General features: G+C 71.5%; 34 protein-coding genes and 1 riboswitch (1 of these 35 running past the window's edge). Of the genes, 17 read left to right on the top strand and 17 right to left on the bottom strand.

All coding sequences use genetic code 11. The features are described from left to right. Window positions 1–677: 677 nt before the first annotated feature. From ribH to ribD, 4 genes are read right to left on the bottom strand one after another with little or no spacing between them, the layout of a single operon-like run. On the bottom strand, window positions 678–1,139 hold the full coding sequence (gene ribH / locus ABD747_RS10590) for a 6,7-dimethyl-8-ribityllumazine synthase (protein WP_344804192.1): 462 nt from the start codon (window positions 1,137–1,139) through the stop codon (window positions 678–680). After that, the gene (gene ribB / locus ABD747_RS10585) at window positions 1,136–2,419 is read right to left on the bottom strand and encodes a 3,4-dihydroxy-2-butanone-4-phosphate synthase (RefSeq protein ID WP_344804190.1); all 1,284 of its coding nucleotides are present in this window, start codon (window positions 2,417–2,419) and stop codon (window positions 1,136–1,138) included. Before ribB ends, ribH begins: the two co-directional genes overlap by 4 nt. Next, entirely contained in the window at window positions 2,416–3,045 is a 630-nt protein-coding gene (locus ABD747_RS10580; protein ID WP_344804188.1) for a riboflavin synthase, read from the bottom strand. The genes ribB and ABD747_RS10580 overlap by 4 nt, the downstream gene beginning before the upstream one ends. Continuing rightward, window positions 3,030–4,076, bottom strand: coding sequence for a bifunctional diaminohydroxyphosphoribosylaminopyrimidine deaminase/5-amino-6-(5-phosphoribosylamino)uracil reductase RibD (gene ribD / locus ABD747_RS10575; RefSeq protein WP_344804186.1), 1,047 nt, complete (start codon window positions 4,074–4,076; stop codon window positions 3,030–3,032). The genes ABD747_RS10580 and ribD overlap by 16 nt, the downstream gene beginning before the upstream one ends. Before the next feature lie 146 nt (window positions 4,077–4,222). Beyond that, window positions 4,223–4,349: riboswitch (FMN riboswitch) on the bottom strand. A gap of 257 nt (window positions 4,350–4,606) precedes the next feature. Between ribD and ABD747_RS10570 the strand changes: the two genes are divergently transcribed. Then, window positions 4,607–5,827 carry a hypothetical protein gene (locus ABD747_RS10570; protein WP_344804184.1) on the top strand — a complete coding sequence of 407 codons (1,221 nt, stop codon included), beginning with the start codon at window positions 4,607–4,609 and terminating at the stop codon, window positions 5,825–5,827. A 126-nt stretch (window positions 5,828–5,953) separates the two neighbouring features. On the opposite strand, the gene ABD747_RS10565 is transcribed toward ABD747_RS10570, so the two are convergent. Next, window positions 5,954–6,610 carry an MBL fold metallo-hydrolase gene (locus tag ABD747_RS10565; RefSeq protein WP_344804182.1) on the bottom strand — a complete coding sequence of 219 codons (657 nt, stop codon included), beginning with the start codon at window positions 6,608–6,610 and terminating at the stop codon, window positions 5,954–5,956. Between the two features lie 43 nt (window positions 6,611–6,653). On the opposite strand from ABD747_RS10565, the gene ABD747_RS10560 reads away from it, so the two are divergent. Beyond that, window positions 6,654–7,259, top strand: a complete 606-nt coding sequence (locus ABD747_RS10560) for a hypothetical protein (RefSeq protein ID WP_344804180.1) — start codon at window positions 6,654–6,656, stop codon at window positions 7,257–7,259. A 55-nt stretch (window positions 7,260–7,314) separates the two neighbouring features. Here ABD747_RS10560 and ABD747_RS10555 read toward each other — a convergent pair whose 3' ends face one another. After that, on the bottom strand, window positions 7,315–8,346 hold the full coding sequence (locus ABD747_RS10555) for a threonine aldolase family protein (RefSeq protein WP_344804178.1): 1,032 nt from the start codon (window positions 8,344–8,346) through the stop codon (window positions 7,315–7,317). Window positions 8,347–8,440: 94 nt separating this feature from the next. Beyond that, entirely contained in the window at window positions 8,441–9,322 is an 882-nt protein-coding gene (locus ABD747_RS10550; RefSeq protein ID WP_344804176.1) for an AraC family transcriptional regulator, read from the bottom strand. A gap of 90 nt (window positions 9,323–9,412) precedes the next feature. Here ABD747_RS10550 and ABD747_RS10545 point away from each other — a divergent pair, with 90 nt between their 5' ends. Genes ABD747_RS10545 through ABD747_RS10510 form a run of 8 tightly spaced genes read left to right on the top strand, consistent with a single transcriptional unit; the run spans window position 9,413 to window position 21,159 of the window. Then, window positions 9,413–12,778, top strand: a complete 3,366-nt coding sequence (locus ABD747_RS10545) for a DUF5107 domain-containing protein (protein ID WP_344804174.1) — start codon at window positions 9,413–9,415, stop codon at window positions 12,776–12,778. Further along, the gene (locus ABD747_RS10540) at window positions 12,775–14,097 is read left to right on the top strand and encodes a cellulase-like family protein (RefSeq protein ID WP_344804173.1); all 1,323 of its coding nucleotides are present in this window, start codon (window positions 12,775–12,777) and stop codon (window positions 14,095–14,097) included. Before ABD747_RS10545 ends, ABD747_RS10540 begins: the two co-directional genes overlap by 4 nt. Window positions 14,098–14,146: 49 nt before the next feature. Beyond that, window positions 14,147–15,472 carry an ABC transporter substrate-binding protein gene (locus ABD747_RS10535; protein ID WP_344804171.1) on the top strand — a complete coding sequence of 442 codons (1,326 nt, stop codon included), beginning with the start codon at window positions 14,147–14,149 and terminating at the stop codon, window positions 15,470–15,472. Window positions 15,473–15,497: 25 nt separating this feature from the next. Further along, entirely contained in the window at window positions 15,498–16,445 is a 948-nt protein-coding gene (locus tag ABD747_RS10530) for a carbohydrate ABC transporter permease (RefSeq protein WP_344804169.1), read from the top strand. Window position 16,446: 1 nt separating this feature from the next. Further along, window positions 16,447–17,322, top strand: coding sequence for a carbohydrate ABC transporter permease (locus ABD747_RS10525; RefSeq protein ID WP_344804167.1), 876 nt, complete (start codon window positions 16,447–16,449; stop codon window positions 17,320–17,322). Continuing rightward, window positions 17,319–19,376, top strand: coding sequence for an alpha-galactosidase (locus ABD747_RS10520; RefSeq protein ID WP_344804165.1), 2,058 nt, complete (start codon window positions 17,319–17,321; stop codon window positions 19,374–19,376). The genes ABD747_RS10525 and ABD747_RS10520 overlap by 4 nt, the downstream gene beginning before the upstream one ends. Further along, window positions 19,373–20,221: a hypothetical protein gene (locus tag ABD747_RS10515; protein WP_344804163.1), complete on the top strand. Its 849-nt coding sequence runs from the start codon at window positions 19,373–19,375 to the stop codon at window positions 20,219–20,221. Before ABD747_RS10520 ends, ABD747_RS10515 begins: the two co-directional genes overlap by 4 nt. Beyond that, the gene (locus ABD747_RS10510; protein WP_344804161.1) at window positions 20,218–21,159 is read left to right on the top strand and encodes a phytanoyl-CoA dioxygenase family protein; all 942 of its coding nucleotides are present in this window, start codon (window positions 20,218–20,220) and stop codon (window positions 21,157–21,159) included. The genes ABD747_RS10515 and ABD747_RS10510 overlap by 4 nt, the downstream gene beginning before the upstream one ends. A gap of 306 nt (window positions 21,160–21,465) precedes the next feature. Here the strand turns inward: ABD747_RS10510 and ABD747_RS10505 are convergent, their stop codons facing one another. Continuing rightward, entirely contained in the window at window positions 21,466–22,860 is a 1,395-nt protein-coding gene (locus ABD747_RS10505; protein WP_344804159.1) for a class II 3-deoxy-7-phosphoheptulonate synthase, read from the bottom strand. Between the two features lie 204 nt (window positions 22,861–23,064). Here ABD747_RS10505 and ABD747_RS10500 point away from each other — a divergent pair, with 204 nt between their 5' ends. Beyond that, window positions 23,065–26,700: a PKD domain-containing protein gene (locus tag ABD747_RS10500; RefSeq protein ID WP_344804157.1), complete on the top strand. Its 3,636-nt coding sequence runs from the start codon at window positions 23,065–23,067 to the stop codon at window positions 26,698–26,700. Window positions 26,701–26,831: 131 nt separating this feature from the next. On the opposite strand, the gene ABD747_RS10495 is transcribed toward ABD747_RS10500, so the two are convergent. Together ABD747_RS10495 and ABD747_RS10490 are read right to left on the bottom strand one after the other, a co-directional pair. After that, window positions 26,832–27,623, bottom strand: coding sequence for a lysophospholipid acyltransferase family protein (locus tag ABD747_RS10495; protein WP_344804155.1), 792 nt, complete (start codon window positions 27,621–27,623; stop codon window positions 26,832–26,834). Then, on the bottom strand, window positions 27,620–28,477 hold the full coding sequence (locus ABD747_RS10490) for a lysophospholipid acyltransferase family protein (protein ID WP_344804153.1): 858 nt from the start codon (window positions 28,475–28,477) through the stop codon (window positions 27,620–27,622). Before ABD747_RS10490 ends, ABD747_RS10495 begins: the two co-directional genes overlap by 4 nt. Before the next feature lie 146 nt (window positions 28,478–28,623). Here ABD747_RS10490 and ABD747_RS10485 point away from each other — a divergent pair, with 146 nt between their 5' ends. Beyond that, entirely contained in the window at window positions 28,624–29,526 is a 903-nt protein-coding gene (locus tag ABD747_RS10485; RefSeq protein ID WP_344804151.1) for an alpha/beta hydrolase, read from the top strand. 6 nt (window positions 29,527–29,532) lie between these two features. Beyond that, window positions 29,533–30,066: a hypothetical protein gene (locus tag ABD747_RS10480; RefSeq protein ID WP_344804149.1), complete on the top strand. Its 534-nt coding sequence runs from the start codon at window positions 29,533–29,535 to the stop codon at window positions 30,064–30,066. Between the two features lie 651 nt (window positions 30,067–30,717). Here ABD747_RS10480 and ABD747_RS10475 read toward each other — a convergent pair. The 6 genes from ABD747_RS10475 to ABD747_RS10450 form a co-directional block, all read right to left on the bottom strand. Beyond that, on the bottom strand, window positions 30,718–31,770 hold the full coding sequence (locus ABD747_RS10475; protein WP_344804147.1) for an ROK family glucokinase: 1,053 nt from the start codon (window positions 31,768–31,770) through the stop codon (window positions 30,718–30,720). A 77-nt stretch (window positions 31,771–31,847) separates the two neighbouring features. Next, window positions 31,848–32,279, bottom strand: a complete 432-nt coding sequence (locus ABD747_RS10470) for an SRPBCC family protein (RefSeq protein WP_344804145.1) — start codon at window positions 32,277–32,279, stop codon at window positions 31,848–31,850. A 114-nt stretch (window positions 32,280–32,393) separates the two neighbouring features. Further along, window positions 32,394–33,494 carry a glycosyltransferase family 4 protein gene (locus ABD747_RS10465; protein WP_344804143.1) on the bottom strand — a complete coding sequence of 367 codons (1,101 nt, stop codon included), beginning with the start codon at window positions 33,492–33,494 and terminating at the stop codon, window positions 32,394–32,396. A gap of 22 nt (window positions 33,495–33,516) precedes the next feature. Beyond that, window positions 33,517–34,464, bottom strand: coding sequence for a hypothetical protein (locus tag ABD747_RS10460; RefSeq protein WP_344804141.1), 948 nt, complete (start codon window positions 34,462–34,464; stop codon window positions 33,517–33,519). Window positions 34,465–34,850: 386 nt separating this feature from the next. Then, window positions 34,851–35,906, bottom strand: coding sequence for a C40 family peptidase (locus ABD747_RS10455; protein WP_344804139.1), 1,056 nt, complete (start codon window positions 35,904–35,906; stop codon window positions 34,851–34,853). A gap of 263 nt (window positions 35,907–36,169) precedes the next feature. Next, window positions 36,170–36,406: a hypothetical protein gene (locus ABD747_RS10450; protein ID WP_344804137.1), complete on the bottom strand. Its 237-nt coding sequence runs from the start codon at window positions 36,404–36,406 to the stop codon at window positions 36,170–36,172. A 94-nt stretch (window positions 36,407–36,500) separates the two neighbouring features. Between ABD747_RS10450 and ABD747_RS10445 the strand changes: the two genes are divergently transcribed. The 4 genes from ABD747_RS10445 (at window position 36,501) to ABD747_RS10430 (ending at window position 41,224) form a co-directional block, all read left to right on the top strand. Next, entirely contained in the window at window positions 36,501–37,301 is an 801-nt protein-coding gene (locus ABD747_RS10445; protein ID WP_344804135.1) for a methyltransferase domain-containing protein, read from the top strand. Window positions 37,302–37,485: 184 nt separating this feature from the next. Continuing rightward, window positions 37,486–38,295, top strand: coding sequence for a sigma-70 family RNA polymerase sigma factor (locus ABD747_RS10440; RefSeq protein WP_344804133.1), 810 nt, complete (start codon window positions 37,486–37,488; stop codon window positions 38,293–38,295). 222 nt (window positions 38,296–38,517) lie between these two features. Beyond that, window positions 38,518–40,278, top strand: a complete 1,761-nt coding sequence (locus ABD747_RS10435; RefSeq protein WP_344804131.1) for a DEDD exonuclease domain-containing protein — start codon at window positions 38,518–38,520, stop codon at window positions 40,276–40,278. 154 nt (window positions 40,279–40,432) lie between these two features. Then, window positions 40,433–41,224 carry a maleylpyruvate isomerase family mycothiol-dependent enzyme gene (locus ABD747_RS10430; RefSeq protein ID WP_344804129.1) on the top strand — a complete coding sequence of 264 codons (792 nt, stop codon included), beginning with the start codon at window positions 40,433–40,435 and terminating at the stop codon, window positions 41,222–41,224. A gap of 4 nt (window positions 41,225–41,228) precedes the next feature. On the opposite strand, the gene ABD747_RS10425 is transcribed toward ABD747_RS10430, so the two are convergent. Then, window positions 41,229–41,704, bottom strand: the final stretch of a protein-coding gene (locus ABD747_RS10425) for a PLL family lectin (RefSeq protein WP_344804127.1). 2,914 nt of this gene lie beyond the right edge of the window; the window shows 476 of its 3,390 coding nt (coding positions 2,915–3,390); its start codon lies beyond the right edge, outside the window; it ends in the stop codon at window positions 41,229–41,231.

Below are 41,704 nucleotides of genomic sequence, written 5' to 3'. Positions count from 1 at the left end.
CGATCACCCGGAATCGAAGCCCGGCGGCGTCGGCGGGTGCCGAAGCGCCGTCGCGAGTGGTCGTTGCGTTTCTCGATCCGCCTGCGGCTGCGACGCCCGGTCAGGAGCTGCCGTTCGACTCGCTCGGTGGCGGCGGTGTCCTCCTAGGCGTACGCCAGCTCAGCCGGCCGATCACTCAGGTCCGGCGGCCTCGTCTGTCGACTGCGGCGGCGGCTCGAGCGGCGCGGGCGCCGGGAAGAAGTCGCCACTGTCGATCCCGGTGACCGGCCCGACGCCGGGCGGACCGACATCGAATGCCGGCTCGACGAAACCCCTCGACCGCGATGGTTCCTGGGAGTCTTCCGGTTTGCTCCGTCGGTCTGTCATCTCTTCCCCCGATTCGTCACAGGTAGACCTGCTGAGCAGCCAAGTACCCTCCCGGCAGTCGCACAATCACCCTCAGGTGGGTAGTTCCCGCGGTGTCTGCAGATCGACACTCGAGCGTCAGATCGGGTTGGCCGGTCGCGCACAGTCCTCCTCACAGGCTGGGTCCGCCGTCTCAGCTCGGCGTCCTGTCCGACACCGACGGCTCGACAGTGAAGACGCCTTGGGCCGTCGGGCATGACGCGGGCCGAGACGCACGCCCGGTGGTGCCTGCCGGCCCCGACAGGCCGAGGTAAGGCCAGGAGGACGACGGATCAGCCGGCCCCGAGGGTGACCGCGGTGGCCGCGGCGGCGATGGCCGCCTCATAACCCTTGTCCTCGAACGAGCCGTCCAGGCCGGCGCGATCGAGTGCCTGCTGCTCGTCGTCACAGGTCAGGACGCCGAATCCGATGGGCACACCGGTCCGCACGCAGACGTCGGTCAGCCCGACCGTTGCGGCCTGGCAGACGTAGTCGAAGTGCGGCGTGAGGCCCCGCACGACGACGCCGAGCGCGACGAGCGCGTCGTAGCGTGGCGCCAGCCGGGCCGCGGCGACGGTCAGCTCGAAGGTGCCGGGCACCCGGACCAGGTCGTGGGCGGGGACCTTCGCAGCAGCGAGTCCTCGTCGGGCGCCGGCGATCAGGCCGTCCATCACGGTCCGGTGCCAGGACGCGGCGATGATCGCGACCCGCAGTCGGGCGCCGTCGACGGCGATGTCGGGGGATCCGGTCTTCATCGACGGCTCCATCCGTGGAGGTGGGCAGGGCGGTTCGTCGGCCGGAACGCGTCCTCGGCCGGGGTGTCGAGGTCGAGGAGCAGGGCGTGGCCGAGGCGGTCCCGCTTCGTCCGCAAGTACCCGACGTTGCTGTGCACGGGTGGGGTGTCGATCGGCTCGACCGCGGTCACGGTGATGGTGCGCTCCTCGAGGGCCCCGACCTTCTCCGGATTGTTGGTGAGCAGCCGGACCGAGGTCAGACCGAGATCGATCAGGATGGCGGCGCCGGCGGTGTAGTCCCGGGCATCGACCGGGAGCCCGAGCTCGATCTGAGCGTCGACGGTGTCCAGGCCCTGGTCTTGCAGGGCGTACGCGTGGAGCTTGTTCAGCAGCCCGACGCCGCGACCCTCATGGCCGCGGAGGTAGACCAGCACGCCACCCTCGGCGGCAATCCGGCGCAGCGAGTGGGTGAGCTGCTCGCCGCAGTCGCAGCGTCGAGAGCCGAACGTGTCGCCGGTGAGGCATTCGGAATGAAGCCGCACCAGGGGTGACGATCCGGAGCAGCCGAGCGGGCTGACCAGCGCGACGTGCTCGTCGCCGGTGAGCAGGTCGCGGTAGCCGATCGTGGTGAAGCTGCCGTCCGGAGTCGGCAGCCGCGTCTGCACGCTCCGCTGGACCCGATCGTGGATCTGTCGCCAGGCGATGAGGTCCTCGATGGTGAGCACCCGGAGTCGATGACGACCGGCGAGGGCGAGTGCATCCGGCAGCCGCATCATGGCACCGTCGTCGCGGACCAGTTCGCCGATGGCCGCCACCGGGGTGAGGCCGGCAAGCCGGCACAGGTCGACTGCTGCCTCGGTGTGTCCCGGCCGGGTGAGGACGCCGCCGTCCTTGGCTCGAAGGGGTAGCACGTGGCCCGGCCGGATCAGATCGGTCGCCGTCGTGCCGGGGCACGCGAGGGTACGGATCGTGTGGGTTCGGTCGGCGGCGCTGATCCCGGTGCTGACACCGGTGCCGGCGTCGACGCTGACCGTGTACGCCGTCCGGAACGGGTCGGCGTTGGCCCTCACCATCAACGGCAGATCGAGCCGGTCCGCCCACGACTCGGGCATCGGCGCGCAGACGAAGCCGGAGGTGTGCCTGACGGTCCAGGCCATCCAGTCCTCGGTCAGCGTGTCGGCGGCGAGAACGACGTCCGCCTCGTTCTCCCGGTCGGCGTCGTCGGTGACCAGCACCGGCCGACCTCGGCGAAGGTCGTCCAGTGCTTGCTCGACGCTCGCCAGCTCAGCGTGCGTCGTCATGACACCACCGCCTCGGGTGCGCCACGCTCAGCGGTGGGTGCCCCGAGCAGGAGTCGTTCGACGTGTTTGGCGATCACGTCGACCTCGATGTTGACCAGGTCCCCTGGCTGTTTGTCGCCGAGCGTGGTCAGGCTCAGGGTGGTGGGGATCAACGAGACCTCGAAGTAGTCGGCACCCAGGGCGGCGACGGTCAACGACACCCCGTCTACGCTGATCGACCCCTTCGGGACGACGTAACGGCCGAGATCGGGTGGCAGGGTGAAACGGACGACCTGCCAGCGGTCGCCGGGTTTCCGATCGAGCAGCTGGGCGGTTCCGTCGACATGCCCTTGGACGATGTGACCGCTGAGCCGGTCCGTGACGGCCAGGGCCCGTTCCAGGTTGACGGGGTCGCCGACCGTCAAGGCGCCCAGGTTGGTGCGGTTCAGGGTTTCGGCCATCACGTCGAAGCTGACGGTCCCCTCCTGACGATCGACGACGGTCAGGCAGGCACCGTTGACGGCGAGCGAGGCGCCGGGGGCGATGCCCTGACCGACGATCGGCGCGCTGACGCGCAGAACGGCCGAGTCGGTGTTGCGCTCGACAGCGCGGACGTGGCCCAGTTCCTCGACTATTCCGGTGAACATGTGACATCCCTTGGGTGTGGTCGGTGGTGGTGGATGGAAGCGCGGAGCCGGATGTCCGGTCCGAGGGTGGTGATCTCCAGCGGCTGCAGTCGCACGGCCTGTCGGAGGGTGGCGATACCGAGATCGCCGACGGCCGGCGGTCCGGAGCCGAGCAAGGTGGGGGCGAGGTAGGCGATCACCTCGTCGACCAGGCCGGCGTTGAGGAACGCCGCGGCTACCGTCGGGCCGCCCTCCAGCCAGACCCGGCGGATCTCGTGCTCGGCCAGAATGTCCAGCACCACAGCAGGGTCGCGTTCGCGGACGTGCAGCGTGGTGGCGGCGCCGTCCAAGACACGGGCGGTGGCAGGCGGCACCCGGCGGCCCATCACCACCCGCAGCGGTTGCCGCTGCTCCGGTGCGCCGTCCGGCCGGCGCACGGTCAAGGCCGGATCGTCGGCCAGCACGGTCCCGGTGCCGACCAGGATCGCTCCCGCCTGCGCCCGCAACCGGTGTACGTCGGCGCGAGCGGCGGGCCCGGTGATCCAACGGCTGGTGCCGTCCGCCGCGGCCGACCTTCCGTCCAGCGTGGCGGCGAACTTCCAGACCACCCGCGGACGACCGTGGGTCATCGCGAACGTCCAATCGGCGTTCAGATCGCGGGCGCGGTCGGTCAACACACCGCCGACGACGGCGACGCCGCCCGCACGCAACCGCACCGCTCCGCCCGTTGCCTTCGGGTTCGGATCGTTCTGCGCATAGACCACGCGCGCCACTCCCGCGTCCAGCAGGGCCAGCGAGCACGGGCTCGTCCGTCCCGTGTGGTCGCACGGCTCCAGCGTGACCACCGCCGTACCGCCCCGGGCTCGCCGGCCGGCGACCGCGAGTGCCTCCAGCTCGGCATGGGGGTGACCGGCGCCCCGGTGGAATCCCTCGCCGACCACGCGGCCCGCGGGATCGCTGATGACCGCGCCGACGCGAGGATTCGGGTCGACCGCCGGCCCGAGCGCAGCCAGCTCCAGAGCACGGCGCATCAGGCCCAGCTCGTCACACATCGAGAACCCCTCCTGCTCGACTCGACCGACAGCGAGCTCCGGGGTGCTGGATCGACGGCTCGACGGCGCTGTGCCGAGCGAGAGCCCTCGATCCGTCAAACGGCCGGACCGCCACACGACCCGAACTGGGGCGTGCAACGACCCTGCGCGTGCTCCTCCCATCCGGACTTTCACCGTCGGTCCTGGAGTTCCACCAGGTCAACCGACCGCTGGCTGCGGACGGGTCGCGGACTATCACCGCCGGTTCGGAATTACACCGACCCCGGGCACGTGTCCGGAAGCATCCCACGACGAACGGCTGCCCCGCGAAGCCGACCAGTTTTCAAGACGTCGTGGCGGGCGCCGGCCGCGGTGATCATGGCCCCGGAACCGGTCTGGACGGCCTTCCTCGCCGTTACCCTGGGCGGGGAGTCGATCACCGTCCGCATGATCATCGGCGGGCCGGCGATCGACTCCGCGATCTATCCGGTCGAGCCGGCCCCGCGCCTGCTCGAGCGCCCAGCGAAACGTCGAGAGGAAGCAACGGACCGATGAGCACCACCGGATGGATCGTCCTGGCGGTCGTGGCCGTGATCGTGATCGTGGTCGGACTGCTGATCTTCCGCCGCGTCCGGTACGTCCGCGGCCTGAAGCAGCGCGGCTGGACCTTCGACTCCTCGCCACCGTTGGAGGCGGTGCTCGACCACCACGCACCGCCGTTCGGGATCGGGCTGAGCCGCAAGCCCGACGAACTGGTCAGCGGCAGCACCGCCGAGGGGATCCCGTTCCGGGTGTTCGAGTACGCCTACACCGGCGGCGGCCCGAAATTCGATCAGCGGCTGGCCAGCCTGACCCTGCCGACCGCCTTGCCAGACCTCTTCCTCACCGCGGGAAGGCCGCGGATCGGGATCACCGCGCCGTCGTACGACATCGAGGCCGGGCTCACGGTCAGCGCCGACGACCCGACGTACGCCCGCGCGATGCTGGACGCCGCGGTGCCGGCCATCCGCGCGTTCGGCGCTGAGCGCGGCGTGGACCTGAGCATCGACGGCAACCACCTGGTCTCGGTCGGTGCGCCGAAGAACGCCGACGAGTTGACCGACTACCTGGAGGCCCTGGCGCCGGTGGCGCAGGCGATCGCGCGGGGCGGGGGGACGTACGCCGTCCCGACGCCGGCGCCCGGGTTCGGCTTCTACCGCCGCGACTGGTTCTACGTCGGCCGTGACGACGCGCTGATCTCCAGGTACGGGCTGACCACCGTCGGGCACGGTCACCGCACCGAGGACGTGATCCGCGGCGACAACGACGGGCTGCCCTTGGAGGCGTTCGTCCACCGCTGGGAGACCACCCGGACCGAGACCAGCACCGACTCCGAGGGCCGGACCACCACCCGCACCGTGACCGATCACCACGACGAGACGGTGCTCGCGATGGTGATGCCGTTCTCGCTGCCGATGCTGTCCGTCGGCGTCGGCGGCTGGGGCGGGGAGAAGGTGCGGTTCGAGAGCGAAGAGTTCAACGACGCGTTCAAGGTGCGCACGTCCTCGCCGAAGTTCGCCTCGGACGTGATCCATCCGCGTCAGATGGAATACCTGATGAGCATGCGGCCGCCCGCCTTCAGCATCGACGGCCAGCTGATCCGGTTCTTCCCGAGCCAGCACGACACGCTCCTGATCGGCCTCTGCGCCGACGTCGCCCACGGCCTGCTGGCCCGCGTCCCGCCGTTCGTCTGGAAGGACCTCCAGGTCGCTCCGCCTACCTTCCGCGCCTGACCCCTCCCAGCCTCCCGGCCCGGAAACTGTGCAGCTGTTGCAGCGACACGCCGGCGGCGGCTGCAACAGCTGCACAGTTTCCGCAGAGCCGGGTGCGCCGGGGGAGGCACCCGCGTGAGCTGTGAGTCAGAACTCCCGGGTCGCGCCGCCGCGGAGGTCGAAGGCCTTGGTCTCGGTCATCGCGTTGACCCGGCCGAAGATCAGCCCGAAGCCTCGTTCGTTGAGCAGCCCGTCGTGGATCGGGAAGCCCTCCATCGCGCCGACGGCCCGGACGAAGTCGATGGTCTCCTTCATCGCCGCCCACGGGCCGTACGTCGGGATCGCCAGCACGTCCACCCCGCCCGGCGCCACCTCCAGCGAGTCGCCCGGATGGAAGAAGGTGGGCTGGCCCTCGCTGCGAAGGACGTACCCCACGTTGCCGATCCGCGGGATGTCGCGGTGGATGATCGCGTGGTGCCCGCCGACCGCCTCGATCAGCAGGTCGCCGATCGCGGTCTGCTCGCCGGCGTGGATCGGGTCGGCCGGCCCGAGCTGCGGCAGCGTGCCGTCCTCGATCAGCCCGATGATCGAGGGCTCGACCATGATCCGGGCGTGCGGGTTGGCCCGGATCAGCGCCGGCAGCTGCTCGGGATCCAGGTGGTCCGGGTGCTGGTGGGTGACCAGGATCGCGTCCAGGTCGGTGAGCCCGTGCCAGCCGTCGGACAGGTTGCCGGGGTCGAGCAGGGCCCGGGCCTCGCCGGTCTCCACGAGGACGGCCGAGTGCCCGAGGTGGTTGATCTTCATACCGGCCAACCTACCGGTGCCCCTTCCCTGCCACACTGACGAGATGTCGGGTGGAGGGCGCCGCACGCGGTTGGCCGCGCTGTCCGCCGCCATCCTGCTCCCACTCGCCGGCGCCTGTTCCACCGGCGGCCGGACCATCGACGAGCCGCCGGCGCCGCCGGCCGAGATCCACGACGACTGGCCGGGCTGTCTCGCGCTGGGCGCGTTCAAGCGCTATATCGACCCGCCGCCGGCGCTCGGGGCGGGCAGCGTGCCACCGGGCTTCCGTCCCGAGGCGGCTGTGCTGTGTGCGATCCAGGACGGCGCGGGCGCGACGCCGACGCCGGCGGCCACGGCCGGCCTCGAGCGCCGGGCGACCGGTGCGAGCGACCTGGACGCCCTGCTGACCTATCTTGAGCTGCCGAGCCAGCGGGTCAGCTCGCCGGATGACCTCGCCTGCCCCGCCATGGGCTGGAACCCGCCCTGGCTGTTCCTGCTCGACGGCGACGGCCGCTGGATCCAGCCGCAGATCCCGCTCGACCCGTGCGGATTCGCCCGCAACCTGTTCGCCACCGATGACCACGCGCTGCCGTACGGCATCATGGACTTCGACGACACGGTGGTCTGCCGGAGCAAGGCCGATGCCGACTGGAACTGCCGTCCGGTCTGACCGTCCGGATCTGGCGATCCTCCGCACGCGGCTCTGTCGCCGGTGTGCCTCCGGTTCAGCGGGCGCCGGCCAGCAGTCCGCCGAGGATCTCCCCGGCGTCGTGGCACTGCTCCGCGGTCACGTCCAGATGCGTGACCGCGCGGATCATGTGCGCGCCGAGGGCGGAGACCAGCACCCCGTGGACGGCCGCCTCGGCGGCGATCGGTCCGGCGGGTACGTCGGCGGTGTCCAGCACGACGATGTTCGTCTCCACCCCGGCCGGGTCGACGGCCTCGGCAGCCCGCTCAGCGACCGCGGTCGCGAACGTGCGCGCCGCCGCATGATCGTCGCCGAGCCGGGCGACGTGGTGGTCCAGCGCGTACGCGGCACCCGCGGCCAGGATCCCGGCCTGCCGCCAACCCGCCCCGAGCCGCTTGCGCCAGACCCGGGCGCGGGCGATGTTGTCCGCGCTGCTGACCAGGACCGAGCCGACCGGGGCACCGAGACCCTTGGAGAAGCAGACGCTGGCCGTGTCGAACAGCTTCCCGTAGGCCGGCAGGTCCACCCCGGTTGCCACGTGCGCGTTCCACAGCCGCGCGCCGTCGAGGTGGTAGCCCATTCCGGTGCTGCGGCACAGCTCGGCCACCTCGGCCAGCTGCTCGTACGGCTGGATCGTCCCGCCGCCGAAGTTGTGCGTGTTCTCCACTGCGACGGCCGCCGTCGAGACCAGGTACGGCCCGGCGTCCGGTGCGACGATCGCGGCGACCTGACCCGCGTCCAGCCGGCCGCGGACGGACGGGAAGGTCCGCATGGTCAGCCCGTGCAGCGCCGCGTGGGCGCCCATCTCCGCGCGAGCGATGTGCGCGGTGACGTCGCAGACCACCTCCTGGCCGGGCTCGACCAGCAACCGGACGCCCAGCACGTTGGCGAGCGACCCACTGGCGCAGAACAGCCCGGCCTCGTGACCGAGCAGGGCCGCGACCTGAGCCTCCAGCGCCTGGACGGTCGGGTCCTCGCCGTAGACGTCGTCCCCGACCGGCGCCGCAGCCATCGCGGCCCGCATCGCCTCGGTCGGCTTGGTCACGGTGTCGGAGCGCAGATCGATCACGATGGGCCATCTTGCCAACTGGCGCCGACGCCGGCTCCACTGGTCGATTCGATGCGACGACCGACACCAACTGACCACCGGAGCGGCGACCCGGTCAGCTGAGCAGCACCTCTTGGGCGTTGCGGTCGCGGAAGGCCCGCGGACTCAGCCCGCTCACCGCATGGAACTGGCGGGAGAAGTAGAAGGCGTCGGCATAGCCGACGGCAGCTGCGATCTCGGCCACCGTGTGGTCGCTGGTGATCAGCAACTGGCGGGCCCGGGCCATCCGCAGCCGCTTGACGTACTCGGTGACCGAGAAGCCGGTGACCGCCTTGAACCGGGCCGAGAAGTGGGACGGGCTGAAGCCGGCCAGCTCGGCCAGCGCCGACACGTCGACCGGCGCCGCCAGGTGTTCGCGGAGGTGGTCCTGAACCCGGGAGATGGGCGCCCGGCCGTTCGATCGGCCGTCCCGCTCGGCCGCCAGCTTGGCCAGCAGGTGCCAGGCCGCACCAGCGGCCGCGGTCAGGCTGGCCGAGGTCTCGTCCCTGGCCAGGACGTCGCAGACCGCCTCGGCCAGGGCGAACATCCCGATCGGGTCGGCCATCGTGGCGGTGGGCGACCCGGCGCTCAGCCCGATCGCGGTCAGCAGGTCCGGTACGTCCTCGCCGGTGACGTGCAGCCACCAGATCGACCAGGGGCGCTCCGCGTCGGCGTAGTAGCGGTGCGGCAGCCTCGGCGGGATCACCAGGACCTCGCCGGGACCGACGTCGTGCCGCAGCCCGTCCAGCTCGCACCAGCCGGACCCGTCCGCGCACATGATCACGATGGCCTGGGCGGCGCCGCTACGACGAACCCGGCCGTGCATGGCGGCATGCGGGAAATATCCAGCATCGGTCACCAGCAGCCGCGAGGTCGGCACCCGGCCCGCGGCCTGCTGCACCAGCGGGGCGGGGAGAACGTGCAGTCGCTGACCCGGAAAGCCGTCGCGAATGAACACGCCGTGAGCCTACGCCGATCAGAGAATCGTCCAGGTTGACCGTCGATTCGTGCATTCCATCGGGCCGCTCGACCGGCCTACGTTGGCGATGTGCCCGACGAAGCGTTCGACCTCCCGGCCCGCCCCCAGCGGCTCGCCGACGCGCCGGTCGCCGTCTGGTCGGCACCCGTCGTGATGCCGACCTACCTGCCGGAGCAGCCGGATCGCTACCCGGCCTACCTAGACCGCCGGGTCTACCAGGGATCGAGCGGCCGGGTGTTCCCGCTGCCGTTCCACGACCGGATCAGCGAGACGCGCGCCGACCACGAGTGGCTCGGCCTGCACCTGGAGAACGCCTACCTGCGGGTGCTCGTGCTGCCCGAGCTCGGCGGCCGGATCCAGCTGGCGCTGGACAAGCGGACCGGCTACCCGATCTTCTACGCCAACCCGGTGATCAAGCCGGCGCTGGTCGGCCTCGCCGGGCCTTGGCTCGCCGGCGGGGTGGAGTTCAACTGGCCGCAGCACCACCGCCCGGCCACCTTCCTGCCGACCGCCTGGGAGATCGACGAGTCGGACGGCATCGTCTGGTGCTCCGACCACGACCCGTTCGCCCGGATGAAGGGCATGCACGGCGTCCGGCTCCGGCCGGACTCGACGCTGATCGAGCTCCGCGTGCGGCTGTTCAACCGGAGCGACGAACCGCAGACCTTCCTCTGGTGGGCCAACGTCGCCGCCCGCGTGCACGACGACTACCAGTCGTTCTTCCCCGCCGACGTGACGATGGTCGCCGACCACGCGAAGCGGGCGGTCACCGGCTTCCCGGCCGCGGACCGGACCTACTACGGAGTCGACTACCCGAGCCGGCGCGGGCTCGACACGCGGCCGGGCAGCGCCCACCGGGTGCCCGGCGACCGGCTGGACTGGCCCCGCAACATCCCGGTGCCGACGTCGTACATGTGCGTGGACTCCGCGGGCGACTTCTTCGGCGGGTACGACCACCGGGCCGGAGGCGGTTTCGTGCACTGGGCCGACCACCGGTACGCCGTCGGCAAGAAGCAGTGGACCTGGGGCGACGCCTCGTTCGGCCGGGCCTGGAACCGCAACCTGGCCGACGACGACGCGACGTACATCGAGTTGATGGCCGGCGTCTTCACCGACAACCAGCCCGACTTCTCCCGGCTCGCGCCCGGCGAGACCAAGGCCTTCTCCCAGTACTGGTACCCGCTGGCCGGCACCGGGCCGGCCGTCGCGGCCGGCCTGGACGTCGCGCTCGGGATCCGCACCGACGGAGAAGCCGCGACGCTGCTGCTGGACGCCACGAGCGATCTCGGCCAGGCCGAGGTGAGCTTCGAGGACCCGGCCGGGGCGATCCGGGTCGAGACGCTTCCGCTCGGTCCCGGCCGGCCCGCCCGGCTGGCCGCCGCCGAGGCGCCGGTCCGGGTCACGGTGCGAGCCGGAGGGCGGACCGTGCTCGACTGGCGAGCCCCCGCGACAACGACGGCGGCGGCCGACCTCCGCGCCGCCCGCGAGCCACGGCCGCCGGCCGAGATCGGCACCGTGGAGGAGCTGTACCTGACCGGCCGCCACCTCGAGCAGTACCGGCACGCCACCCGTTCGCCGGAGCCCTACTGGGAGGAGGCGCTGGCCCGGGACCCGGGTCACGCGCCGACCCGGACCGCGCTCGGGGCACGTCGCTACCGGGAGGCCCGCTACCTCGACGCGGCTGCTCATCTCGAGGTCGCCATCGAGCGGCTGACCGCGCTGAACCCGAACCCGGAGACCGGGGAGCCCTCCTACCTGCTCGGGCTGACCCTCGCCCGGCTCGGCCGCGACGAGGAGGCCTACGACGCGTTCGCCAAGGCCTCCTGGGACGACGCCTGGTTCGCCGCCGGCAGCCACCAGCTGGCGATCATCGACGCCCGGCACGGCCGGTACATCACCGCCCTGCAGCGGGTCGAGGCCGCGCTGCGCGCCCGCCCGGACCAGCTCCAGGCCCGCGACCTCGCCGTCGTGCTGCTCCGCCGGCTGGGCCGGCCGGCGGAGGCCGATGCGCTGCTGGCCAAGACGCTGGCGCTGGATCCCCTGGACGCCTGGGGGCGGCTGCTCGCCAACCGATCCGGCACCGGCGGCGGGCTGTCCGAGGCGCAGACCCTGCTCGACGTGGCGCTGGAGAACGCCCGGATCGGTGAGCTGGCGACCGGTGTCGCGCTCTGCGAGCAGGCGAGGGTCGCCGACCGGCGGCGGCCGCTCGGCCAGACCGCCTGCGCGGCGCTGGCCGACTACCACGCCGCCGCGATGCTGGATCGGCTGGGCCGGGCGGCGGAGGCGGCAGCCGTCCGGGAGCGGGCGCGCGGCGCCGATCGCACCTGGAACTTCGCCTCTCGGTTGGACGACGTGGCCGCCCTGGAAGCGGCGCTGGCCGCCGATCCCGACGACGCGTGCGCCGCGGCGCTGCTCGGCCACTGGTGCTTCGCGCACGGCCGGCCGGCGGACGCGCTGGCCCAGTGGCGGCGCTCGGCCGACCTCGATCCGAACGATCCGGTGGTCTGGCGCAACATCGGGCTCGCGGCGTACAACCACGAGCACGATCCGATGGCCGCGATCGAGGCGTACGACCGGGCCCTGCTGGTCGCCCCGGACGACGCCCGGCTGCTCTTCGAGAGCGACCAGTTGCTGGAGCGGATCGGTGCCGCCCCGGACGGACGGCTGCGCCGGCTGGACGAGCGCAGCCTGCTGGTGGACGATCGCGACGACTTGTCGATCGCCTTCGTCCATCTGCTGCTCACCGCCGGTCGCGCGGACGAGGCGTTGGCGATCCTGGAGGCTCGTGCCTTCCAGCCCTGGGAAGGCGGCGAGGGCCAGGTGCTGCGGGCGTGGGACCGGACCCGGCTCGCGCTCGCCGGGCAGGCCCGGCAGGGCGGCGATCCGGCCCTGGCCGTCGCCCAGCTCGAGGCGGCACTGGACCCACCGGCGAGCCTGGGCGAGGCACGCCACCCGCTCGCGAACCCGGCTCGGCTATGGCTGGCGCTCGGCGATGCCGCGGCTGCCACCGACCCGGCGCGCGCGGCGATGGCCTGGCGGGAGGCCGCCAGCGCCGTCGGCGACTTCGCCGAGATGAGCCCGCAGGCGTACTCGGAGAACACCTTCTACTCGGTGCTCGCCGCCCGGCGGCTGGGCGACGACGACTTCGCCGATCGCCTGGTCGACGGCCTGACCGACCACGTCGACCTGCTGGCCGAGACTCCGGCCACCGTCGACTACTTCGCCACCTCGCTGCCGGCGCTGATGCTGTTCGACGACGACGTGCAGCATCGCCGCGATCTCGCCGTCGGGCTGCTCCGGGCCCAACTCGCGTTCCTCGCCGGCGACGCGACCGGCTCCCGTACCCAGCTGGACGCCGTCCTCGCCGTCGACCCGAGCAACGAGCTCGCCCTCGACCTCAGCCATCAGATCCAACCGACCGGGAGCATGTCGTGAGCTACCAGCCGATCCCCCTGCCGGCCCATCTCCCGGACAAGCTGACGATCACGCTGTGGGACTTCTCCTGGTACGTCCGCACCGGCCCCGGCGAGCCGTTCGCCGACCTCGACGCGGCGTTCGCGGAGGCGGTCGAGCGCGGCTACAACACCGTCCGGATCTGCGCCATGCCCTATCTGCTGTTCGGCAGCGGCTTGGACACCTCCGCGGTTCGGCTCGGCCCGCTGGGGAACGGCTACGGCCGCCGGGTCCGCTGGTACGACGTCGAGCAGCCGACCACGATCGACGCCCGGGCGCAGCTGCTGGACCTGTTCCGCGCGGCCGCACGGCACGACTGCTTCGTGATCCTCTCGTCCTGGGAGTACCAGCAGAGCTCGTCGTTCGCCGCCGATCCGGCCTGGTGCGATGCCCTGATGGCGATCGACCCGGAGCGGCGCGCCGAGGCTCAGGCGCTGGCGCTGGCGGACCTGGTCGACTTCCTCGACGAGCAGGGCCTGGCCGACCGGATCGCGTTCACCGAGATCCACAACGAGGTCCAGATCGGCCACCTGGCCGACGGGCTGCCGGCCGACCCCGACGAGCGAGTGGTCGCCCTCCGCCCGCGGCTGGAGCGCGGGCTGGGCGCCTTCCACGATCGGCACCCGGACCGCCCGGTCACCGTGAACTACGCGCGCGTGCCCGTCGGCGCCATGCGCGGGATCCCGGAGACGATCGACGTCCTGGTCACCCATCCGTACGTTTACGGCGTGCTGGGCGCGTTCATCGCGGAGTACGGCCTGCGCGGACCGGCGTCCGAGTTCGACCAGGATCGTGCGGATCGCGAGATCCTGCTGCCCGGTGCGCCGCGGATCGGCGACTGGGCGCCGGACGCCGGCTGGCGGCTGACCGCGACGATCGTCGCGGAGCCGGAGATCTACGTCCACGACTGGGGCGACGCCGAGGCGATCGACCGCTGGCTGTACCGGCACTACCCCGCCTGGGAACAGGAGATGATCACCACCCTGCGGCTCTGGCTGGCCGTGGCCCGCGACTGGGCGGCAGCGCACCGGGTGCCGGTCGTGTTCGGCGAGGGCTGGATCGGGTACACGCCGCGCGACGGACGCTTCGAGGAGGGACCGGTCGGTGCGGAGTTCTGCCGACTCGCGGTCGACGAGTCCACCCGGATCGGCGCCCGCGGAACCATCGTCTGTTCCAATGCGGCTCCGCAGCACGCGATGTGGGCCGACATCGCGCTGCAACGCGCGTGCAACCAGGCGTTCGCCACCGGCTCGCTGCTGGCGGAAGCCGCCCTTCGACAGGCTCAGGGCGCATCGGCGTGAGCCAAGGACGTACACCCACATTCCCACCGTTCAGAGGAGAGCAATGATCATGAGGCCGGCACAGCTTCCCACCAGCGCCATCACCCGGCGGAGCCTGCTGCTCGGCGGTGCCGGGCTCGGCGGCTCGTTCCTGCTCAGCGGCTGCATCGGCGGCGGCTCGACTCCGAGCACCTCGAGCAGCGGCAGCGCAAGCGGCGGCGCGTCGACGGGCGTCGCACTCACCCTGCAGTCCGACCTCTCCGACCCGAAGCCCAAGGCGGCCCTGGAGTCGGTTGTCAAGGGCTATACGAACAACCCGGTGACGCTGAACACCGTCGCGACCGAACAGTTCCGCGCCCAGCTGTCCACCTACCTGACGTCGGCCAACCCGCCCGACGTGATCACCTGGTTGGCGGGCTCGGTCGCCCGCGACTACGCCAGCAAGGGCCTGCTGCTGGACGTGTCGGACATGTGGACCGGAGACGGCGCGTGCGCCAAGTTCTCACCCGCCCTGAAGGCGCTGTCCACCGGCGACGACGGGAAGCAGATCTTCGTCCCGACCAGCTACTACTGGTGGAGCATCTTCTATCGCAAGTCCGCGTTCGAGGAGTGGGGCGTCAAGCCGGTCACCAGCTGGGACGACTTCATGGGGATGCTGGACACCCTGAAGGGCAAGGGCGTCTACCCGCTCACCTGCGGCACCGGATCGACCGCCTGGATGGCATCCGGGTGGTTCGACTACCTGGACCTGCGGATCAACGGCGCGCAGTTCCACCGGGAGCTGCTGGCCGGCAAGCACTCCTTCGACAGCGCCGAGGTCCGCAAGGTGATGGACACCTACGCGACCCTGATCCCCTATTTCGACCCGAAGGGTCGTTCCTACAGCGTGCAGGAGGCCGCCCTTCCACTGGCGAACAAGAAGGCGGCGATGTATCTGATCGGCGCCTTCGTCACCACGTACTTCCCGAGCAACATGCAGGACGACATCGACTTCTTCTCCGTACCGACCATCGACCCCTCGATCCCGTCCGCCGAGGAGGCTCCGACCGACGGCTTCTTCGCCAGCTCCAAGACCAAGAACCCAGCCGCGACCAAGGACTTCCTCAGCTATCTGGCCTCACCGGTCCAGCAGCAGGCCTACATCCAGGGTTCCGGCTCGTCCAACCTGCCCACATCCTCGGAGGTGGACACCAGCAAGTTCTCGCCGCTGGTCCAGCACGGCATCAAGCTGCTCAGCGAGACCAAGGAGATCACCCAGTTCTTCAACCGGGACTCCAGCGACGCGCTGCAGACCACGGCCGACACCGCGCTGACCAAGTTCCTGGACCATCCGGACCAGGTCGCGAGCATCCTCAAGGACTGGCAGACCGCGGCCCAACAGGTCTGGAACCAGTAACCGTGCCGAGCCCTCGATGAGTTCGATGACCGACACCGAAGCGACGACCACCGGCCCCCCGGGCGCACCGCCGGTCGGCCGCCGGCGGTCGGGTCATCGCCGCCGCCCGGTCACCGCCCGGGTGCCGCCCGTGGTCTGGCTGCTGCTGCTCGTCCCGCTGGCGATCGAGCTGTTCTGGGTGTTCTGGCCGGCGTTCAACAGCTTCCAGCTGTCCTTCACCCGGTGGTACGGCGTCGGGCCCGCCGAGCCGATCGGGCTGAAGAACTACCAGAACCTGCTCCACGACCCGATCTTCAAGACCGCTTTCGAGAACAACATCATCTGGGCGATCGCGTTCGGCGGCCTGTCGGTGATCATCGGGCTGGCCCTCGCCCTGGCCCTCAACCGGCCGCGCCGCGGCGTCGGCGTCTATCGCAGCGCGATCTATCTGCCGATGGTGTTCGCCCTCGCGGTGACCGGCCTGTTCTGGCGGGTGCTCTACCAGCCGGACGGTCCGATCAACACCGTGCTGGCCGCGATCGGGATCGACACCGGACAGCACCAGTGGCTCGCGGACCCGAACACTGCACTGGCGGCGATCTTGATCGCCGCGCTGTGGCGGCAGGCGGGCTACATCATGGTGCTGTACCTGGCCGGCCTGAAGGGGTGCGACCCGACGCTGGAGGAGGCCGCCGCGGTCGACGGTGCCTCCTGGTGGCAGCGGTTCCGCTTCATCGTGTTTCCCCAGCTGCGCAACGTGAACACGGTGATCTTCGCGGTCACCGTGATCGACTCGCTGCGGACGTTCGACATCGTCTGGGCGATGACCCGCGGCGGCCCGTACAACAGCACGCAGCTGCTCAGCACGTACATGTACCAGGTCGGCTTCACGCTGGTGAACCTCGGCTACGGATCGGCGCTCGCCGTGGTGATCTTCCTGCTGGCGATCGCCTTCATCATCACCTATCTGGTCCGCGCGACCCGGGAGGAGTGAGATGACCACCGCAACGCTTCCCACCACACCTGTCACCGCGCCGCCCCCGTCCCGGCGGCGCCGGAAGAACGGCTGGGTCTTCCACGCCGTGATGGCACCCGTCTCGATCCTGTGGCTGCTGCCGATCGTCTTCGTGATCTTGGTGGCGGTCCGCAGCTTCGACGATCTCGCGACCAACGGTCTGGGTACCTGGCCGCAGTCGTTCACCTTCTCCGCCTTCCAGACCGCGTGGGTCGACGGCAACATCGGCGGGGCGATGCGGAACAGCATCATCGTCACCGTCTGCACGGTTGTCGCCGTGCTCTTCCTCGCATCCCTGTCCGCGTTCGCGTTGAGCCGGTACCGGATCCCGTTCGCCCGCGGGTTCCTGCTGCTGATGCTCGCCGGCAACCTGCTTCCGCCGCAGATCCTGCTGATCCCGGTCGCCAAGATCTGCGAGGCGCTCGGCATCTACGACTCGCTGCTGGCGCTGATCGTCGTCCAGGTGGGCTTCGGGATGGGCTTCTTCACCTTCGTGCTGTACGGGTTCATGCGTTCGCTGCCGAACGAGATCTTCGAGTCGGCGCGGATCGACGGGGCCGGCGACCTGCGGATCTACGGCACGATCGTGCTGCCGCTCTGCCGTCCGGCGATGGCGGCACTGGCCGCGCTGGAGAGCACCTGGGTGTTCAACGACCTGCTCTGGGCACTGACCGTGCTCCGGACCGACGTGAAGTTCCCGATCACGGCGGCCCTGCTCAATCTGCAGGGCGGCTACACCAGCCAGTGGAACGTGATCGCCGCCGGGTCGCTGATCGCCGCGATCCCGACCACGATCGTGTTCTTCGCGTTCCAGCGCCACTTCGTCTCCGGGCTGCTGGTCGGGGCCAACAAGTGAGCTGGACCCTGCCGACCGCCACCAGCCGCTACGTCGTCGATCTCGCGGCGGACGGCGGCGGGCCGGTGCTGCAGGACTGGACCGCCGGCGACGTACGTCCGTGGGCGCCGAGCGCGCGCGCGGGGTTCGAGACCGAACCGGACCGGCTGCCCTCGGAGTACTCCGCCCTCGGCACCCGGCAGGTCCGCGGCGCCGACCTGATCGTGGACCACGGCGACGGACTCCTCGGCGCCCGGCTGAGCTGGCCGGCCGAGTGCGTCGAGGTGCGGCGGGACGGTCCGCGCACACGGTTCTCGGCGCAGGCCCGGGACGACACCGGGACGCTCGCCATCGAGCTGGTGATCGAGACCTCGACCGAGCACGACGTCGTCGCCAAGCACGTCGTGATCACCAACACCGGGGAGCACCCGGTCGAGCTGCCGCGGGCGTTCGGGCCGGCCTGGGAACTGCCGATCGGACCGGGCGCCTGCGTCGACCTGCTGGCCGGCGCGTGGGCGCGCGAGTTCACCCCGAGCCGGGTCACCCTGCCGGCCGGCGAGCTCTCGATCGGCAGCCGGCAGGGCATCACGTCGCATACCTACTCCCCGGCCGTCCGGGTGTCCGGGCTCGCCGATCCGAACGGGCCGGCCTTCGGCGTAGCGCTGGCCTGGAGCGGCTCGTGGCGGCTGCTGGTGGACGCGGTGCCGTTCCGCGACCGGGTCCGGATCGCCGGCGGGGTCGACGACGAGTCCTGCGTGGTCCGGCTCGACCCGGGCGAGCAGTTCCGCACGCCGACCGTGCTCGGCGTGCACGCGCCCGACGGGGCCGCCGGGATCCGGCGGCGCTGGCACGACCACCAGCGCGGCTGGCTGGCCCGCGACCTCGCCGAGGAACACCGGCCGATCGTCTACAACTCCTGGTACGCCACCACCTTCGACGTCCGACCCGATCACCAGCTCGCCCTGGCCGAGCGGGCGGCCGCCATCGGTGCCGAGGTGTTCGTGGTCGACGACGGCTGGTTCGCCGGCCGCCACGACGACCGGCACGGACTCGGTGACTGGCGGCCCGACCCGGTGACCTTCCCCGACGGCCTCGATCCCCTGATCGGCGGCGTGCTGGACCGCGGGTTGCGGTTCGGCATCTGGGTCGAGCCGGAGGCGGTGAACCCAGGCGCCGCGGTGCTCCGCGACCACCCGCACTGGATCTACCGGGCCGGCGACCGGCCGCTGATCACCGTTCGCAACCAGTACGTGCTCGACTTCGGCCGGCCCGACGTCGTGGAGTGGACCGAGACCTGGCTGCGCGAGCTGCTGGCCGACGAGCGGATCACGTACCTGAAGTGGGACATGAACCGGCCGGTCAGCGACGGCGGCCGGCCCGGCGACCCGTACGGTCGGCAGTGGTCGGTGCAGCACGCGCAGGGCTACTACCGGGTGATGCGGATGCTGCGGGACGAGTTCCCGCACGTCACGGTCGAGGCCTGCAGCGGCGGCGGCGGCCGGATCGACCCTGCCGTGCTCGGCCTGTGCGACGTCGTCTGGACCAGCGACGAGACCGGCCCGCGGGACCGGCTGGCGATCCAGCACGGCTTCCTCTCGGCGTACGGGCCGCACCTGATGAGCTCGTGGGTCACCGACGAGCCGGACCGGCTGGACCGCGACCCGGCCAGCCTGGAGTTCCGCTTCGCGGTGGCGATGGCCGGGGTACTCGGGATCGGGGCCGACCTGCTCGCCTGGGACGAGGTGGAGCTGGCCCGGGCCACCCGGCTGGTCGAGCTGTACCGCTCGATCCGGACGACCGTGCACACCGGCCGGGTCGAGCAGCACGGCCGACCGGGCGACGACGTCTACGCGATCGAGTACGGGTCCGCCGCGCAGACCGCGATCCTGGTCTATGCGCGTCCTGGCTACTCGGATCCTGTCCGGCTCCGGCCCGGCACGCTCGACCCGGAGCGGAGCTACCGGCTCTCCCCCGGCGACCGGGTGCTGACCGGGCGGGAGGCGGCGGCCGGAATCGACGTCCCGTTCGCCCTGGCACCCGACGCCGACGTGCTGGTCTTCGAGGCGCTCCCGTGACCGACGGCTGGACCGGCGTCCCGCTCACGCTGCGGACCGACCCCGACCACGGCGGCCGGTGGACCTCGCTCCGGACGGCCGACCGGGAGTGGCTCTGGACCAATCCCGACCCGGCCGTCGCTGGGGCGCGGCTGGGGGTGGCACCCGGGGCGCCGTTCGTCGACGCCGGCGGCGCCGAGGAGTGCTTCCCGACGGTCCGTGGGAAACCGGATCACGGGGACGCCTGGACCCGGAGGTGGCAGTCCGCGGGAGCGACGGACTGCGTCCGGGTCGAGGGATCCGGCACCCTGACCCGGCGGGCGACGCCGGCCGACGACGCGCTGCGGCTGGACTACACGATCGAGGGCACGCCGGGGACCCGGTTCCTGCACGCCGTGCACGTGCTGCTGGAGGTCGGCCCCCGCGCGCGACTGGAGGTCCCGGGGACTCAGGTCGCCGTCGTCCTCGACCCGGCGCCGGTCCGGCAACCCTGGCCGGCCGGCGGGCTGGACCGGCTCGGACCCGACGACGGCACCGCCGTCTGCGTGCTGCTGCCGGGCTGCCGCACGGCCACCGTCATCGACGGCGATCACGCGCTCCGGCTGGAGTGGGACGCGCCCGCGCAGCCGGACTCCTGCTCGCTGCTGCTGTGGCGCAACCTCCGCGGCTGGCCGAGCGGACGGCCGTACCGCTCGATCGGCGTCGAGCCGATGGTCGGCCGGGCGGCAGACCTGGCCGCGGCCGGGCCGGACGACGCGGCCCGGCTGGACGTCCCCGGCCGGTTCGGCTGGACGCTGCGCCTGACCGCGCTGCGACGTACCGCTGCCCACAGTTCGATCCACGCACGAGAGGAAGCACTCCGATGACCGCCACCCTGCCGCAGAACCCGACCGTCGAGCTGGTCGACTCCACCCCGCTGCTGGGCCGGCCGGACGAGTTGCTGGCCCGGGCGGGGACGGACGGCTACCTGTTCTTCCGCGGCCTGCTCGACCGCGATCGGGTGCTCGACCTGCGCCGGCAGATGATGGACGTCGTCGCGGCCCACGGCTGGCTGGTCGACGGCACCGATCCGATGGACGGCCTCGCCGACGTCGAGGCGTTCGACCGGGTCGACCCGGTCGCGGCCGCGTTCTGCGGCACCGGCGTACCGATCGAGGCCTATCGCGACATCTACCGGCTGCAAGACTTCCACGCCATCGGCCACGACCCGGCCCTGCTCGGGCTCTACCGCCAGTTGCTCGGCGGCGACGTGATCCGCCAGCCGCTGTCGATCGCGCGGATCATGGTGCCCGGATCGAACTTCGTGCCGACGCCGGCGCATCAGGACTTCATCCACATCCAGGGCACCACCAACGTCTGGACGGCCTGGTTCCCGCTCGGTGACTGCCCGCGGGAGCTCGGTGGGCTGACCGTGCTGGTCGGGTCCCAGGCCGACGGGCTGCTCACCTACCACGCGTCGACGGGGGCCGGCGAGTTGGAGGCGTACATCTGCGAGTCCGGGTATCCGTGGGGCATCGCCGACTACCGGGCCGGCGACGTGCTGACCTTCAACAGCCTGACCGTGCACCGCGGCACGCCGAACCGGATGGGCAACCGGGTCCGGCTGTCGATCGACATGCGCTATCAGCGGGCCGACGAGCCGATCACCGAGTCCTCCACCCAGCCGCACTGCCAGATCCTCGACTGGGACGAGGTGTACGAGGGCTGGACGGACGAGTCGCTGAAGTACTACTGGCGCTCCCACCACCTGACCGAGGTCCCGCACGACGACCAGCTGCGCTGGCAGAAGCACAAGATCTGCTGAGCGAAGCACCTCCCCGGAGCACCTCCCCGCGAGTTGTCAGGTTCTCAGCGCGCTATAGCGCGCTGAGAACCTGACAACTCGGACGGGGCAACGGATCAGACCGGCCGGGGGGCGGACGGAGTTGAACGGTCAATGACTTCCGCTATTCGGAAGTCACCTTCCGAAATCGACTGTATAGAGCGGCTATGGGCCTGTCAAGGCGGCCCGTTTCGTGCCGGCACCCACCACTTACGTGCCCTGAGCCTGTCGAAGGGCACCCACACCTACATGCCCTTCGACAAGCTCAGGGCTCGTCGAACGACGAGGTCAGAGCGAGACGGGGACGTAGTTCTGCACAGGATTGGCGCGCCTGATCCGGCCGGTGGTCAGCCGCTCGGCGACCAGGAAGGCGAGCTCCAGGGACTGGTTCCGGTTCAGCCGCGGGTCGCAGAGCGTCTCGTAGCGGTTCACCAGGTCGGCCTCGACCAGGTCGTCGGAGCCACCGACGCACTCGGTCACGTCGTCGCCGGTCAGCTCGACGTGTACGCCGCCGGGCCAGGTGCCGAGCTCCTCGTGCACGTCGAAGAAGCCGTTCAGCTCCTCCATCACGTCCGAGAACGCGCGGGTCTTGTAGCCGTTGCGCGCCTCGAACGTGTTGCCGTGCATCGGGTCGCAGACCCAGGCCACCTGCCGGCCGCTGGCGGTCACCTTCGCGACCACCTCCGGCAGCACGTCGCGGATCTTGCCGGCCCCCATCCGGGTGATGAACGTGATCCGGCCCGGCTCGTGGTCCGGGTCGAGCCGGTCGGCCAGCTCCAGCGCGGTGTCGGCTGTGGTCGTCGGCCCGAGCTTCACCCCGAGCGGGTTGCGGACGTGGCGGAGCAGCTCGACGTGGGCGCCGTCCAGCTGGCGGGTCCGCTCCCCGATCCAGAGGAAGTGGCCCGAGGTGCCGTACGGCAGCGACGTCCGCGAGTCGATCCGGGTCAGCGCGTGCTCGTATTCCAGGATCAGCGCCTCATGGCTGGAGAAGAAGTCGACGGTGCCGAAGACGTTGTCGTCGATCCCGCAGGCGACCATGAACGCGAGCGCGCGGTCGATCTCCGAGGCGAGGTTCTGGTACTGCACGCCGGCCGCGGAGTTCTTCACGAAGTCGGCGTTCCAGGTGTGCACGCTGCGCAGGTGCGCGAACCCGCCGGTGACGAAGGCCCTGGTCAGGTTCCAGGTCGCCGACGACGCGTTGTAGACCCCGAGCAGCCGCTGCGGGTCCGGCCGCCGCGACTCGGGACTGAACGCGAACCCGTTCACCGCGTCACCGCGGTAGGCCGGCAGGGTCACCCCGCCGCGGGTCTCGACCGCGGAGCTGCGCGGCTTGGCGTACTGCCCGGCCATCCGGCCGACCTTCACGATCGGCACCTGGGCGGCGTAGGTCAGCACCACCGCCATCGACAGCAGGGTCCGCAGCTTGTTCTGGATGTTCGAGGCGGTGACCCCGTCGAACGTCTCGGCACAGTCGCCGCCTTGCAGCAGGAATGCCTCCCCCGCCGCGACGCTCGCCATCTTGGTGCGCAGCTTGTCGCACTCCGCCGCAAACACCAGCGGCGGCAGCTTCCGCAGCCGGGCGATCACGTCGGCGACCTCGCCCGTGTCCTCGTACGTCGGCTGCTGGACCGGGTTGAGCGCATGCAGCTGATCCAGGGACGGGACGGTGGACACCTCGGGCACGCAGAAACTCTAGACGCCTATACGTGTGGCGGCGGGCCGATATTCGGCCGGCGGACGCCACGACGAACCCTACGGATATTTGCTGCGGCGGGTAACAGTCCTGCGAAGGTTTGTCACAGGCCCTGCACAGCCTGCGTCCGTGCGGCAGGTTTTGGTGGACTCGGCGCGCTGGGCGCTGTATCAGTTCCGGGGGAACACGTCAGAATGACCGTGACAACTGCGTCTGCTCGCCCGGTCGACCCGCGAGCGTCGGCCACCCGTCGGCTCGCCTCGCGGCTGCCGGCCGCGGCACTGGCCGCCGCCCTCAGCCTCACCGGCCTGATTGCCGCAGCGACGCCCGCCCAGGCGGACACCGCGCCGCCCACCGGCACGCCGGCCACTGTGTCGGCCGACGCACTGCCCACCGTCCAGATCGACGGCGTGGCTTGGGACCAGGTCGTGGTCGGCAACACCGTCTACGTAACCGGCTCGTTCGCCTACGCCCGGCCGGCCGGCACGGCAGCCAACTCCACCCAACGGGTCGCCCGGGCCAACCTGATGGCCTACGACATCCGCACCGGCGCCCTGATCACCGGCTTCAACCACAGCCTGAACGGGCAGGGTCGGGTGATCACGGCCTCCCCCGACGGCAGCCGGGTCTACGTCGGTGGCGAGTTCACCACCGTGGACGGCACCACCCACAACCGGATCGCCGCATTCGACACGGCGACCGGCGCCTTGGTCACCGGTTTCAACGCCAATCTGAGCGGCACGGTCTACGCGCTGACCGCCTCCAACACGACCGTGTACGCCGGCGGCACGTTCGGCTCGGCGTCCGGCGTCACCCGCAACCGGTTGGCGGCCTACTCCAGCGCCGGCGCGCTGCTCAGCTGGAACCCGGCCGCCGACTCCACCGTGACCGCGATGCAGCTGTCCCCCGACGGCTCCCGGGTGATCGTCGCCGGGCGTTTCCAGAACCTCGCCGGGGCGGCCCGGCTCGGGATCGGCTCGGTACTGACCGCCGGCCCGCAGCCCGGCACCTGGCCGAGCGACTTCGTGATCAAGGACTACGGCAGCAGTGCCGCGATCAACAGCCTCAGCACCGACGGCACCAACATCTACGGCAGCGCCTACCAGTTCACCCAGGGCGGCAACTTCGAGGGCCGGTTCGCGGTCGCCCCGAACACCGGTCAGCTGATCTGGATGAACTCCTGCCACGGCGACAGCTACGACACGACCGTGGTCGGGACCATCGTCTACAGCGCCAGCCACGAGCACGACTGCTCCGACCTCGGCTCGTTCAACCAGGACGACCCGGGCGCCACCACCTCGACCCACCACTTCGTCGCCGCCGAGACCACGAACGCGACCGGCACCCTGCTGCACCCGATCTTCACCGGCGGCGCCGGCCAGCCCGGGCCGCGCTACGCCGACTTCTACGGCCAGCCGCGCTCGACCCAGCTGTACTGGTACCCGACTCTGACCGCCGGCACCTACACCGGGCAGTCCCAGGCGGCCTGGTCCGTGGCCGGCAACAGCACCTACCTGTCGGTGGGGGGTGAGTTCCCGACCGCCAACGGCACCGCCCAGCAGGGACTGGTCCGCTACGCGATCCGCGCCAGCGCGCCCAACCTGCGCGGACCCACCGGGCTCGGCACACCGACCGGGTTCTCGCAGGCGCCCGGCACCATCCGGGTCTCCTGGCGCGCGGCCTCGGATCAGGACAACCAGGACCTGACCTATCAGCTCTACCGCGACGGCGGGGCCACGCCGATCTATGCCACGAGCTATCACGGGGCGTTCTGGGACCGGCCCTCGCTCGGTTACGTCGACAGCGGGCTGACCGCCGGAACGTCGCACACCTATCGGGTGCGGGTCACCGATCCCACCGGCAACACCGTGCTCAGCAGCGCCTCGGCCTCGATCACGGCCGGCTCGGCCGACTACCCGAGCTATCCGGCCATGGTCCGCGCCGACGGCGCGTCCTCGCTGTGGCGGTTCTCGGAGTCCTCCGGCAGCACCGCGGCGGACTCCGCCGGACCGGTCGACCTGACCCTGCGCTCCGCGGTCAGTCTCGGCGCGGCCGGACCGATCCCCGGCAATGGCACCGCGGCGACGTTCGCCGGGACCTTCACGGTCACCTCGACGCCGGCACCGTTCCCCGGTGCGCCGCCGATCCTGACCACCACCTCGAACAGCGTGGCTGCCTCGACCGGCGACGTCTCGGCCATGCCGACGTATACCGTCGAGGCCTGGGTCAAGACCACCTCGACCTCGGGCGGCGTGGTGGTCAGCGACAGCATGTACGACCCCGCCAACGGCCGGGAGAGCGTCACCTTGGACCGGGTTCTCTACTTCGGCAACGACGGCAAGGTCTACTACGGGGTCTTCGACGACGGCGGGGTGAAGAAGACCCTGCCGAGCCCGAACGCGTACAACGACGGCGGCTGGCACCATCTGGCCGCGTCGATGGGCGCCGGCGGCGCCAAGCTGTACGTCGACGGCGCGCTGGTCGCGTCGGACTCGACGCTCAGCGACGACGGCGCGTTCTGGGGCCACTGGCGGGTCGGCGGCGACTCGCTCAACCGGTGGAGCCCGCTGCCGACCAGCGGCTACCTGGCCGCCGACATCGCCGACGTGGCGGTGTATCCCAAGGCGCTCGGCGACGATCGGATCCAGGCCCACTTCGCCGCCGCCGGCGGCGTCGTCAACCCGCCGCCGACCGCGACCTTCAGCTCCAGCTGCAGCCAGCTCGACTGCAGCTTCGACGCGTCCGGCTCCAGCGACGACGGCAGCATCGCCTCGTACGCCTGGAGGTTCGCGCCGGACAACTCGACCGCGACCGGGGTGACCCCGAGCCACTCGTTCCCGGCCTCGGGCAGCTACCAGGTCAGCCTGACGGTGACCGACGACCTGGGCGCGACCGCGACCACGACCCGGACGGTCACCGTGACCGGGCCGCCACCGGCCAACGTCGCGCCGACCGCGGCGTTCACCGCGACCTGCACCCAGCTGACGTGCTCCTTCGACGGCTCCGGATCCTCCGACTCCGACGGCACCGTCGCGTCGTACGCCTGGGACTTCGGCGACGGCACGAGCGGCACCGGCGCCGGCCCGACTCACCCCTACGGCTCCGCCGGCACGCGGACGGTCACCCTGACCGTCACCGACGACGACGGCGCGACCGGCTCGGTGTCGCACACGGTCAGCCCGAGCGCGGACACGGTCCTCGCCGCCGACGCGTTCGGTCGGACCACCGCGAGCGGGCTCGGGAGCGCGGACAGCGGCGGCGCGTGGACGGTGAACTCGGCCAGCCGGTTCTCCGTCGGCAGCGGGGTCGGTCGGGCCACCATGGCCACCGCCGGCACCGGGGTGAACGCCTATCTCGGCGGCGTCTCGGCCACCTCGACCGACCTGACCGCGACCACGACGCTGGACAAGGTGCCGACCGCGGCGACGTACCTGGAGTTCACCGGCCGCCGGGCCGGCACCAACCAGGAATACAACGGCCTGCTCCGGATCAACTCCGGTGGCGCGGTGCTGGTCGGCATCCGCAAGCTGAACGGCTCGTCGTCGGCGACCGACATCGTGGCCGCGACCTCGACCGGGCTGACCTATACCGCGGGCACGCAGCTGAAGGTGCGGTTCCAGGTCAGCGGGACGAGCCCGACCACGCTCCGGATGAAGGTCTGGCGCGCGGACGCGGCCGAGCCGGCCAACTGGCAGGCGACCGCGACCGACTCCTCCGCCGGACTGCAGGCGGGCGGCTCGGTCGGGTTCCGGAACTATCTGGGCAGCAGCGCCACCAACGCGCCGATCGTGCAGACCGTCGACGACCTCACCGTCCGCCCGGTCGGCTGAGCTGCCGCGGTCTTGACGCGAATCCGCCGCTCGAACTGCCCTAGGGCCCTTGCGGGATCCCTGACGGCGATCGAGCGGCGGAAACGCGTCACATGAACGGTCTGGGCGTGGGCGCGGCGGGGACGGGATGGTCAGGCTTGCGGGGAGACCTCGTCCTCCTCGGCCCGCTTCGCCTCGGCGGCGGCCTGGGCCTTGGCCGTCGGGGCGTAGACGTCGACGTACTCCTGGCCGGACAGCTCCATGATCGCGTACATGATCTCGTCGGTGATCGAGCGCAGGATGAACCGGTCCTCGCTCATCCCGGCGTAGCGGGAGAAGTCGAGCGGCTCGCCGAACTTGACGGTCGGGCTGACGATCCGGCTGACGATCTTGCCGGGCGGGGCGATCACGTCGGTGCCGATCACGGCGGTCGGGATCACCGGCACCTCGGCCTCCAGGGCGAGCCGGGCGACGCCGGTGCGGCCCTTGTAGAGCTTGCCGTCGTGGCTCCGGGTGCCCTCGGGATAGATGCCGAACAGGTCGCCGCGCTTCAACACCTTCAGCCCGGCGCTCAGGGCGCCGCGGGAGGCGCTGCCGCCGCTGCGGTCGATCGGCACCTGACCGGTGCCGGCGAAGAACCGCTTCTGGGTCCAGCCCTTGATCCCGGCCCCGGTGAAGTAGTCGGACTTGGCCACGAAGGTCACCCGCCGGTCGAGCACCATCGGCATGAACACCCAGTCCGAGTACGACAGGTGGTTGCTCGCCAGGATCGCCGGTCCGGTCTTCGGGACGTGTTCCGCGCCTTCCACGATCGGCCGGAAGAGCTTCCGCACCGGCGGCCCGACCAGCACGTTCTTCAACACCCAATAGATGCCCTTGCCGTTCCCGTCGCCCTCGGTGGACTCAGGTTCGGGCGGGACGTGGCTCAGGTCCTTCCGGCTCATCGGGCGCCGTCCCCGACCGCCGGCGGCAGGTCGGCCACGTCCGCGGGCGTGACCAGCGGCTTCGGGGCCGGCTCGGGCGTCTTGGCACCGGTCTCGGGCGTCCCCGGCAGAGGCATCGGCGGTGGGGCTACCCCGTCGCCGGGTCGGGACAGCACCTTGGCCGGGAACTCCTTGCCCTGCTCCAGCGCCTCCTTGACCGAGCTGCCGTACGCGTCGACGTAGGTCTGCCCGGTCAGCTCCATCACCGCGTTCATGATCTCGTCGGTGACGTAGCGCAGCACGTTGCGGTTGTTACCGGCCCCGGCGTACCTGGTGAAGTCCAGTGGTGCGCCGATCCGGATGCCGGGCCGCCGGATCGTCTTGACCCCGGGGATCCGGGACGGCACGAACTGGGTGTTGATCATCCCGACCGGAATCACCGGTACGCCGGCCTTCAGCACCAGCCGGGCCACGCCGGTCTTGCCCTTGTAGAGCCGGCCGTCGGGCGAGCGGGTGCCTTCGGGATAGATGCCGAGCAGGTCGCCGGCTTCCAGCACCGACAGCACACCGTCCATGCTGGTCGCGCTCGCCCGGCCACCCGACCGGTCCATCGGCAGCTGCCCGATCCCGCGCATGAAGGCGCCGATGAAGCGGCCCTTGATGCCGGTGCCCTCGAACAGCTCGGCCTTGGCGGGGAAGGTCAGCCGGCGGTGGATCAGGGCCGGCAGGACGAACGTGTCACCGGCCGAGATGTGGTTGCTGACCAGGACGGCCGGACCGGACTTCGGGATGTTCTCCTCACCCTCCATCCAGGGGCGGAACAGCAGCCGGACCAGCGGTCCGACGACGGCCAGCCTGAGGAACCAGTAGAGCAACGCGAACCTCCTGTTGCCCCACACCTTAGTGTCGCGGACGCTCGGGGCGCGAACGTCGGCCCGCGGTGGGCCGGTGGCCGCCCGCCGACGTACGTCGTTCGCCCGAAGCCTGGGCGAGGGGTGCTGTCGCCGTCTACCATTCCGGGGTGACGACATCCTCGGCAGCGTCGCCGAACCCCTCTGCTTCGCCGGCGATCACGGCGGGTCTGCGCGAGCGGCTCGACCTGATCCTGGCCCGCTTCGGCCGCGATCGGGCCGCGCAGACCGGCTGCCCGACCGTGCTGCCCGGGTGCGAGCCGTACGAGGGTGGCGACGGTCCGCTCGGCGTGCTGGTGCTGCACGGCTTCACCGGCGCCCCACCGTCGGTCCGGCCGTGGGCCGACCGGCTCGAGCGGGACGGGTTCCGGGTCTCGGTGCCCCGGCTGCCCGGGCACGGGACGACGTGGCAGGAGATGAACCAGACCCGGTGGGAGGACTGGTACGGCGAGGTCGAGTCGTCGTTCGACGAACTGGCCAGCCGGTGCGAGCACACCTTCGTCTGCGGGTTGTCGATGGGGGGCGGGCTGGCCCTGCTGCTCGCCGCCCGGCAGGGTCGGCGGGTCGCGGGCCTCAGCCTCGTCAATCCGTCGGTGCACTCCACGATCGCCGAGCAGGCCGAGCGCGGACCGGTGATGTTGACCATGCCGGTCATCCGGCACGTGGTGCCCTCCATCGCTGCCATCGGCGGCGACATCGCCATACCGGACACGAGTGAGGGAGCCTACGACCGGACCCCGCTGAATGCGGCGTGGTCGTTGACTCAGCTGTGGAAGGTGATCCAGAAGGAGTTGCCTCGGGTCGAGCAGCCGATCAGGATCTATCGCTCCCGGACCGACCACGTGGTCGGCCCGTCCTCGCTCGCCATCATCACCGAGCGCACGCGGAGCCGGGATCTCGAGGTCGTTCACCTGGAGCGTAGCTATCACGTTGCCACCCTGGACTACGATGCAGACCTGATCTTCAGTGGCACCAGCGAGTTCTTCGCCCGGCTGGCCACGGCAGCGAAGTAGGTCCAGATGGGTGCACCGCGCGAGGACGACCGGGCCGGCGACGACCGTGCCGGGGACGACCCTGCCGGGGACGACCGTGGGCGGGACGATCGCGAGGCCATCGATCGCGCCTTCGCGGAACTCGTCGCGCATTATCATCTGACCGCGGACCGCCCCGATCCGCTGCCCCCGCGGACGGCGGATCCCGAGTCGCCGCTGCGGGTCGAGCCCGAGCCGCCGCGGGTCGAGCCGATCCAGAGCTGGGCCGACCGCCATCCCCTGTTCGCCGGTGCCGAGGTGCCGGCGAAGCCGGAGCCCGAGCCGGACGAGCGGTACGTCCCCGAGCCGCAGCCGCCGATGGCCCGACCCCGGCTGCCGATCCTGTTGGCCTGGGCGGGGATCGCCTTCGCCGCGGTGGTCGTGCTGCTCGCCGCGTTCGGCATCCGCCTGCCGTCGTGGACCGGGTGGCTCGCCGTCGGCGGCTTCATGGGCGGCTTCGGCGTCCTGGTGTTCCACCTCCCGCGCTCCCGGCCCCCCGGCGACGACGGCGCGGTCGTCTAGCAGCCGGCCCGGTCGCACAGCCGGCCCGGTCGCGTACGGCCCGGTCGCGTATCGCCGACGCCTCGGACTTCCGCCCGACGCTTCGGGCATCCGCCCGCATTTTCCGGCCGCGGCCGCATTCTCGGGCTGATCCGCAGGCCCACGTCCCACACTTTCCCGCCACGGCCGGACTTGCTTTCCCGCCCGGCCACCCCGGCGCGCCCTGTCGCCCCCCGCAATTTCCCGCCGCGGCCGGAAATTCGGGCTGATCCCGGGCCTACGAGCCCCACTTTCCCGCCGCGGCCGGGTTCTCGGCTCATCCACCAGCCCGCGACCCGCACTTTCCCGCCACGGCCGGGATTCGCAGCCTCGGCGCCCCTCGGGCTCACAACTTCCCACCGTGGCCGGATTTTCGGGCTCATCCGCAGCCCGACCACCCACACCTTCCCGCCACGGCCGGAATTTGGGCGTTCGCCCCTGCCACCGCGCCCTGCCACCGCGCCCTGCCACCGCGCGCGCCCTGCCACCGCGCGCGCCCTGCCGGCTACCACCGCACTTTCCCGCCATGGCCGGATATTCGGGCTCAGCCGCAGCCCGACCAACCACACTTTCCCGCCACGGCCGGAATTTGCGACCACAGCGCCGGGACCCCAGGGGCCCCGGCGGCCGGGCTCAGGAGGCGTCGGGGGTGCGGCGGGCGCGGCGGCGGGACCGCTTGCTCGCGCCGCGGGCCTTGCGCCGCCGGGGCCAGAAACCGAAGCGGGCGGACTCGGGCGGCTCGATCATCGCCCGGCGGGCCAGGTCGGCGGCGCCGATCAGACCCGCGTCGTTGCGGAAGTGCGCCAGCTCCAGCCGCGCCTCGGCCCGGAAGCCGCGGCCCGTGAGCGTACGCGAGAACATCCGGCGGGCCGGCTGCAGCAGCAGGTCCCCGGCCGCACTGACTCCGCCGCCGATCACGAACAGGTCCGGGTCCAGCGCCGCGGCCAGGTTGGCGATCCCCTGGCCGAGCCAGCCGCCGACGTCGGCGAGCAGCTCGATCGCGGTCTGTTCGCCCTCCAGCGCCGCCGCGGTCACGCTGGGGCCGGTGATGTTCTCGAGGTCGCCGCCCATCAGCTCCAGCAGCCGGTATGCCATCGGCGAGTTCGTGCTGGCCAGCTCTTTCGCCTCGCGGACCAGCGCGTTGCCCGAGGCGTACTGCTCCCAGCAGCCGCGGTTGCCGCACTCGCAGCGATGCCCGCCAGGCACGCTGATCATGTGGCCCCACTCCCCAGCCATACCGTATGTCCCGCGGAACAAGCGGCCGTCGATCACCAGGCCGCCACCGATTCCGGTGCCCAGGGTCAGGCAGACCATCACCGAGGCACCGCGGCCGCTGCCGAACCGGTACTCAGCCCACGCCGCGGCGTTGGCGTCGTTGTCGACGATCAGCGGCAGCTCGATCCGATCGACCAGCCGGTCCTTCAGCGGCTCCTCGCGCCAGGCCAGGTGCGGGGAGAACCGGACGATCGACTGGGTGTTGTCGACCCAGCCAGCGGCCCCGATGCCCGCGGCCTGCACCCGGTGCCGGGTCCGCAGCTCGCCGACGATGTCCACGATGGCGTCCTCGACCGCCCGCGGGCTGTGCGAGGGGGTCGGCCGCTGGAGCCTCTCCAGTATCGCGCCGTCCTCGTCGACCACACCGGCGGCGACCTTCGTCCCACCGATGTCGATGCCGATGCTCAGCATCGGCAGAGCAGCACCGGCACGCGGCCCGACGGGGCGGGATCCGATCGCCCGGGCCGCGGGCGAGCCGCTCGGCAGAGTCAGCCCTCCACCCGCTGCTTCAGGCCCTTCAGGGCGCCGTCGATGATCGTCTTCTCGGCCTTGCGCCGGAACATGCCGATCATCGGCATGTTCACGTCGACGGTCAGGTTGTAGGTCACCGTCGTCAGCTGATCGCCCTTCGGGGTCAGCACGTACGACCCGTCCATCACCTTCAGCAACGACCCCTCGACGAGCTTCCAGGACGCGACGTTCTCCACCCAGTCGCACTCGAGCACGTAGACGTCCTTGACCAGGGTGTGGTCGAGGGTGATTCGCACCGTCTTCGGCCAGCCGTCGTCGTAGTAGGTGAGGATCTCGACCTTCTTCATGTCGTCGATCCATTCCGGGTAGGACTCGAAGTCGGCGATGACGCCCATGATCTCGTCGGCGGGAGCCGCGATGTCGATCGAGGCGTTGGTCTGGTCGGGCACGCTGACAACCTCTCTGTCCCGGGCTGAGCGACACCTTAGTGGCATCCGGTCGCGGCACCTCGGCCACCCTTGCACTCCGCGTGGTCGGCCGGCCCGGCCCGGTTATATCCCGGCTCAGTCCAGTTCGAGCAGCCGCCGCAGCCGGTCTCGCCCGGCCGCCGCCCCGAAGCCGGCGACCACGTACGCTCGCCCGCACACTCCCATCGTGCGCGCCAGCGCGCCGTCGCCGAGCAGCGTGACCAGCCGCTCCGTGAGCCGCGGCGGATCCTCGGGCGGCACCACGAACCCGCTCTCGCCGTCGCGCACGGTCTCCGGCGCGCCACCGGAGTCCCCCACCACCGCCGGCAACCCGCAGGCGGCGGCCTCCAGCGCCGCGAGCCCCAGCCCCTCGGCGTCCAGCCCACCGAGCCGCACCCGCATCGGCAGCGCGAAGACGTCGGCGCCCCACAGCTGCTCGCGGACGCCGGCCCGGTCCAGACCGCCGGTGAAGGTCACTGCCCCCGGTGCGAGCCGGCTCGCCAGGTCGGTCAGCCGCCGACGTTCCGGCCCGTCCCCGACCACAACGAGCTCGGCACCGGGGACCCGGCGACGGACGTCCGGCCAGGCCCGGATCAGGGTGTCGACGCCCTTCCGGCGGACGAGCCGGCCGACGGCGACACAACGGCGCGGTGCTGCCGGCCCGGCCGCGGGTCGCGGCACGAAGTAGTCGGTATCGACCGGCGGCGGCAGCGGGCTCAGCTTGGCCCGATCGCCGGCCGACAGCACCGGCGCGATCCGGCCGGCGGTGTAGTCCGAGATCGTGGTCAACGCGTCCACCTCCGCCGCAATCCGGCGCAGCAACGTGCGACCGCCCGGCACCTGCGCCCACCATGTCTCGTGGCCGTGACTCAGCGCCACGATCCGTCGCGCACCGGCCCGGCGGAGGCCGCCGGCGAGCAGCCCGAGCGGAGCGGCAGCACCGAACACCACCCGGGTCGCGCCGGACCGGCGCAGCAGACCGGCCGCCTGCCGGGCGACCGAGGGCGTCGGCAGCAGCACCGTCCCGGCCCGCACGACCTCGTACGCCCGCCGCGCGTCCGCGACCGCCGAGCCCGGTTCGCGCGAAGTCAGCACGGCCACGTCGCCGTCGCAGAAGTCGCAGACCTGCTCGACGAAGCGTTCGATCCCGCCGATCCGCGGAGGGAAGTCATTGGTGACGATCAGCGTGGTGGGCACCGGGTTCAGCAGAGTCCGCTCGTCATCGCGTCGCCGACCGCGCCAGCCATCGCTGCCAGCCGCTCAGCAAGGTCGACTCGTCGACCCCCAGCACGTCCTGGAGGGCGCCGGGCAGCGCCGTCCCGCCGTCGACCTCGGCATAGAGCCGGACGAGATCGGCGTCGGACCACCGCTCGGCGATATAGCTACACAGCAACCAGGCCCGTCCGTAGGTCAGGTTCAGGTCGTCGGCATCGGGCCGGAAGCTCGCGTCGCCGGGGAACTCGGCCGGCGGGCCGTGACGGCGGACGTCCTCGATCACCAGGTCACGGGTCGGCGGCGCCGCCGCGGGCACGCGGTCGAACGCCACCCAGTCGGCGAACCCCTCGACCAGCCACATCGGCGCCGGAGAGGTCGCGGACCGGGTGAGCACATGGGTCGCCTCGTGAGTGATCAGCACGGCCAGCCGATCGTCGTCCAGCGCGCCGGCCGGCTTCGGGTTCACCACCACCCGGACGGCGGCGGTCGCCGGGTCCGGTCCCTGCGGCCAGGCCACGGCGGCGATCTGGTCATAGCTCCCGGGCTCCGCGCCCAGCACCTGGTCGAACGCCTGCTCCGTGCTCGGCAGCTCGATCACCAGCCCGGTGGACCAGCGCGCGTCGGGGGACGACGCGATCCGGGAGCGGACGGCGGACTCGGCCGACTCGGCCCGCCGCAGCCAGTCTCCGAGGTCGGTCTGCCGGCCGCCCGCGACGACGGTCGCCTGCCGCCCGGTGACGACCCGGATCCGCTCGGTCAGCCACAGCGGCGCACTGCTCGGACCGGCGTCCGGACCGTCGGCCGGCCCGATCAGCCGTACCCGGCTCGGCGGCGCCGTGGCGTTCGGGCTCGCGGCGGAGGGCGAGCTCGAAGGTGGGGCCGGGGCCAGCGCGAACCAGATCTCGTACGTCGACGGCCCGCTGTCGTGGTCCAGCCGGGTGCTGACCCGCACCTGCTGGACCCAGCCGTCCGGCGACGTGGCCCGCTCGTCGGCGGGCAGCTCGGCCGTCCGCGGCTCGGCCGTCAGCTCGACCGCGCCGCCCGGCAGGGTGGACAGGTTCGCGAACAGCCGGTCGGCGAAGCCGGCGTCCGGATCGACGAGCTCGTCATCGAATGCCGCTCGGTCTCCGAGCCGGGCGGCGGTGAGCAGTGCGTCCAGGGTGCTCTGGGTCGCGGCGGCCTGATCGGCGCTCGGGCCGGCCGACGCTCCGGCCGTTGCCGCGGAGGTCGCTGGGCCGTCGCCGTTCGCGGGGCCGCAACCGGCCAGGCCGGCAACCAGGGCACAGATCAGGAAGAACCCGGCGGCCAGCCGGGCCGGGTGGTGACAGCGAACGGTCGTCAGCCGACGCGGCGTGCGCCCGCGTACGGCATCGAGTCGAGCTTGGCGTAACGCACGCTCGCACCCGGGTGGGGCGCGTGGATGATCGTGCCGTTGCCGACGTAGATCGCCACGTGGCTGATGCCGGAGTAGAAGAAGACCAGGTCACCCGGCTGCAGGTCGGACTTGGCGACCGACGTGCCGTCGTTGAACTGTGCCTGCGAGGTGCGGTCGATGTGCACGCCGGCGGCGCTCCAGGCCGCGGAGGTCAGGCCGGAGCAGTCGTACGCATTCGGGCCGGCCGCCGCATAGCGGTACGGCTTGCCCAGCTGGGCCTTCGCGAACGCGATCGCCTTGGCGGCCCGGCCGGAGCCAGCCACGGCGCCGCCGCCGTCGGTCGGGCCGGACGGGTCGGAGTTGCCCGTCGTCGCGGAGTTGGCGTCGGCGGCGGCGGCCTGAGCCAGCCGCGCCTCCTCGGCGGCGATCCGCTGGCGCTCCTCCTCGGTGAGCTTGGCGAGCACCGCCTTCGCTTGGCTGATCTTGCCGTCGGACTGGCTGCGCAGATCGGTCAGGCTCTTCTGCTGCGCCTCGAGCTGCGCGAGATCGGTCGCCGTGGTCCGTTCCAGGCTGGCCAGCTCCGCCTGCTCGGACTGGTAGTCCTGCAGCGCCGAGTTCTGGTTCTGGCTGACCTTCTCCACCGTCGAGACCTGGTTGAGGAATCCGTCGGTGTCCTCGGTCAGGAACAGTCGGGCCGTGGTGTTGATCGATCGGTTCTGGAACTGGGCCAGCGCGACCTGCCCGACCTGCTGGCGCATCTGGGCGACCTTCGCCGTCTGGGCGGCGACGTCGGCCTGCTTCTGCTTCAGCTTGGCCTTGCTCGCCTTGATCTGCTCCTTGACCCCGACGTACTCCTGGTCGATGGCCGCGGCCTCGGTCTCCAGCTCGGCCACCTGTGCCTTCGCGTCGTCGACCGTCAGCGGCGGGTCGGTGGGATCGGCGGCGGCCGTGCCGGCCAGGGAGGCAACGAGAGCGAGGCTGCCGACGGCGACGCCGAGCGCGTGGACGACCGACTTCATCCGTCCAGCGGCGCGACCCCGCGACAGCACCTGAACCGTTCCCCTTCACCTCGACGCCGACCGGCTCGGTCTGCCCGGTCCCCCACCGGTCAGAGCCTCAGCGCTCGTTCAACGGTACCGCCGCACGGAAAGTGCCGCAGCCCGTCGCCGAACGCAAGATGCGTGAACCCCGAAAATCGGGGGCCCGGACCCGCAGACGTAAGCAGAAGGGTAGGTCACAACTTGGTCACGGAGCAAACCCGCGGACGTGAGATCGGTCATGCTCAGCCCGACTCCGACCAGTCCAGGCGCTGCTGAACCGCGTGACCGCGGCGGGCGCCCGGGATCAGCCGGAGCGGGGGCACCAATCCTTGGTCGGCCAGCGCCTGCAGCGCCGACTGCTCGTCGCCGTCGAGGTCCAGCGGTCGCCGGGAGATGTCCAGCACCACACTCACCACGCAGTCGGCACAGGCCGGGCCTCGCGCCACGCATCCGTCGCAATCCACCCTCAGCATGTCCATCGTCGCCCTCCTCGCCTCCCGGAAAATCCGCCGTTCGATTTCCACGGGTCGGTCCATGCGGAGAACACTGCCGCCCGGGTCGGACACTTTCGTCGTGAGCAGAGAGACCTACACCCACGGCCATGCCGCCCCCGTGCTGCGGTCGCACTCGTGGCGGACCGCAGCGAACTCCGCCGGCTACCTGTTGCCGCGGCTCGACCCGGCGGACCGGTTGCTCGACGTGGGCGCCGGCCCGGGCACGATCAGCATCGACCTCGCCGGGCGGCTGGAGTCGGGCTTCGTCGAGGCGGTCGACAGCGCACCCGCCGCGATCGCCGCCGGCACCCGCGCCGCGGCGGAGTCCGGTCTGGACCGGATCCGGTTCTCCGTCGGCGACGTCTACGCCCTCGACTTCGCCGACGACAGCTTCGACGTCAGCCACGCCCATCAGGTGCTGCAGCACCTCGCCGACCCGGTGGCCGCGCTGCGCGAGATGCGCCGGGTGACCAGGCCGGGCGGCCTGGTCGCGGTCCGCGACGCGGACTACGCGTCGATGACCTGGTTCCCGGACGCGCCCGGGCTGGACCGCTGGCAGTCCATCTATCGGCAGGTGGCCAAGGCGATGGGCGGCGAGCCCGACGCCGGCCGACGCCTCAAGGAGTGGGTGCTGCAGGCAGGCTTCACCGAGCTGACCTGCTCCGCCTCGGTCTGGTGCTTCGCCGACGCGGACGATCTGGCCTGGTGGAGCGAGACCTGGGCCGAACGGATCACCGGATCCGATCTCGCCGAGCACGCTCGCGACCTGGGCGTCCCGGCGGCCGAGCTGGACGAGCTCGGGCGGGTCTGGCGCTCGTGGGCCGGGCGGCCCGGAGCCTGGTTCGCCGTGTTGCACGGCGAGGTGCTCGCCGTCGCCTGAGTCGCTCGGCGCGCCTGGTTCCGACCGCTCCCGATCCGCGCGGTTCGACGCGCCGCCCGGAAGTTCCCCTTGAACCGGGGTCCGCGGCGTGGTTGGCTGAAGGTGATCTAGTCGTACGCCCCTGCAGGCGTACGTCGGTGGTGAAGCCGTCGCCACTTGGCTCTCGACGAGACCGAGGTGGCTGATGACTGTAGTGACCCATTCCCCGACGACCACGGCGACGAATCCGGCTCAAGGCCGGACGCGCAGCACCGTGGTGCCCGACATCGACACCGCCGAGTTGTTTCGCCGGGCCGGTGAGGCCGACGAGCCCGAGCGTCGCGCGCTGCACCGCGAGATCGTCGAACGGCATCTCGGGCTTGCCGACGCGCTGGCCCGTCGCTACGGGCGCTCCCGGACCGACGCCGAAGACCTGCGACAGGTGGCGCGGGTCGGGCTGATCGAGGCGGTACAACGCTTCGACCCTGCCCGCGGCGACTTCGTCGCGTTCGCGGTGCCGACCATCACCGGTGTGCTCAAGCGCCACTTCCGCGACCACGCCTGGCTGGTCCGCCCGCCGCGCTCGACCCAGGAGCTGTCGATCCGGGTCCGTGACCGCTGGCCCGACCTGGCCCAGCGGCTCGGTTCCGAGCCGAGCACGGCGGACCTGGCGCGGGATCTCAGCGACAGCCGGGAGTCGGTCTGCGCGGCGCAGGCGGCCGGGGTCGGCTTCTCCGCCTCCACCTTGCTGCCCAACGATCCCGGACTGTGCTCGACCGACGCTCAGTCCGACTTCGACCGGGCTGAGGCAAAGCTCGTGATCGACGCGCTGCTGCCCCAGCTCTCCGCGGAGGAGCGGCAGATCCTGCGCTTCCGGTTCTACTTCCGGATGTCGCAGGAGGAGATCGCGCTGCGCACCGGCACGAACCAGATGCACGTGTCCCGCCAGCTGGCCCGGCTGCTCGGCAAGCTCCGCGACCTGCTCGGCTCCCTGGGAGAACCGCTCGACGGCTGAGCCTGGCTGGCTCCCCGCCGACCTGCAACCCACTGTCCCGTCCGCGGCGGCGAAGCGCCCGTCCCGCGACCGGAAACTGTGCACGTATGGCAATGTTGAAACGATCCACATTGCCATATGCGTCCACTTTCGCGTCCCGGGATGGGGGCGAGGGAACGCCGCGACCCGCCGGGTGGCGTGTCGCGGGCGGAATTGTCCGAGCCGGTTCGTACGGTGCGGCGCATGGGAGCACGCTCGTCGCCACCGCCCGGACGGTCCGAGGCGCAGCAGAGTTTCGACGAGATCGGCACCCATCTGTCCCAGGTCACCTTCTGCGTCGTCGACCTGGAGACCACCGGCGGCGCGGAGGACGACACCATCACCGAGTTCGGTGCGGTGAAGGTGCGCGGCGGCGAGGTGCTCGGCGAGTTCCAGACCCTGGTCAACCCGCAGACCGCCATCCCGCCGCTGATCGCGGTGCTGACCGGGATCACCAACCAGCTGGTGGCCGGCGCGCCGACCCTGGCCCAGGTGCTGCCGAGCTTTCTCGCCTTCGCCTCCGACAGCGTGATCGTGGCTCACAACGCGGCGTTCGACACCGGCTTCCTGCGGCGGGCGTGCGAGAAGCTGGGCTATCCCCCGCCGCGCTGGACGGTCGTGGACACGGTCGGACTGGCCCGCCAGATCCTGCTCCGCGACGAGGTGCCGAACTGCCGGCTGGCCACGCTGGCGCGGCACTTCAAGAGCCGCACCGAGCCCAACCACCGGGCGCTGACGGACGCGCGGGCGACCGTGGACGTGCTGCACGGGCTGCTGGAACGGGTCGGCAACCTCGGCGTGCACACCATCGAGGACCTCGCCGAGTTCACCCGTCGGGTCTCGCCGCAGCGCCGGGCCAAGCGGACCTGGGCCGCCGACCTGCCCACGCGGGCCGGGGTCTACCTGTTCGTCGCCGAGCACGACGACGGTCCCGAGCGTGGCCGGCGCCGCCAGGTGCTGTACGTCGGCAAGTCCACCAACCTGCGGGCCCGGGTGCGGACGTACTTCACCGCGGCCGAGACCCGGCCTCGGATGGACGAGATGGTCCGGCTGTCCACCGGGGTCGAGACGATCGTCTGCGACACGCCGCTGCAGGCGGAGGTCACCGAACTCCGGCTGATTGCCGCGCACGCGCCGCCGTACAACCGGCGCTCGAAGTATCCGGAGCGGAGCCAGTGGATCAAGATCACCGACGAGGCGTTCCCGCGGCTGTCGATCGTCCGCGCGGTGAAGGACGATGCGGCCACCTACTTCGGGCCGTTCCACCGGCGGCAGGCCGCCGAGGACGTGGTGCTGGCGATCTACGACGGGTTCCCGATCCGGCAGTGCAGCCCGCGACTCAGCGTCCGCCATCCGGTCAATGCCTGCGCCCTCGCGGGGATGGGTCGCTGCTGCGCGCCGTGTGACGGGTCGGTGACGCCGGAGACGTACGGCACGATCGTCGAGCAGGTACGCACCGCGCTGTCTACCGATGTCCGGCCGGCCGTGGCCGGGGTGAGCGAGCGGCTGGGCCGGCTGATCGAGCAGCAGCGGTTCGAGGAGGCCGACGTGATCCGCCGCCGGCTGGACACGCTGACCCGGACGGGGCGCCGCTTCCACCGGGTCCGAAGTCTGGCTGCCTGCCCGGAGATCGTGGCGGCCTACAAGCGTGACGACGACTGGGAGATCCACGTGATCCGCTTCGGCCGGCTCGCCGGGACCGGGGTCGCCACGCCACGGGACGTGCCGCAGGCGGTGGCCCGCGACGTTCGGGCGACCGCGGAGACGGTGTTCCGGCCGCCGGGGCCACTGCCCGCCGCCGGGATCGAGGAGACCGAGCGGATCGCGGACTGGCTGGAGCAGCCCGGCACCCGGATCATCGACATCGTCGGCGACTGGATGTGGCCGTTGCACGCCGTCCTCGACCACGAGGGGCTGGTCCGGCATGCGTTGTCGCACGAGTTGACCCATACAGTGACACCGTGAGCGAGCGTCGGGTAGGCGCCCCGGTCTTCCGTGGCCGCGGAGCGGAAGGCAGGGCCAAGGCGAGGCATCATCGGCACGAGGCGAGTGGGCCTTCCGGGCCGTGGCTGCGGATGACCGGGTTCCCAGCGCCGGGCGCGAGCGAACAGGAAAACCAGTGACCGGGCTCCCCTACCTCGCGCACCTGGCCGACGACTCCGAGCGGTTCCTCGAGGTGCTGACCCGGCTCGACCCGGCGACCCGGGTGCCGACCTGCCCGGACTGGACCGCGGCCGACCTGGTCTGGCACCTCGGCGAGGTGCAGTGGTTCTGGTCCCGCGTGATCGCGAACCGGCCGACCCACCCGCGCGACATCGCCGAGCCCGACCCGGTCCGCCCCGGCAGCTACGAAGCGCTCTTGGCCTTCGCCGAACGGTCGGCGTCGGACCTGATCGGCGCGCTGGCCGCGGCGTCACCCGACGAGCCGGCCTGGTCCTGGTCGCGGGAGCAAAGCGTCGGGTTCACCTACCGGCGGCAGGCCCACGAGGCGCTCATCCACCGCCTCGACGCCGAGCTGACCGCCGAGAAGCGCAGCCCGATGGACGCGGCGCTGTGCTCCGACGGCGTCGACGAGGCCATCCGGATCATGTTCGGCGGCGCACCGGCGGAGGTCGAGGTGATCCCGGATCCCGGCGCGACCGTCCGCTTCACCGCCGCCGATTCCGGCTGCCAGTGGCAGGTCACCCTCGGCCGGATGGTCGGCGAGTTCCGCGGCAAGCCGGTCGACGAGCCGACCTTCGTCGTCGCCGAGACCGACGACCACGCCCCGGCCGCCGCCGAGATCACCGCGCTCGCGGAGGACCTCGACTGCTGGCTGTGGAACCGGCCGGCCCGCCACCGGGTCGACCACCACGGGGACCGCGAGGTGCTGGCCCGCGCGGCCGCGATCGTGCACTCGGGGGTCCAGTAGGGCTTCAGCCCGACGGCGAGCCGTCGCGTCGGTGCGGTCCGATCGGCCACGGCACGATCGGCGGCGGGCCGGCTGCCGTGAACGGCGAGTGGTCGCCCCAGCCGCAGCCGGGCGCGGCGTCCCACCAGTTCGAGTCGACAGCGTCCCGTGGGCCCGCCCAGAAGACGTCGAGATGATCCGCCGTCCGGGCCACCGCGGCGAGCGGTGAGCCGGCCCGCGCCGCGCCGGGACCGCTGATCGGGAACGGCTGGTGGTCCGACCAGTTGCAGCCCGGCGCAACGTCCCACCAGGTCGACTCGACGGCGGAGTCCGGGCCGATCCAGAACACGTCCAGGTGGTCGTGCGTACGGCCGACCGCGCTCAGCGGCGAGCCCGCCCGGGCCGCACCCGGCCCGGTAATCGGGAACGGCTGGTGGTCCGACCAGTTGCACCCCGGCGCGGCATCCCACCAGGTCGACCCGACGGCGAAGTCCGGGCCGA

The sequence above is a fragment of the Microlunatus ginsengisoli genome (genome assembly GCF_039537205.1).
In the GTDB taxonomy this organism is placed as follows: domain Bacteria; phylum Actinomycetota; class Actinomycetes; order Propionibacteriales; family Propionibacteriaceae; genus Microlunatus; species Microlunatus ginsengisoli.
The sequence above is the reverse complement of the archived record's forward strand: the minus strand, read 5'-3'. Positions and strand labels throughout refer to the sequence as shown.

What these genes read in the sequence shown, in the direction of transcription:
- ABD747_RS10530 (WP_344804169.1), top strand. Translation starts at nt 15,498, where the DNA reads ATGACCGACACCGAAGCGACGACCACCGGCCCCCCGGGCGCACCGCCG.
- ABD747_RS10560 (WP_344804180.1), top strand. Translation starts at nt 6,654, where the DNA reads ATGTCGGGTGGAGGGCGCCGCACGCGGTTGGCCGCGCTGTCCGCCGCC.
- ABD747_RS10510 (WP_344804161.1), top strand. Translation starts at nt 20,218, where the DNA reads ATGACCGCCACCCTGCCGCAGAACCCGACCGTCGAGCTGGTCGACTCC.
- ABD747_RS10500 (WP_344804157.1), top strand. Translation starts at nt 23,065, where the DNA reads ATGACCGTGACAACTGCGTCTGCTCGCCCGGTCGACCCGCGAGCGTCG.
- ABD747_RS10475 (WP_344804147.1), bottom strand. Translation starts at nt 31,770, where the DNA reads ATGCTGAGCATCGGCATCGACATCGGTGGGACGAAGGTCGCCGCCGGT.
- ribB (WP_344804190.1), bottom strand. Translation starts at nt 2,419, where the DNA reads ATGACGACGCACGCTGAGCTGGCGAGCGTCGAGCAAGCACTGGACGAC.
- ABD747_RS10455 (WP_344804139.1), bottom strand. Translation starts at nt 35,906, where the DNA reads ATGAAGTCGGTCGTCCACGCGCTCGGCGTCGCCGTCGGCAGCCTCGCT.
- ribD (WP_344804186.1), bottom strand. Translation starts at nt 4,076, where the DNA reads ATGTGTGACGAGCTGGGCCTGATGCGCCGTGCTCTGGAGCTGGCTGCG.
- ABD747_RS10525 (WP_344804167.1), top strand. Translation starts at nt 16,447, where the DNA reads ATGACCACCGCAACGCTTCCCACCACACCTGTCACCGCGCCGCCCCCG.
- ABD747_RS10535 (WP_344804171.1), top strand. Translation starts at nt 14,147, where the DNA reads ATGAGGCCGGCACAGCTTCCCACCAGCGCCATCACCCGGCGGAGCCTG.
- ABD747_RS10495 (WP_344804155.1), bottom strand. Translation starts at nt 27,623, where the DNA reads ATGAGCCGGAAGGACCTGAGCCACGTCCCGCCCGAACCTGAGTCCACC.
- ABD747_RS10450 (WP_344804137.1), bottom strand. Translation starts at nt 36,406, where the DNA reads ATGGACATGCTGAGGGTGGATTGCGACGGATGCGTGGCGCGAGGCCCG.
- ABD747_RS10580 (WP_344804188.1), bottom strand. Translation starts at nt 3,045, where the DNA reads ATGTTCACCGGAATAGTCGAGGAACTGGGCCACGTCCGCGCTGTCGAG.
- ABD747_RS10440 (WP_344804133.1), top strand. Translation starts at nt 37,486, where the DNA reads ATGACTGTAGTGACCCATTCCCCGACGACCACGGCGACGAATCCGGCT.
- ribH (WP_344804192.1), bottom strand. Translation starts at nt 1,139, where the DNA reads ATGAAGACCGGATCCCCCGACATCGCCGTCGACGGCGCCCGACTGCGG.
- ABD747_RS10565 (WP_344804182.1), bottom strand. Translation starts at nt 6,610, where the DNA reads ATGAAGATCAACCACCTCGGGCACTCGGCCGTCCTCGTGGAGACCGGC.
- ABD747_RS10435 (WP_344804131.1), top strand. Translation starts at nt 38,518, where the DNA reads ATGGGAGCACGCTCGTCGCCACCGCCCGGACGGTCCGAGGCGCAGCAG.
- ABD747_RS10480 (WP_344804149.1), top strand. Translation starts at nt 29,533, where the DNA reads ATGGGTGCACCGCGCGAGGACGACCGGGCCGGCGACGACCGTGCCGGG.
- ABD747_RS10570 (WP_344804184.1), top strand. Translation starts at nt 4,607, where the DNA reads ATGAGCACCACCGGATGGATCGTCCTGGCGGTCGTGGCCGTGATCGTG.